A 55,220-nucleotide genomic window follows, 5' to 3' on the forward strand; every position below is an offset into this window, starting at 1 on the left:
GATGGTACTGCAGGGGGGACCCTGTGGGAGAGTAGGACGCCGCCGAACAATTTTTGAGAAAGGCCCACGCCGTATGGCGTGGGCCTTTCTGCGTTTATGATCGAATGCATGCGCTATGACCTTGTCATTTTCGACAACGACGGTGTCCTCGTCGACAGTGAGCCGATCTCCAATCGGCACCTGGCCGCCTATCTGACCGAGCTGGGACACCCGACGTCGTACGAGGACTCCATCCGGGACTACATGGGATCGGCCATGCACCGGATCCACGAACTGGTGCTGGAGCGGACCGGGCAGCGGCTGCCGGACGACTTCGACGACGTCTTCCACGCGCGCGTGTTCGCCGCGTTCGAGCGGGAGTTGCAGCCCGTCGCAGGCGTCGAGGGGGTACTCGAGAAGCTGGCCGCGGACGGGGTGCCGTACTGCGTCGCCTCCTCCGGGAGCCATGCGCGGATCCGCGTCGGGCATCGTACGACCGGGCTCGACCGGTGGTTCGCCGAGGAGCGGATCTTCAGCTCCGAGGACGTGGGCCGGGGCAAGCCGGCGCCCGACCTCTTTCTCCACGCGGCCGAGCGCATGGGGGTCGCACCGGAGCGGTGTGTGGTCATAGAAGACTCCCCGCTGGGAGTCCAGGCGGCCGTTGCGGCCGGGATGGATGTCTTCGGGTTCACCGCGATGACGCCGGCGGCAAGGCTGGCGGGGGCGAATCAACTTTTCTCGTCCATGGGGGAGTTGGCCGAACTGCTGGTATGACCTGAGCCATCGGGCCGGACCCTGACAATTGTCATGCGGACGTCCGGACGATCGTTTCTACAGGCGGACCCCCTGCGGGGGCGAAGCTGAGGGCATGACGAAGAACACGGGGGCCCAGGGCCGGACCGAGCAGCAGAAGCAGAACCCGAGCGTGCTGGACAACTTCAAGCCGCTGATCCTGGACGTGGCGGTGCCGCTCGGCTCGTACTACCTGTTCAAGGATGCCCTCGGGATGAGCACCTTCGCCGCGCTCGCCTGGAGCAGTGTGGTGCCGGCGGTGCGGACCGTGTGGGCCCTGGTGAAGGAGCGGAAGGCGAACGGACTCGCCGGGCTGATCCTGGCCGTCAACCTCGTTTCGCTGCTCTTGACCTTCGTCTCCGGTGACCCCCGGCTGATGCTCGCGAAGGACGGCGTGGTCAGCAGCACCGTCGGGATCGGGATCCTGCTCTCCGTGCGCATGGGCAAGCCGATGATGACCGCGGGCCTGAAGCCCTTCCTGGTGAAGACCGACGCGGCCAAGGAGGCCGCCTGGACGCGGCTGACGTCCGGAGCGACGGCCCGGTCCGCGGAGTTCCTGCGCAAGGAGCGGGCCTACTCCGTCGTCTGGGGCCTGGCCCTGCTCACCGAGTGCGTCGCGCGGGTCGTGGGTGCCTACACCGTCCCCGTGGACACCATGGTCTGGCTCGGCACGGTCTTCGTGGTCGGCGCGATCGGGATCGGCATGCTCGTCGGCGGTGGACTGGCCATCGAGCCGATGCAGAAGATGCTCCAGGCCGAGACCGAGTCCGGAGCCGAGGTCGGCGAGGCCGGGGCCACCGCGCCCGTCGCCGCCTGACCCACACGTACTCACCAGGTAAAGCTGAAGGAAATTCATCTTTGGCTGGATCTACCCACAGGTAGTCCGGGGCCCTACGCTCGCCGCCATGACAGATGTGCTGCGGCGCGGTAGGGCCTCGCTGGCGTTCGGCTTCTTCGCCCAGGGCGTCACCTTCGCCTTGCTCGTGACGCGCATCCCGGCGATCCAGGACCGGTACGGCATCTCCGACGCGCTGTTGCCGGTGTTCCTGGCCGCCGTACCCATCCTCGCGGGTGTCGGCAGTGTGACCACCGAGCAGCTGGTGAAGCGGATACGGCCCAGCCGGCTGCTGCGCTGGTCCCAGCCGCTGGTGCTGCTGGCGCTGCTCGGTGCCGGGGCGGGCGGGCGGATCGCGGAGCTGGCGGTGGCGCTGGGCGCGTTCGGGCTGGCGGTGGGGGCGCTGGACGCCTCCATGAACATGCTGGGGGTGAGCCTGCAGCGGTCGTACGGGCGGAGCATCATGCTCAGCTTCCATGCCGCCTACAGCCTGGGCGGGATCCTGGGCGCCTCGCTGGCGTGGGTGGGGGCGCACTGGCATCTCGCGCTGTGGGTGTCGTACCTGCCGGTGGTGGCCGTGCTGCTGCCCGCGACGCTCGTGGGGAGCCGGTGGTACGTCGACGACGAGCCGGCGTCCGTGGGTCAGGAGCGGGGCCAGGGGCAGGGCGGGGGTGTCGTCTTCAAGCTGCTGTTGCCGCTGTGCCTGGTGATGACCTTCGCCTACATCGGGGACTCGACCGTCTCCAACTGGAGCGCCAAGTACCTGAAGGACGTGCTGGGCAGCTCGGAGCAGCTGGCGACCGTTCCGTACAACGTGTACATGGTGACCACTCTGCTGGGGCGGGCCATCGGGGACTTCGGGGTGCGGCGGTTCGGGGCGGCGGCGGTCGTACGGCTGGGGACGCTGGTGGCGGCGGGCGGGTTCGCGGTGGTGGCCTCGGCGTCCGGGGCCTGGGTCGGGATGCTCGGGTTCACACTGCTGGGTCTGGGGTTGTGCGTGCTGGTGCCGCAGACTTTCGCGGCGGCGGGCAGGCTGTTCCCGGGTGCTTCGGATGCGGCCGTCGCGCGGCTGAACATCTTCAATTACGTGGGTTTTCTGGTCGGTTCGCCGTTGGTGGGGGCACTGGGCGACGCCTGGAGCTACCGGGGGGCGATGCTCGTGCCGATGGTGTTGGTGCTGGTGACGTTGGTGTACGCCAGGTCGTTCGCCGCTCAACCGGACCGATACGGTGGCGGGCATGAGCGGCCGCGCACAGCTGATGTGGGACGAGGCAGTAACGGGCTATGACTTCGGCCCGGACCATCCGATGGATCCGGTCCGGCTGGCACTGACCCGGAAACTGGTGGCTGCCTTCGGGCTCGACCGGGAGCTGGAGGTCGTCGCGGCCAAGCCGGCCGGGGAGTCGACGCTGCGGCTGGTCCACCGGCAGGACTACATCGACGCCGTGAAGGCGGCGTCGGCGGATCCGGCGGGGGCCCACGGGGCGTACGGGCTGGGGACCGTCGATGATCCCGCGTTCGTGGGGATGCACGAGGTGTCGGCGCTGATCGCCGGGCAGTCCGTGGGGGCGGCGGAGGCGGTGTGGCGGGGGGACGCCGAGCACGCCGTGAACTTCGCGGGCGGGCTGCATCACGCGATGCCGGGAGGCGCGTCGGGGTTCTGCATCTACAACGACGCCGCGCTGGCCATTGCCCGGTTGCTGGAGCTGGGGGCCGAGCGGGTCGCCTATGTGGACGTCGACGTGCACCACGGGGACGGGGTGCAGGCGGCGTTCTGGGAGGATCCGCGGGTGCTGACGATCTCGTTGCACGAGCATCCCCGTACGTTGTTCCCGCAGACCGGGTGGCCGCAGGAGACCGGGGCGGACCGCGCCGAGGGCTCGGCCGTGAATGTCGGGCTGCCGGCGGGGACCGGGGACGCGGGGTGGGTCCGGGCGTTTCACGCGGTGGTGCCCGAGCTGCTCGCGGAGTTCCGGCCGCAGGTGCTCGTGTCGCAGCACGGGGCCGACACGCACTTCGAGGATCCGCTGGCGCATCTCGCCGTGTCGCTGGATGCGCAGCGGGCGGTGCAGGTGGCGTGTCATGAGCTGGCGCACGAGTACGCCGGGGGGAAGTGGATCGCGCTGGGGGGCGGCGGGTATGCGGTGGTCGATGTCGTGCCGCGGTCGTGGACGCATCTGGTGGGGATCGCGGCGGGGAGGCCGGTGGCGCCGGAGGCGGTGATTCCCGAGCCGTGGCGGCAGGAGGTGTTCGCCCGGACCCGGCAGTTGGGGCCGCAGCGGATGACGGATGGGCGCTGGCCGGTGAACTGGGCGTCGTGGGAGTCGGGTTACGACCCCGCTGATCGCCTGGACCAGGCCGTACGGGCCACTCGCCGGGCGGTGTTTCCGTTGCGCGGGCTGCTGCCGTGATCCTTCTCGGCCGTTAGGCCAACCGTGCGGACTTCGTCCGTTCCCGTCCCCTCGCCCGGCCCGATGCGTCACGATCGCACGCATGTCGACCGGCGGAGCTCTGCGCGCGCATCTGCTGGCTGTCCGGCTCGCCGGGGAGATCGGGACCTCGCGGGAGGACAGTCTGCGAAGTTACCGGCTGTTCGCCGCGCGGGATCCGCGGGTGCTGATCGGCATCGACCCCGAAGGGGTCTGGGGGCAGCGGGACGTGCTGGGTCTGATGGCGGAGAGGTGCGGGGTCTCGGCCGATCCCCGGCACACTTCGGGTCCGGACGTGATCGATCCCGAGCGGACGCTGGCCGCGCTGGACGCGTTCGCGGGGCGGATCGGGGAGGCGGCGAGGCGGGGGGCGCCGGTGTTGTTCGGGACCGGGCATCCGCAGCGGCTGCTCGCGTTCTACGCAGGCTTGGCGGACGCGCTCTCGGCGGCGGGGTGTGCCGTGCTCACCCCGGCGCAGGGTCGCTGTGTCGACATATTGACCCGGTTCGGTCTACGTACGTGTGCACTGGACTACGCGCGGGGGGTCGGGTTGGTGCGGGAACCCGGTGGTGGGCGCCCGGGTTGTGAGCCGGGCGTGCACTGTCATTCGCCGCTGCCGGTTCGGGTCGTGCTGGAGGCCGCGGCGGCGGGTGGCGGGCCGTTGCCGGAGCTGGTCGTCGGGGACCACGGGTGGGTCTGCGGTGCTGGTCAGCTGGGGTTCGAGGCGATCGGGCTGGCCGACACCGATGATCCGGCGCTGTTCGTGGGGGAGGCGGAGGGGCGCGTGTCCGTCGTCGTTCCGGTTGATGACGGCGTGCGGTCTGATCACTACCGGCCGCTTACCCGCTACGTACTCAAACGAGCGAGTCTGTCACAGTAGGCCTGCGATGGGTGCACCTCTTCCCCACTTGCATCACCCGCCCCTACATTGGGGAGTGAGCACGCAACGACGAAGAGTCACCGGAAGGGGAAGCCGGTGGCCGTCGAGTGCGGAAGGTTCAGGTGTGTCATGGCTGCAGCTGGCGAGAGGCCTCTGAACGAGGTTCAGTTCCTTACCGTGGCGGAGGTCGCCTCGGTGATGCGAGTGTCGAAGATGACCGTGTACCGCTTGGTGCACAGCGGTCATCTGCCCGCGATCCGGGTGGGGCGGTCCTTCCGTGTCCCGGAACAGGCGGTACACGAGTACCTCCGCGACAGCTATGTGGGGGTGGAGACGGCCTGACGACGACCCCGGGTGGCCGTGGGTGACCGCGGGTGACCTGGGGTTACCCCCTCGATTACGACCTGGGCGCTCGGTTGGGTAGGCTAGCCCCTCGTAGGTCGTGTGGGCCCATGGCGCCCAAACAACCGAGTGATGAGAAGTGAGCGAGGGTAGTCGTGGGCTCTGTTATCAAGAAGCGGCGCAAGCGGATGGCCAAGAAGAAGCACCGCAAGCTGCTCAAGCGCACGCGCGTTCAGCGTCGCAACAAGAAGTAGGCGACGCGCGAGAGCGTGTCAGCGTGTTTCTGTGGCCTCCCATCGCACTGGTGGGAGGCCACAGCCGTTTTCGGGGCACCCGTCCCGCGGGGGAACCTACCCGCGGGGGAACCTGGAAGTTCCGATGAGTGAATTTCCGTCACTTCATGCATCGGGCGGTCATCACAGCGCAACAACAACCCGCTAGGTTGGCCGTACGCATCACGTACGAGGGAAGGCGCTGATCTTGGGGAAGGTCGTGCTCGTCACCGGAGTGGCCCGGCAACTGGGCGGCCGGTTCGTACGGCGGATCCAGCGGGATCCGGAGGTCGACCGGGTGATCGCCGTGGACGCGGTGCCGCCGGCGCACCATCTGGGCGGGGCGGACTTCATCCAGGCCGACATCCGGCAGCCGACGATCGCCCGGGTGCTCGCCGAGACGGGCGCCGACACGGTCGTCCACATGGATGTGACGGGTACGGCGCTGGGCAGCGGCAGCCGGGCCACGGTCAAGGAGACCAACGTCATCGGCACCATGCAACTGCTCGGCGCCTGCCAGAAGTCGCCGGCCGTGAGGCGGCTGGTGGTGAAGTCCAGTACGAACGTGTACGGGTCGGCGCCGCGTGATCCGGCCGTGTTCACCGAGACGACTCCGCCGAAGTCGCTGCCGAGCGGTGGGTTCGCGAAGGACACGGTCGAGGTCGAGGGGTATGTGCGCGGGTTCGCCCGGCGGCGGCCGGACGTCGCGGTGTGCGTGCTGCGGTTCGCCAACATCCTCGGGCCGGCCGCGGAGACCCCGCTGGCCTCCTACTTCGCGCTGCCCGTCCTGCCGACCGTGTTCGGCTACGACCCGCGGCTGCAGTTCGCGCACTAGGACGACGTCATCGAGGTGCTGCGGATCGCCTCGCACGAGCCGCGCCGGGGCACCCTCAACAGCGGCACGTTCAACATCGCGGGCGACGGCGTGCTGCTGTTGTCGCAGTGCTCCCGGCGGCTCGGACGGCCGACCGTGCCGCTGCTGCTGCCCGCGGTCACGTGGGCGGGTTCGCTGGTGCGTACGCTCGGTATGACGGACTTCTCGCCGGAGCAGATCCGGCTGCTCACGCACGGGCGGGTGGTGGACACGGTCCAGATGCGCGAGACGCTGGGTTTCACGCCCCGGTACACGACGGCGGAGACGTTCGAGGACTTCGCGCGCGGCCAGGGCCCTGGTCTGGTGCCGCCGGAGGCCCTCGCGGGGGCCGTCGACCGGATCGCCGCGCTGGCCGCGAGGGGCGGCGGCCGGCTCACCACGCACAGCGCCAACTGAGGAGAGCGGCAACGATGGCGGACGCCAAGGTCATTCCGTTCGACGACGACCGGTCCCGGGGCAGCGCCGTGCAGCGCCCGGCGCGGCGGCGCGGCGCGGGCAGTCGGCGCGGCGCGCTCGGCGAGGCCGGGGAGATGGGTGAGGTCCAGCCTCTGCCGGGCCGGGGCGGGGGGCAGGAAGACGGGTCTGTGAGCCGTGCGGAGGGGCCGTTGGAGCGGTCGGGTGACGGGGGGCGGGACGCGGGCCTGGAGCGGCGTGTGGCGGCCGGGCTGGCCTTCCTGCGGCGCCGGCTGACCGGGGACTACGACGTCGACGACTTCGGTTACGACGAGGAGCTGACCGACCAGGTCCTGATGTCGATGCTGCGGCCGGTGTACGAGAAGTACTTCCGGGTCGAGGTGAAGGGCATCGAGAACATCCCGGCGAAGGGCGGGGCGCTGATCGTCGCCAACCACTCCGGGACGCTGCCGCTGGACGGGCTGATGATGCAGGTCGCCGTGCACGACCGCCATCCGGCCGGCCGTCATCTGCGGCTGCTGGCGGCCGACTTGGTGTTCGTGCTGCCGGTGGTCAACGAGCTGGCGCGCAAGCTGGGGCACACCCTGGCGTGTGCGGAGGACGCCGAGCGGCTGCTGGCGCAGGGCGAGCTGGTCGGGGTGATGCCGGAGGGCTTCAAGGGCATCGGGAAACCTTTCAGCGAGCGGTACAAGCTCCAGCGGTTCGGCCGTGGCGGTTTCGTGTCGACGGCGCTGCGGCAGGGCGCGCCGATCATTCCCTGCTCGATCGTCGGGGCGGAGGAGATCTACCCGATGATCGGCAACGCGAAGACGCTGGCGCGGCTGCTGGGCTTCCCGTACTTCCCGCTGACACCGACGTTTCCCTGGCTCGGTCCGCTCGGTGCGATCCCGTTGCCGACGAAGTGGACGATCCAGTTCGGCGAGCCCATCCCGACGGACGGTTATCCGCCGGAGGCGGCCGAGGACCCGATGCTGATGTTCAACCTGACCGACCAGGTCCGCGAGCAGATCCAGCACACGCTGTACAAGCTGCTGGTGCAGCGGCGCTCGGTGTTCTTCTGAGTTCTTCTGACGCCGGTCTGAGGCCTGGTCCGGACACGACGACCTGGTCCGGATACGACGACGGGGGCGCCCTGCTCGGAAAGGGCGCCCCCGTCGTCGTATCCGTGGGGGGTCAGGGTCAGTGCGTTTCCTCGCCCTCGATGCCCAGGCCGGGCAGGAGGCCCGGGAGGAGCGGGGGAAGGGTGACGTCCGGTGCGGTCGTCGGGGGCTTGCTGGTGGACGGTGCGCTGCTGCCGGGGCCGGTCTTCGGTGGCTCCAGCAGCCCGCCGGTGTTGCCGCCGATCAGGCCCTCGCCGCTGCTGCCGGTGGCCGAGCCGCTCGGGTCTCCGGTGCTGGTGTGCTTGCCGGAGGCCGGGGTGTGGCCGGAGGCGCTGGGCGTGGTCGACCGGTGGGCGCCGGAGGAGCCGGTGGTGGCCGAGCTGGTGCCCTGCCGCTTGCCGTCGCTGCTCTGGGAGGGCGGCGGCGGGAGCAGGGACTGCAGCGGGGCGACCTCTTGGTCTATGGCGTCGAACACCGACGACACCTGCTGTTTGACGTCCCCGAGCTGCACGGGCAGCTTGTCGCTGAGCGCGCTCCAGACCTCGCGGTGGGACCGGGAGAAGGTGGAGAGGGCCTGGATCGGGCCGAGCGAGCCGGGGTCCGCCTCATAGGCCTCGTGGAGCAGGCGGTGGCCCTCCGCCACGTCGTGCTGCATGCCGGAGAGCGTGCGGCGGATCTCACCGATGGACTCGTGGTCGAGCTGGCCACCGCGGCCGCGGTCCATCAGCCGGCGGGCCTCGTTGAGCCGGGTGGAGGCCTGGTCGAGGTAGGTCTGGCCGCGCTGGTCGTCGCCGTCGGTCAGGTAGTTGAGCTTGAAGTCCTCGATGCCGCGTTTGAGGCCGTACAGCGAGTCGCCGGGCAGGGCCTCGGAGCTTGCGGCGGCGACTCCGCCGAAGGCTCCTGCGGCCACGCCGACGCTCAGGCCGCCCGCGGCGAGTCCCTTGGTCAGCCGGGAACGGGGGCGGAGTTTGCCCAGCGGTCTCGCTCGGTGCGCGCCCCGGCCGTGCCCTCGCTGTCCGGGTACGGGCGTGTCCGCCGCCCCGGTGCCCTCCCGGAGCATGGCCTCCATCGCGGCCACCAGTTGGGCGCGCTGCACGACCTTGACCTCGGGATCGAGTTGCGGCTTGGGCAGTGCGCCGAGGCCCGTGGTGAGGGTCAGCAGTTCGCCCTGCTCGGAGCGTTCCTCGGCGGTCGGCGGGAATCCCGCCGGACTTTCGGACTGCTCGGCCGCCGTGTCCCGGTCGGACTGCTCCTCCAGGGCCTGGGCGAAGGCGTTCGCCCGCCGGTGGGTTGATACGTTCGCGATCACTGGCGGCACCTCCTCTCGTCATGACGGTCGACTCCCCAGGGGGTCCTGAGGGTTGCACGCCGCGACCACTTCCACACGATCGAGTGATCAGGGTCGGCCAAGACGTGACCGCAGGGAGCCTGTATCCCGCACAACGACTGGCGCGGCACTTGGGTTACGGACGGCGGATGACCGGTTCGGAAAGGCAACGGGCTTTCACGGAACGTGAGTTGGCCGTCGCCATCCGTGGCGGCGTGCGGGGGCCCCGGCTCAGCGCGCGTCGTCCGGCAGAAGCCGGGCCAGGGTGCGTACAGCGCGGTACTGGAGGGTCTTGATGGCGCCCTCGTTCTTGCCCATGACGCGGGCGGTCTCGGCGACCGAGAGGCCCTGGAGGAAGCGGAGCGTGACGCACTCCTGCTGCTGTGGGTTGAGCCGGCGTACGGCGTCGAGCAGCGCGGCGTTCGACAGGGATTCCAGGACGGAGTCCTCCGGGGAGCGCTCGACCTCGTTGGCGTCGAGCATCTCGCCGGTGGTGACCTCCAGCCGGAAGCGGCTGGACTTGAAGTGGTCGGCGACGAGGTTCCGGGCGATCGTCACCAGCCAGGCCCCGAAGTCGCGGCCCTGCCAGGTGAAGGTGCCGATCCTTCTGAGGGCCCGCAGAAAGGTCTCGCTGGTGAGGTCCTCGGCGGTGGCCCGGCCGCCGACGCGGTAGTAGATGTAGCGGTAGACCGTGTCGCTGTACTGGTCGTACAGCCGGCCGAAGGCCTCGGCCTCGCCCGCCTGGGCGCGCTCGACCAGGTCCATCATCCGGGCGCTGTCGCTGTCGGCGGCCGGGCGGCGGGCGGTGGCGGCGCCGGCGGAGCGCCCTCGTCTGCCGACCGCGGCGCTGCCGTCGGCCAGTGCGTAGCACGGGCCGACGGGCGCGGCGGCGGCGAAGGCGGGGACGGCGTACGCGGTGGGGACGAGGCCGCGCAGCGTCTCTTTGACCGTTGCGACTGTTGCGCGCAGCGTAGCCAGGCCCGAGGCGTCAACCCCGACGTGTGGGTACACGGGACTCCCAGAGGCAGAGCTTCCATCACGTGCAGTGCGGGACCGTTCACCCGTCGTAGCGACGGAGGGGTACCGGTTTGCGTCTGAGGAGAATAACGCTTCGTGCAGGCACTGCTACACCGAGTTGCTCAAATCATCGATTGCGTCGCTTCTTTTATCGATTGACGCCACATCAAGTGCCGTAAATTGACCGCTTGTTGAGCGAAAAGCGGCCGGTTTCGGTGAGGTACGGGGCGTGTTGAAATGGCCGCGGCATAATCCGTGCGCGGTAACAGGGCGGGCGGGTTTGACGCGCTACTCGCTCGGAGGTGCCACCGCGCCCACCCGCGCCGCCCGCGCCGCCCGCGCCGACCACGGCGGCACGGCTGACCGTGGCCGCGCAGGCGTCTATCGGCGGCGTCGGCTCAGGGCGATGGCCGCCGCGGTGCCGCCGGCGACCGCGCCGACGCCGGCCGCCGCCGGGATGCCGACCTTGGCCGCCTTGCGGCCCGTGCGGTAGTCCCGCAGCCGCCAGTCCTGCTCGCGGGCGTGTCTGCGCAACTTGGCGTCGGGGTTGATGGCGTAGGGGTGGCCGACCAGGGACAGCATCGGGATGTCGTTGTGGCTGTCGCTGTACGCCGCGCAGCGGGAGAGGTCGAGGCCCTCCGCCGCCGCCAGGGCGCGCACCGCCTCCGCCTTCGCCGGGCCGTGCAGCGGCTCGCCGACCAGCTTGCCGGTGTAGACGCCGTCCACCGACTCGGCGACCGTGCCGAGGGCGCCGGTGAGGCCCAGGCGGCGGGCGATCACCTGGGCGATCTCCACGGGTGCCGCCGTGACCAGCCACACCTTCTGGCCGGCGTCCAGGTGGGCCTGGGCGAGGGCGCGGGTGCCGGGCCAGATGCGGTCGGCCATGTACTCGTCGTAGATCTCCTCGCCGATCGACGCGAGTTCGGCGACCCGGTGGCCCTTGACGATGGACAGCGCCGAGTCGCGGGCGTCCTGCATGTGCTCGGGGTCCTCGACGCCGGCCAGCCGGAACCAGGCCTGCTGCCAGGCGAACCTGGCCAGGTCGCGGGTCTCGAAGAACTTCCGCTTGTACAGGCCCCGGCCGAAGTGGAACAGCGCGGCGCCCTGCATCACGGTGTTGTCGAGGTCGAAGAAGGCGGCCGCCTTGTCGTCGCCGATCACCGGGAAGTCCGGTTCCTCGGCGACCTGCGGGGTCTCCCGCGCTTCCTGCGACGACTTGCGGGCAGCCTCCGCCGAGGCCTCGCCTGCCAACACGCTGCGCGCCGTGGCGGAGCGCCTACGAGGAGTGAGCCATCCGAGAGCGGCCATGTCGTGAGCATAGCCAGTTTGTTCGGTGCTTCCGTCGGTCGAGAGGTTGGAAGCGTGTGAACTCTCCGCGACCTGGCCGTAAAACGGGCGCGCGGCCCGGGGGGTGGAGCAGGGGCTCCGCGCGGGGGGAGCCACCGGCGGGCGACGCGGGAGAATGGCCGGTATGAGTCCCCTTTTCCGGCGCAAGGCCGATCCCCGCGAGCGGCTCGTCACGCTGATCCGCAAGCCCGGCTGTCACCTCTGTGACGACGCCCAGCTCGTCGTCGACAAGGTCTGCGGCGAACTCGGCGTGTCCTGGGAGCACAAGGACATCACCGAGGACAGTGACCTGCACGACCGGTACTGGGAGCAGATCCCGGTGGTGCTGATCGACGGCGAGCAGCACACCTTCTGGCGCGTGAACGAGGAGCGGCTGCGCCGGGCACTGACCGAGTAGTCCAAACTGGCCCGGAAAGTCACTTAGGATCGACGGCGGTTTGGTCTCGGGGGCGGGATTCGTGAGGAGAGTGTGCGGGTTTGCCCCCAGTAACGAAGGAACGTCGGTGCGTATGCACCGGTTCCCGGCGAGGGCAGCATGGTTGCGTGACCCCGGTCACTTCTGCCGGGCAAATCGGACACCATCTTTGTGCACGCGTTCACAAAGACATAGCCTGCTGTCGACGGGGCGGTCTGGGGACGCATGACCGCCCGCAGCCCCGCTCTACCCGCAGGAGCACCGTGGCAACTGGCCGAACACACCGACCGGCGACCCGCAGCCGAGGGATTCCCGAGGCCACCGTCGCCAGGCTTCCGCTGTACCTCCGAGCCCTGACCGCGCTGTCGGAGCGCTCGGTGCCCACGGTCTCCTCCGAGGAGCTGGCCGCGGCGGCGGGGGTCAACTCCGCCAAGCTGCGCAAGGACTTCTCCTACCTGGGCTCCTACGGAACGCGCGGTGTCGGCTACGACGTGGAGTATCTCGTCTACCAGATCTCCCGTGAACTCGGCCTGACCCAGGACTGGCCGGTTGTCATCGTCGGTATCGGTAACCTCGGCGCCGCCCTCGCCGGCTACGGCGGTTTCGCCTCCCGCGGCTTCCGTGTCGCCGCGCTGATCGACGCCGACCCCGCGATGGCCGGGAAGCCCGTCGCCGGTATCCCCGTGCAGCACACGGACGACCTCGAAAAGATCATCAAGGACAACGGGGTGTCCATCGGCGTCATCGCCACCCCCGCCGGCGTCGCCCAGCAGGTCTGCGACCGGCTCGTGGCCGCCGGCGTCACCTCCATCCTGAACTTCGCGCCGACCGTGCTGTCTGTCCCGGACGGCGTCGACGTGCGCAAGGTCGACCTCTCGATCGAACTCCAGATCCTCGCCTTCCACGAGCAGCGCAAGGCCGGCGAGGAGACCGCCGCGGGCGACGGCGCACTGCCCGCCGCCACTGCCCGTGGCGCGTCCGCAGGCGACTCCGCCGACCAGGGACCCGACGGGGACGTACCCGCCGTGATGCCGGCATGAGTCTCCTCGTCGTCGGGCTGAGCCACCGCAGCGCGCCGGTCAGCGTGCTGGAGCGGGCCGCGCTGAGCGCGGACGCCCAGACCAAGCTGCTGCAGGACACGGTCGCCGCCGAGCCGGCCACCGAGGCCGCCGTGCTCGCCACCTGCAACCGCATCGAGCTGTACGCCGACGTGGACAAGTTCCACGCCGGCGTCGCCGAGCTGTCCACGCTGCTCGCCCAGCACAGCGGTGTCGGCCTGGAAGAACTGACCCCTTATCTCTACGTGCACTACGAGGACCGGGCCGTCCACCACCTGTTCTCGGTGGCCTGCGGCCTGGACTCGATGGTCGTCGGCGAGGGACAGATCCTCGGCCAGATCAAGGACTCGCTGGCCAGGGCGCAGGAGCTGCACACCGCCGGACGGCTGCTGAACGACCTGTTCCAGCAGGCCCTGCGGGTGGGCAAGCGCGCCCACTCCGAGACCGGTATCGACCGCGCCGGGCAGTCCCTGGTCACCTTCGGCCTGGAGCAGCTGGCCGTCTCCGCCGCGGTGCCCGCCTGGGCCGAGGGCAAGAAGGCGCTGGTCATCGGCGCCGGGTCGATGTCCTCGCTGGCCGCGGCCACGCTCGCGCGATCCGGGATCGCCGAGGTCGTCGTCGCCAACCGCACCTTCGAGCGCGCCGAGCGGCTCGCGCAGATCCTCACCGAGGCCGAGGACAACACGACGACCGCCCGCGCGGTGTCGATGGACGCCATACCGGGCGAGCTGACACGTGCCGACGTCATCGTCTCCTGTACCGGCGCGACGGGCCTGGTCCTCACGGCGGAAACGGTCGCCCAGGCGGTCGAGGGCCGCACCGGCGCCCCCGTCACCGAGATCGCCGGCAGCGGCCGTACCGCCGAGGACGACAGCGCCCGTACGGCTCCCAGGACCACCGGCACCCCGCTGCCGCCCACCAGCGTCGGCACCGACGAGAACTGCCCGCTGGACCTGGCCGCCGTGCAGCCCGGCTTCTCCGTCATGGGGGAGGCCGCCGTCGCGGGCATGGACGCGGCCACCCTGGAGCAGCACGCGGCCTGGGCCGCGGGCGGCACCCTCGACCGTCCGGGCCGCCGTACGCCCGAGGCGGACGCCGAGCTGATCACCGCGCTGGCCGCGACCGCCGCCACCGTCGGCCGCGTCCCGGAGCGGCGTAAGCCCGAGCCGGTGGCCGAGCGTCCCGCGCCCTCCCTCTTCCTCCTCGACCTGGCCATGCCCCGCGACATCGACGCGGCCGTGCACCGGCTGGCCGGGGTGCGGCTGGTGGACATCGAGTCGCTGGCGGAAGCCTCCGCCGACGCGCCGATGGCGGCCGATGTGGACCAGGTCCGGCGTATCGTCTCCGACGAGGTCGCGGCCTTCGGCGCGGCACAGCGGGCGGCGCACATCACGCCGACCGTGGTCGCGCTGCGCACCATGGCCGCCGACGTCGTCGCCGGTGAGATCGCGCGGCTCGACGGCCGCCTGCCCGACCTGGACGAACGCCAGCGCGGTGAGATCCGGCAGGCCGTGCACCGGGTCGTCGACAAGCTGCTGCACGCGCCGACCGTACGGGTCAAGCAGCTCGCGGCCGAACCCGGCGGCGCCGGGTACGCGGACGCGCTGCGCACCCTGTTCGACCTCGACCCCGAGACGGTCGCCGCCGTCTCCCGGGCCGGGGACAGCACAGACAAGAAGGACCGACCGGCATGACTGAGAAGGCACTGAGACTGGGGACCAGGCGCAGCAAGCTCGCCATGGCCCAGTCCGGGCAGGTGGCGGAGGCCGTCCGCCGGGTGACCGGGCGGCCCGTCGAGCTGGTCGAGATCACCACGTACGGCGATGTCTCCCGCGAGGCACTCGCGCAGATCGGCGGCACCGGCGTGTTCGTCACGGCGCTGCGCGACGCGCTGCTGAAGGGCGAGGTCGACTTCGCGGTTCATTCGCTCAAGGACCTGCCGACCGCGCAGCCCGACGAGCTGGTCCTGGCCGCCGTACCGGTGCGCGAGGACCCGCGGGACGTGATCGTCGCGCGTGACGCCCTCAAGTTCACCGATCTGCCGCGGGGCGCCCGCATCGGCACCGGCGCGCCGCGCCGCATGGCGCAGCTGAACGCGTACGCCCGCGCCCACGGACTGGACATCGAGACGGTCCCGATACGCGGCAACGTCGACACCCGCATCCGGTACGTCCGGGACGGCGAACTCGACGCGGTCGTCCTGGCCGCCGCCGGACTGAACCGGATCGGCAGGATCGACGAGGTGACCGACTTCCTGTCGGTCGACACGGTTTTGCCCGCCCCCGGCCAGGGGGCCCTGGCGATCGAGTGTGCCGCGGACCGCGCGGACCTCATCGCGGCGCTCGGCGAGCTCGACGACCCGTTCACCCGGGCCGCCGTGACCGCCGAACGGTCACTGCTCGCCGCCCTGGAGGCCGGTTGCAGCGCCCCTGTGGGCGCGCTGGCCGACCTCCTGGCCGACGGGCAGTTTGTCAAGGAAATGCGCCTGCGCGGTGTGGTCGGCACGACCGACGGCACCCGCATGGTGCAGCTGTCCACCACCGGTCCCGTGCCCCAGACGCACGACCAGGCGTTGGCACTCGGTCGCGACCTCGCCACCGAGATGCTCGCCCGGGGCGCGGCCGGTCTGATGGGGGAGCGAGCACATTGAGCCCCACCACCCTTCCCGCCGCCGGTCCTGAACACGGGCACGTCACCTTCCTCGGTGCCGGACCCGGAGATCCGGGACTGCTGACTCTGCGCGCTGTGGAGGCGCTGTCGAACGCGGACGTCCTGGTCGCCGAGCACGAGGTGCTCGACGTGATCCGGACGCACGCCCGACAGGGCGTCTCCGTGGTGCCCACCGACGCGGATCCCTCCGCGGCGCCGCCGGGCACGCCCCAGTTGACGGTCGTTGACGGCACGTCAACAACCGCCGCTTTCCGGGCCGCTGCCCGGGATGCCGCTCATCTTGTCATGGAGGCTGCGCGGGGCGGCAGGCGGGTCGTCCGTGCGGTGTCCGGGGACCCGGGACTTGATACGTACGCGGCCGAGGAAATGCTCGCCTGCGCCGCCGCCGGTGTGCCCTTCGAGGTGGTACCGGGTGTCGCGGCCGCGGTCGGCGTGCCCGCGTACGCCGGTGTGCCGCTGCGGGACGCGCAGGGAGCGGACGTCCGGTTCGTGGACGCCCGTACGGCCTCGGACCGGTGCTGGACGGAGGTGGGTGCCTCCGACGGCACGGTCGTCGTCTCCACGACCCTGGACTCCGTGTCCGCCGCGGCGGGCGAGCTGGTGTCGGCCGGCCGCAAGCCGGACACCCCCCTGACAGTGACGATCGCCGGTACGACGACCCGCCAGCGCACCTGGACGGCGACGCTCGGCACGATCGCGCAGACGCTGAAGCAGGCGAAGGTGCTGCCGTCGCCGGACGGCGGCCGGCCGGTGATAGCCGTGGTCGGCGAGCGTTCCGCCACCGCCCGGCGCGACCAGCTGTCGTGGTTCGAGTCCAAGCCGCTGTTCGGCTGGAAGGTGCTCGTGCCGCGCACGAAGGAGCAGGCGGCGTCGCTCTCCGACCAGCTGCGGTCCTACGGCGCTGTGCCGCACGAGGTCCCGACGATCGCGGTGGAGCCGCCGCGCACGCCCCAGCAGATGGAGCGCGCGGTCAAGGGCCTGGTGACGGGCCGCTACGAGTGGATCGCCTTCACGTCGGTCAACGCGGTGAAGGCGGTACGGGAGAAGTTCGAGGAGTACGGCCTTGATGCTCGGGCTTTTGCGGGTATCAAGGTGGCTGCGGTGGGCGAGCAGACCGCGAAGGCGCTCGTCGCGTTCGGTGTGAAGCCGGACCTGGTGCCGAGCGGCGAGCAGTCGGCCGCCGGTCTGCTGGAGGACTGGCCGCCGTACGACCCGGTGTTCGACCCGATCGACCGCGTCTTCCTGCCCCGGGCGGACATCGCCACGGAGACCCTGGTGGCCGGTCTGATCGAGCTGGGCTGGGAGGTCGACGACGTCACGGCCTACCGGACCGTGCGGGCCTCGCCGCCGCCGGTGGAGACCCGCGAGGCGATCAAGGGCGGCGGTTTCGACGCGGTGCTCTTCACGTCGTCGTCGACGGTCCGGAACCTGGTCGGGATCGCGGGCAAGCCGCACAACGTGACGGTGATCGCGTGCATCGGTCCGGCCACGGCGAAGACGGCCGAGGAGCACGGGCTGCGGGTCGATGTCATGGCGCCGGAGCCGTCGGTGCACAAGCTGGCGGAGGCGCTGGCCGACTTCGGCATGAAGCGGCGCGCTGCCGCCCTGGAGGCCGGGGATCCGGTGACACGACCCAGCGAGCGGCGGCCGGGGGCGCGCCGGCGCCGCACGACCACCTGAGGTACCAGGGGGCTGGGCCCCCTGGTACCCCGGTCTCTTCGGCGTCCACGCTCGTCTGCGCCACCGGCTGGGCCACGCCCGTGCCGGTGAGGATGATGGCCGGCTCTCGCCGTCCGTCGGGGTGATCGACGTCGCCGTGTAGTCGGCGTCGAAGACCTTCTCGACGGCGGCGACGTCGCGCGTGTCGTCGGTGAAGACGCCGTATGACGGCGCCGCCATGCCCGCGAATGCGACGTCTACGGGCCACCTGTGAGCGGTTCTCCGGGCCGACACGGTGTTGGCAAAGGCGTGGGGCGGGCGGGCGTAGCGTAGGAGCCATGACGAAGTACGGATCCTTCCCCGGTACGCGTCCCCGACGGCTGCGGACCTCGCCCGTCATGCGCCGCATGGTCGCCGAGACGCGCCTGCACCCGGCCGACTTCATCCTTCCGGCGTTCGTCCGGGAGGGCGTGAGCGAGCCCGTGCCGATCGCCGCCATGCCCGGAGTCGTCCAACACACCCGCGACAGCCTGAAGAAGGCCGCGGCGGAGGCCGTGGCGGCCGGGATCTCCGGCATCATGCTCTTCGGCGTCCCGGAGGACGACAAGAAGGACGCCCAGGGCACGGCCGGCACCGACCCGGACGGGATCCTGCAGGTCGCACTGCGCGATGTGCGCTCCGAGGTCGGCGACGACCTGCTCGTCATGTCCGACCTGTGCCTGGACGAGTTCACCGACCACGGGCACTGCGGCGTCCTGGACGCCGAGGGCCGCGTCGACAACGACGCCACCCTGGAGCGGTACGCCGAGATGGCGCAGGTGCAGGCCGACGCGGGCGCTCATGTCGTCGGCCCCAGCGGGATGATGGACGGCCAGATCGGCGTCATCCGCGACGCGCTCGACCAGATCGGCCGCGAGGACGTCGCGATCCTCGCCTACACCGTCAAGTACTCCTCCGCCTTCTACGGCCCCTTCCGCGAGGCCGTCGCCTCCTCGCTCCAGGGCGACCGCAAGACCTACCAGCAGGACCCCGCCAACTGGCGGGAGTCCCTGCGGGAGCTGGAGCTGGACCTCGCCGAGGGCGCGGACATGGTCATGGTCAAGCCGGCCGGGCCGTACCTCGACATCCTCGCCCGGGTCGCGGACGCCGTGGACGTGCCCGTCGCCGCCTACCAGATCTCCGGCGAGTACGCGATGATCGAGGCCGCCGCCGAGAAGGGCTGGATCGACCGGGACCGGGCGATCTTCGAGACCCTGACCGGCATCAAGCGTGCCGGAGCGCGGAACATCCTCACCTACTGGGCCACCGAGGTGGCCCAGAAGGTACGCCAGGCCGACTGACCTAATCGCCGTCGGCCCCCCGTCAGGGGCTGCCCGGCTTCCACCCCAGGTACGTGCCGATGGCGGTGCTCTTGTAGTTGGACTTGTGGCCGATCTCGCCGTTCGGTCCCGCGTCCGTCATCCAGACACCGCCCTGGCCGTCCGACAGGCCCACGTGCCAGGACGGATTCCCCGTCTTCCAGAACACGAAGGACCCCATGGGCGGGGTGCCGTTGGTGTGCCGGTCCCCGTCGTCCGACAACCAGTGGTCCTTCGCCGTGGTGTGGACGACGTGGCGCTTCCAGGCCGCCGCCACCGCGTACTCGCAGCGGCCGTGGTACGAGGTGTCGCCCTTGTGGGCCACCATCCAGTCCATGGCCTCCATGAGCGGAGGCATCTGAGCGATCCTCGGAGCGCTCGCGACCGGACGCGGGGCCGCTTCGGCCGCCGTTCCCCCGGCGGCCGAAGCCACACCGGATGCCGTCGCGGTCAGCGCCAGGCACAGTGCGGCGCCGAACACGGGTGCTGTCAGGCGGTTCTTGAGTTGTTGCGCAGTACGCACGATTCCCCGTTCTCAAAGGATCCGTCGAAGGTCTGACCTGGTCAGGGCCAGAGGGTGATCACGCATCTTGAGATGCCCCGCCAGTATGCCTACTCACGGGTACGAGTGCGGTACGGATTTTCACCGCCTTGCCGCGTCAGTCCCACCAAAAGGTCCAGCTCGGCGCCCCGATCAGGGACTTCGCGTACGCGCCGAGGGTGTCCCGCTCGCCCTGGAGCACGTTGTCCGGGCACAGCGCGAAGTGCTCCGCCGCCAGGGCCTCCGCCTCCTCCCGAGTGGCCGGCGGGGCCGCGACCGACACGACGAGGACGTCCGGGCCGAGGGCCACCACGCGGATGCCGAAGCGGTCCTCCCAGGAGCGCAGCACCGCGCATATCCGGGCCACGTCACCCTCGTAGTTCACCGGACCGGTCCAGCCGATCGCCGCCGGGATGTCGGCGGACCGGCGGGCCGCGACCAGTGCGAGGTGCGGCTCCTCCACGTCCGACTCCGGGTCCCCGACCAGCGCGTCGGCGACCTGTGCGGCGCGGGTGTCCGGGTCGGCGGCGAGGGCGGCGGTGGCGGGCGCGAGGCCCGGCCACTCCTCCCCGAACGGCTCGATCTCCTCGGCGATCTCGCCGTCCTCCGTCTCCTCCTCCCAGTACTCCGCGAGGACGTCCTCGGCGTCGTGATCGCCCGGGTACGACGTCTCGCCGGGCAGCAGCACCCAGTCGTGGGGACCGCCCACGCCACCGCCGGTGTCCACGAGCACCGGCAGCAGACCGGCCCGGGCCGCCGGCGCGCCCAGTGCCTTCCAGGTGCCCGGCGCGGCCGGCTTCTCCGCGTACCACAGCAGAGGTTCGTGCCAGGGGCCGTCGTCCGCCATGTCGACGAGCCTGCCGGGCGGGAGTTGAAGCCCGAGGGAACGCCCGCTGGGGTCGGTGGCCAGCCTGGGCAGCGGATTGGGAAGAGTCGCCATGCCCGTGACTGTAAAGCCCCTCACTGACAACGCCGTTGACCGGGTTCCCCGATGAACCGGTGCCCGCCGCAGCCTCTCTTACCGGGTGATGTTGTGATGAGCGCCGGGTGCCGGGTTGCCGGGGGAGGGGAAGGGCGGAACGTGTGGATCGGGCGTTACCCGGTGCGATGGCACATCGTGCTGCTCACCCTGTGGACCGCCGTCTGGTTCGTGGTGGCCGAGCGCCACGCCGCCATCTCCTGGCACTACCTGAGAACCGGCCAGCAACTGCTGTTCGACCAGGTCTCCGGCGGCGGCCTGGCCCTCTACGCCAACCACCCGAACCTGCAGATAGGACCCGTCAGCTTCGTGGTGGCCGGGCTGTTCGCGCCGTTCCCGGCCGACGTCGGTGAGAAGCTGGCCGACGCGTTCATGTCCGGCCTCGGCCTGTACATGCTGGTCCTGGTCGGCCGCGCCGCCGCCGACCACAACCGGGGTACCGGCCTCAACCACAAACGCCTCCAGCAACGCGTCCTGATCGCCGGTGCCGCCTTCATCCCCATGTGGGTCGAGGTCTCGGTCCGCTTCGCCCATCTCGACGACGTCCTGGCCCTGTTCTTCACCACCCTCGCCGTCCGCGCCCTGGTCCGCGGCAAGGCGACGGCGATGGGTGTGTTCCTGGCGCTGGCGGTGGACTCGAAGCCCTGGGCGGTCGGCTTCCTGCCCTTACTCCTGGCACTGCCCCGCCCCGCCCGCCTGCGCTCGGCGGCATGGGCCTTCGGCCTGGTGGCGGTCGCCTGGCTGCCCTTCTACCTCAGCCACCTGGACACCCTGCACGCGGCCCGCTTCACCATCCCCAACCAACCGGCGTCCTCGCTGCGCTGGTTCGGTGCGAACGACCCCGTGACCCCCTGGTGGGACCGTCCCGCGCAGATGGCCCTCGGTATCGCCCTGGGCGCACTCGCGGTACGACGGCACCGCTGGCCGGCGGTGGTCTTCCTGGCCGCCGACGCCCGCATCCTGCTCGACCCGAGCGTGTACACGTACTACAACGCCTCGGTTCTGCTGGGTACGCTCATCTGGGACTCGATCGGCCAACGCCGCCTGGTCCCCTGGGTGAGCTGGATCGCCCTCATCTCCCTCTACGGAAGCGCCCTGCTGGTCCCGTCGGACTCCACCCAGGGCTTCATCCGCCTCGCCTTCGGGCTCGGCTCGGCGGCGTACGTGCTCTTCTGGCCCCAGCGGGCGCCCCGTGGCGGGCGGACCCCCGGCACGGATCCGCCCGTCACGGTGCCGCCGGGGCGAGGTGTCAGACCAGCGTCGTGATGCAGAACGGATGGCCGGCCGGGTCGAGCAGGACCCGCCAGCGGTCCTCGCCCGGCTGGAAGCCGGGCTTGGTGGCGCCCAGGTCGAGCAGCCGCTTCTCGGCGATGTCCAGGTCGTCCACGCCCAGCTCGATGTGCGCCTGCTTCTCCTGCGCGGGGTCCGGCCAGGTGGGCGGGCGGTAGTCGGCGAGGCGGTTGAATCCGAGGCCGGTCGCGCCCTCCTTGCCGAGCAGGACGAAGTCGTCGGTGGAGAAGAGGACCGCCATGCCGAGCAACTCGCCGTAGAAGCGGGCCATTTCGGCGGGGTCGGCGCAGTCGAAGGTGACGGCGGCGTAGCGGAACGCGGGGGCGGAAGCGGGTGTGGAACCGGATGTGGAAGTCGTCTCCGTGGTCATGGGGAGGACGCTAGGACATGACCAGGACAGGTTCGGTCCTGGTTGTGCTGATGGCTGTGCCAGACTTCCCGCCGTGCTGAGCTCGTCCGCCCGCCTCCTTCGCCTGCTGTCGCTGCTGTCCTCCCGCCCCTCCTGGACCTGCGCCGAGCTGGCCGAGCGCATGGAGGTCACCGACCGCACGGTCCGCCGGGACATCGCGAGGCTCAGGGATCTCGGCTACTCCGTCGATTCCGAGGCCGGGCCCTGGGGCGGCTACCGTCTGCGTGCCGGGTCCCACGTGCCGCCGCTGATCCTCGACGACGAGGAGGCGCTGGCCGTGGCGGTCGGCCTGCGGGAGGCGGCCCTGAGCGACGCGCTCGGCGGTGACCAGGCGGCACTGTCGGCGCTGCTGAAGCTGAGGCAGGTGCTCCCCCGCCGGGTCGCGGAGCGGCTGGGTGAGCTGGACGACGCGTTCGTCAGGCTGCCCGGGGCCGACGGGCCGCAGATCAGGCCTGGTCTGCTGCTGGAGCTGGCCGTCGCCTGCCGGCAGAAGGAGCGGGCCCGGCTGTCGTACACGGACGGGGAGGGGCGGGCCACCGTCCGGGAGGTCGACCCGTACCGCCTCGTCCACACCGGCCGGCGCTGGTACCTCGTCGCGCGGGACGTGACCCGGGACCAGTGGCGCACCTTCCGCGCCGACCGGATCGACCGCTTCCAGCCCACAGGCCTCGCCGCGGACCTCACCGACCCACCGGACCCGGCGCGGCTGGTCTCCCGCAACATCGCGAACGGCCCCTACCCGCTGTCGGCGACCATCCGCCTCCCCCTCCCCATGAGCCAGGCGCTGCGGCTCATCCCGCCGACGGTCGGCACCCACCGCCCCGACGGCCCGGACGCGACCCTGGTCGACATCGGCGGCCCCGACCCGGACGGCCTCGCCCGCTACCTCCTCGGCCTGGGGGCGCCCCTGCGCGTCCTCGCGCCGGAAGAGGTACGGCAGGCCTTGCTGCGCCGCACCCGCGAACTCGTCGAGGAGAACGCGTGACGGCGCACGGCGTCAGCGGTTCTGGCCGGGCGGCTCGGGGGCGACGACCTCGCCACTGCTGTCGGAGCTGCTTCAGCGTGCCGTCCACGGACAGCCGCCCGGAGATCGCCGTCTCCGGCATCATGCTGCCGTTGCCCGTGGCGAACCTGGCGGGCGGGGGTCCGTCGCCTGGAAATACCGGGACGTCGTTCGCGGGTGTGCCTTTCGGTCGGCCCCGTCAGATGGCATACGCCCCCGTGCACGGTCTTCCGTGGGCTCGGGCGTGCGGGGTGAGGGCCACGATTCCGGCTCCGCGCACTCTCGTGTGCGGGCCCAGGTCGAAGGGGCTCACGCCCAGTCGGCGTGCCAGGTCCGGTGCCAGGTACGGGGCGAGGTCCGTCCACTCCTCGTCGGCCTCCTCGCCGTCGGCGGGGGCGTCGCCCACCGGCGTGATGCCTTCCTCGATGCAGGCGGCACGCTCCTGCGGCAGGGGTTCGCCCAGGCTGAACCGCGCGTCGTCCTTCGCCCAGGAGCCCTTGCAGCGACGTACGGCCTCGCCGTTCTCGGCCACGAGCCAGCCCGAACCGCCGCCCTGCTCACCGAAGTAGTAGGCCTGGGCCCGGCCGTGGCGACGGCTCAGTTCCGTGACGACGCGCAGCACGTCCTCCGCGCGCTCGGGGTCGACGGGGTTGCACCAGGGGCCGAGCACCAGCGTCCATCCGTCCACCTCGGGGGTGACGTAGACCCTGCCGTACTCGGCACCGTCGTGGCTGTCGTGCGAACCGACGCTGAGGCCCAGCTCGAACGTGGCCGGCCTGGCGTCGAAGAGGCCGAGCAGTTCCGCGATGCCCTGCTGGTCGCCGCCGGGGACGGCGATCCAGGACGTGAAGCAGGTGTCCAGCGGCTGGGCCCGGTCGTCCAGGAGCTTGATGCGGACCAGCCGTTCCACGGCGGCGCGGTCCGCCGCCGACAGGGCCTCCTCGCCGCCGGCCGCGGCGAGCACGGACAGCGCGTGTGCCCGCAGCTTTCCCGGGCCGTGCCTGCGCACGTGCCGCAGCGGCTCCAGCACGCCGTCCCCCAGCATGGTCAGCAGCCATCTCACCCGCTGGGCCACGTCCTCGTCCGGGTCGGCCAGCAGGGGTATCAGCGCGTCGATGACCAGGTCGTAGTCCACATCGGGGTTCGGTTTGCGGCCGTAGGCCACCGAGCAGGCGGACTGGATGCCCATGGCGGCGGACTCACGTACGGACGCCGACGGATGGTTCAGCGCCTCGATGTAGCGGTCGACCGCGCCGAACGACGTGAAGGTGCGGCTGAGGCGGCGGCGTGACACCTTGTCCGACGCCGATGCCAGAGCGGCCAGCACCTCGTCGTAGGCATGCTCCGGGATCCACTTGACCAGCAGCCGTTCTATCTCCTGCCAGGGCACGGGGGACGTCTCGTCCAGCAGCTCCGCGATCAGCGGCCGCACCACGGATCGGCCCTCCACGGCCAGCCGGACCCGCGCCGCCTCCCGCTGGTACGGATCAGCCGCGAGGGCCTTGATCGCATCCTTCATGTCCACGGCAGTCCCCCACACGCATGCAATTGGCCTTACAGAGGCCCATGATGGTGCAGGGGACTGACAGTCGGGTCAGAGGGCTGCCGGCCGGCGCGGGGCCGTGCGTCAGAGCTTCTCCGGCGTCCTGATCCCCAGCAGGCTCATCCCCTGGTGCAGGGTGCGGGCCGTGACGTCGCACAGGAACAGGCGGTTCTCCACCTGCTCCGGCGTCTCGGCCTTCAGGACCGGGCACTTGTCGTAGAAGGTCGTGTAGAGGGACGCCAGCTGGTAGAGGTACGCGGCCAGCTTGTGCGGGGCGTACTCCGCCGCCGTCTCCGACACCGTCTGCCCGAACGCGTCCACGTGGAGGCCCAGGGCGCGCTCGGCGTCGGCCAGTTCCAGCTCCGGGTGCGCGGCCGGGCGAACCTCGCCGGCCTTGCGCAGGATGGACTGGATACGGGCGTACGCGTACTGCAGGTACACGGAGGTGTCGCCGTTGAGCGAGACCATCTGGTCCAGGTCGAACTTGTAGTCCCGGCTCGCCGACGTGGACAGGTCGGCGTACTTCACCGCGCCGATGCCCACCTGGGTGCCCCGCTCGGCGATCTCCTCCTCGGAGAGGTCCTGGGCCTTCTCGCGGACCACGGCCGAGGCGCGGTCGATCGCCTCGTCCAGCAGGTCGACCAGGCGGACCGTCTCGCCCTCACGCGTCTTGAAGGGCTTGCCGTCCTTGCCGAGGACCGTGCCGAAGGCCAGCTGCGTCGCCGTGACGTCCTCGCCCAGCCAGCCGGCCCGGCGTGCCGTCTCGAAGACCATCCGGAAGTGCAGGGACTGGCGGGCGTCCACCACGTACAGGAGGGTGTTCGCCTTGAGGCCGAAGACGCGGTCGCGGATCGCGGACAGGTCGGTGGCCGCGTAGCCGTAGCCGCCGTCGGACTTCTGGACGATCAGCGGGACCAGGTTGCCGTCCGGGCCCTTGATGTCCTCGAAGAACACGCACAGGGCGCCTTCGGAGCGGACCGCCACGCCCGACTCCTCCAGGAGGCGGCAGGTCTCGGCCAGCATGTCGTTGTAGCCGGACTCGCCGACGATGTCGGAGTCCCGGATCTCCATGTCCAGCTTCTCGAAGACGGAGAAGAAGTAGATCTTCGACTCGTCCACGAACTTCTGCCACATGGCGAGCGTGTGCGGGTCGCCGGCCTGGAGGTCGACCACCCGGCGGCGGGCGCGCGTCTTGAACTCGTCGTCGGAGTCGAACTTCCGGCGCGCGGCCTTGTAGAGGCGGTCGAGGTTCGACATCGCCTCCTCGCCCGAAGCCGCGGCGTCCTCGGCGGACGCCTTGTGGTCCAGCTCGTGCGGGTGCTCGTCCAGGTACTGGATGAGCATGCCGAACTGGGTGCCCCAGTCGCCGATGTGGTGGCGGCGGACCACGTTCTCGCCGGTGAACTCCAGGATCTGGACCACCGAGTCGCCGATCACCGCGGACCGCAGGTGGCCGACGTGCATCTCCTTCGCCACGTTGGGCTGGGCGTAGTCGATCACCGTCGTGCCGGGGTGCTCGGCGTACGGCACGCCCAGGCGGCCCGTGTCGTCCGCGTACCGCGCGGCGAGGTTCCGGGTGATCGCCTGGTCCGCGATCGTGATGTTGAGGAAGCCGGGGCCCGAGACCTCGACGTCCTTGATCAGCTCGTCGCCGGTGGCCACCTGGGAGACGACCTGAGTCGCCAGCTCCCTCGGGTTCGCCTTCGCCTTCTTCGCGAGCGCCAGGATGCCGTTGGCCTGGAAGTCGGCCCGGTCGCTTCGTCGCAGCAGCGGGTCCGCGCCGGCGGCCTCGGGCAGGGTGGCCGAGAGGGCGGACGCGAGGTGCTGCTGGACGGAATCGCTGAGGGACGTGACCGAGGCCATAGGAATGGGTGCCGTTCTCCTCGTGGGGATGGATAGTCCCGGTCAGTATCCCATGGTGGGTAAAGGCGTTTTCCCGGTCGACGGACGGTCTGTGAGAATGGAGTGTCACCCCGTTCAGAAAGAAGGACGTGCCGATCGTGGCTCAGAGCACCGAGACCACCGACTGGGTCTCCCGTTTCGCGGATGAGGTCATCGAGGAGTCGGAGCGCCGGGCCCCGGGTAAACCGGTCGTCGTCGCGTCCGGACTCTCGCCCTCCGGGCCCATCCACCTGGGCAATCTCCGTGAGGTCATGACCCCCCACCTGGTCGCGGACGAGATCCGCCGCCGCGGGTACCAGGTCCGGCACCTGATCTCCTGGGACGACTACGACCGGTACCGGAAGGTCCCGGCGGGCATCGCGGGCGTCGACGAGTCGTGGGCCGAGCACATCGGCAAGCCGCTGACCTCCGTGCCGGCGCCGGGCGGGTCGTCGTACGCGAACTGGGCCGAGCACTTCAAGGCCGCGATGATCGCCTCGCTGGCCGAACTGGGCGTCGAGTTCGACGGCATCAGCCAGACCGCGCAGTACACCTCCGGCGCCTATCGCGAGCAGATCCTGCACGCGATGAAGCACCGCGGCGACATCGACGCGATCCTCGCCCAGTACCGCACGAAGAAGGCGCCGAAGAAGCAGCAGCAGAAGGCCGTCGACGAGGCCGAGCTGGAGGCCGAGGAGGGCTCGGGCGCCGCGTCCGAGGACGACGGCAGCTCCGGCTCCGCCGGCTACTTCCCGTACAAGCCGTACTGCGGCAACTGCGAGAAGGACCTGACGACGGTCACCTCCTACGACGACGACAGCACCGAGCTGGCGTACACCTGCACCGCGTGCGGCTTCGCCGAGACCGTCCGGCTCACCGAGTTCAACCGCGGCAAGCTGGTCTGGAAGGTCGACTGGCCCATGCGCTGGGCGTACGAGGGCGTGATCTTCGAGCCGAGCGGTGTGGACCACTCCTCGCCCGGGTCCAGCTTCCAGGTCGGCGGGCAGATCGTCGGGATCTTCGACGGCAAGCAGCCGATCGGGCCCATGTACGCCTTCGTGGGCATCTCCGGCATGGCGAAGATGTCCTCCTCGCGCGGCGGCGTCCCGACGCCTGCCGACGCGCTGAAGATCATGGAGCCGCAGATCCTGCGCTGGCTCTACGCCCGCCGCAGGCCCAACCAGTCCTTCAAGATCGCCTTCGACCAGGAGATCCAGCGGCTCTACGACGAGTGGGACAAGCTCGCCGGGAAGGTCGCCGACGGCTCCGCGCTGCCGGCCGACGTCGCCGCGTACACGCGCGCGGTGGGTACGGCCGGCGGTGAGCTGCCGAGGACGGCGCGCCCGCTGCCGTACCGCACGCTCGCGTCCGTCGCCGACATCACCGCCGGCCACGAGGACCAGGCCCTGCGGATCCTCTCCGAGCTGGACCCGGAGCAGCCGCTGGCCTCCCTGGACGAGGTCCGGCCGCGCTACGACAAGGCCGAGGCCTGGATCAACACGCACGTGTCCGCCGACCAGCGGACCATCGTGCGCGACGAGCCGGACGCCGAGCTGCTGAAGTCGCTCGACGAGGCGTCCCAGCAGTCGGTACGGCTGCTGCTCGACGGGCTCGCCGAGCACTGGTCGCTCGACGGGCTGACCCACCTCGTGTACGGCGTGCCCAAGGTGCAGGCCGGGTTCTCGGCCGACGCCACGCCCAAGGAGCTGCCGCCGGAGATCAAGACGGCTCAGCGGTCGTTCTTCGCGCTGCTGTACCACCTGCTGGTCGGGCGGGACACGGGACCGCGGCTGCCCACGCTGCTGCTGGCGGTGGGGCAGGACCGGGTCCGCAAGCTGCTCGGTGAGTAAGAGCCCGTTGGCAACCGCGTAAGAAAAAGGGGCCCTCTTTCACAGGAGGGCCCCTTTTTTCTGTCCGGCGGTGTCTCTCAGGCGATGTGCTCGTCCGCGAGTTCCGCGTTGAGGCGGTTGGAGAACCGGTTCAGCATGCGCTTGGACTCGGCCTCCGGGAGCGCTATGCCGTACGTCGCCTCGACGTCGGCGATGAAACCGCGGGGGGTCGGCGCCCCGTTCCCACTCTTGATCGACTCACGGAAGACCTGGTAGTACGCGTCCTCGTCCGGCTCCGGGGGGCCGCCGCCCTCGCCCAGTTCGCGGGTGCGGTTCGGGCCCACCGGGATGGGGAAACTGCCGGTCTCCTCGGGGGAGGGCTGCTGGAACTGCTCCGGGGGCGGCTCCTCGTACCACCCCTCGTACTCTTCGCCGGGGGCGTACTGAGGGTCCAGGGGCGGTTCGTAGGTGGGGTCGTAGCCGCCCTGGTACTCGATCTCCCGCTGGGCCTGGAACCAGGGGCTCTCCTCGTCCACGGGGGCACTGTCCGGCGGCGCGGCGTTCTGGCCCGGCAGCTCGGGGCGCCGCTCGCCGGCGGGAGGCGCCGCCTGCTGCGGGACGGGCACCGCCCCGGCGGCACGACCGCCCGCCGCCACGGCGGGTATCACGTTCGGCTCGATACCCGCCGCCGCCAGCCCCGCCGGGGCCGTCTCCGCCAGGGGGACGCCGTAGCGGGCCAGGCGCAGCGGCATCAGGGACTCCACCGGAGCCTTCCTGCGCCAGGCCCGGCCGAAGCGGCTGCGGAGCCTCGCCTGGTAGACGAGGCGCTCCTGCTCCAGCCTGATCACCTGGTCGTACGAGCGCAGCTCCCACAGCTTCATCCTGCGCCAGAGCAGGAACGTGGGGACCGGGGAGAGGAGCCAGCGGGTCAGCCGGACGCCCTCCATGTGCTTGTCCGCCGTGATGTCGGCGATGCGGCCGATCGCGTGCCGGGCCGCCTCGACCGCGACCACGAACAGGACCGGGATCACCGCGTGCATGCCGACGCCCAGCGGGTCCGGCCAGGCGGCGGCGCCGTTGAACGCGATCGTCGCCGCCGTCAGCAGCCACGCCGTCTGGCGCAGCAGCGGGAAGGGGATACGGATCCAGGTCAGCAGCAGGTCCAGGGACAGCAGGACACAGATACCCGCGTCGATGCCGACCGGGAACACGTAGGAGAAGTTCCCGAAACCCTTCTTGATGGCCAGCTCACGGACGGCCGCGTAGGAGCCGGCGAAGCCGATACCGGCGATGATCAAGGCGCCGGTCACGACCACGCCGATGAGAACGCGGTGCATCCGAGTCAGCTGCAGTGGCGCGGCCACTCGTACTCCCCTCCCCTTGCTGTTGTTGCGCGCAACAGGGTGGCACACGCTTACGCCGAACGTGGTACCGGTCAGGGGTTCGGACCGGGGGTCAGTTCTTCCGTGCGGTCGACTTGGACGGAGAAGCGCTGGAAGAGGCCGACTTGGACGGCGACTTGGAGGGGGACGCGGACTTGGACGCCGACTGCGACGGGGAGGCCGGGGCCTTCGAGGAGGAACCGCCCGAGGACGAGCCACCGTTGGCGGACGAGACCGAACCGACCACTTCCTTGACCGCCTGCTGCGCGGCCTTGGTCAGGTCGTCGGCGTCCGGGGTCTTCTCGCCCGCGAGACCGGCGCCGTTGTAGTCGAGCGTGATGACCACGTTCTCGACCCGGGCGACCACCGTCTGCTGCTTGAAGAGCCCCTCCTTCTTCTTCAGGTCGTAGCGCACGGCCGTCGCCTCCGCGCCCGTGCCGGACAGCGGGATCTCCTTGGTGTTCTTCGCGCCGTTCACCGCCTCGGCGTCCTTGACCTGCTGGCCGAAGTACGTGTGGGCCTGCGCGTCACCGGCGCCGCGCGCGGTGTCCGAGTCGAAGCGGAGCAGGGAGACGTTCAGCCAGCGGAACTGCGAGCCCTTCACGCCGTTGTTGTCCAGGCTGCTCCAGGAGCAGGAGGCACGCGAGGACGGATCGTCCGAAGTGCCCTTCTTGCCCGAAGCGGCGGCGTTCGGCACCAGGTCCGCGAGGGTCTTCTTCGACAGCACCGCGCACGCGGCGGGAAGCTTCTGGTACGCCGCCGCCTGCACGGTCGGGGAGGCGCTCGCCGACGGCTTCGCGCTGCTGCCCGCGGACTGCTGCGCACTGCTGTCGGCGCCCTTGCTCTTGGAGTCGCCCGAGTCCGACGAACAGGCGGCGGTGATCAGCACCGCCGGAACGGCTGCCGCGCAGACAAGAACACGGCTCAGGCGCTTGCCACGCGTCTGTCGCTGGGCACGGTCGTCTCGCTGGGCTGCTCGCTGCATGGTTCCTTCACTCATGACGCTCGGTGGTCGTGCGGGTTCCTGCGGGGCCACGGTACGCGGTGAAGGAGCTGTGCGGTCTCCGTTCGGTTGCTTTGCGTGCGCCGGGGCGAGCGGTCCCGGGGGCCGTCAACCGCCCAGCGCGTCGGCCAGTTGAGAGGCCAGATTACGGGCCCTGTCCTGCATTTCCTTGCTGTCGGGGACCGTTCCGGTGGCCGTCGGCTGCTCCTCGTACTCGATGGTGACGACGACGTTGGACGTGCGGAACACCACAGTCACCGTCCGCTGCTGGGCGGTCGAACCGGACGAGTCGAGCTGGTCGTCCAGATACGCCTCGTCACCGAGATCGGACAGCACCCGCGGCTGCAGATCGGCCGCCGAGGCGGAGTCGGAGGGGGATCCCGAGGAGGGGGAGCCGGAGGAGGCGCCGGCGGGGGAGGCGCCGCCGCTCGCGGAGGGCGACGGGGCGGACGAGGGGGCGGAGGAGGCGGTGCCCCCGGGCGTCGACGCGGCCGTGGACGGGGACGCGGGCGTGCCGCCCGTCGCCGGGGAACCGCCCGGCTCGGGCAGGTCGGCGGCCGACTCCTTGCCCTCGAACAGCTGCTGCGCCTGGTCGTCGTCACTGATCGCGTTGTCGTACGACACCACGCGCTCGAAGTCGACCGAGAGGCGGTCGGTGGCGTCCGCGGACTCCACCTTCCAGTGGCAGCCGACCTTGCGCTCGGTGTCGTAGGTGAGCTCGGCCTCGCCCTGGTAGGCCTTGTCCCGCTGGGTGGGGTCGGTGATCTGCTTGATGCCGGGCAGCAGCGAGTCGAGGGTGTCGTGGTCGACCGCGTCGCAGGGCTCGGGGAGTGTGCGGTACTTGCCGGGCTGGGCGGCCACCGTGGCGGTGCCGGCCTCGCCCGGATTGGCGTCGTCCGTAGGGCTGTCGCCGCCCGAGCCGCTCGTGCAGCCGGCCAGCAGCGCCACGAGGAGGGCGGCGGTGCCGGATACGTACGCCTTCCGCTGCACGGTCGGGCTCCTCTCGGGTGTGCGACAGCTCGGTGCTCCAGTGTCCCCGCTGGTTAATCGTTTGCCGCAGCGGGGCGCCCCCTGGAGACAATGTGTATCGCACGCACTGCCGTGGCCGCCGGTCCCTTGTCCTTTTTCACCGAGCCTGTCACCTCTTTTGCGCTTTGCTGCTTCTAAGTCTTTTGCTGCCGTTTTCGGGGGAATGAGGAACGTATGTCGTACGTGGAGATGCCGGGCGCGAAGGTCCCGATCCGGATGTGGACGGACCCCGCGACGGTCGAGGACGTGGCCCTGCGCCAGCTCCAGAACGTGGCGACCCTGCCGTGGATCAAGGGTCTGGCCGTGATGCCGGACGTGCACTACGGCAAGGGCGCGACGGTCGGCTCGGTCATCGCCATGCGGGGCGCGGTCTGCCCGGCCGCGGTCGGGGTGGACATCGGGTGCGGCATGTCGGCGGTGAAGACGTCCCTGACCGCGAACGACCTGCCGGGCGACCTGTCCCGGCTCCGGTCGAAGATCGAGCAGGCGATCCCGGTGGGCCGGGGGATGCACGACGACCCCGTCGCCCCGGGGGACTTCCACGGGCTGGCCACGTCCGGGTGGGACGACTTCTGGGGGCGGTTCGACGGAGTGGCCGAGTCGGTCAGGTTCCGCCTGGAGCGCGCCTCGAAGCAGATGGGAACGCTCGGAAGCGGCAACCACTTCATCGAGGTCTGCACGGACACGACCGGTGCCGTGTGGCTGATGCTCCACTCCGGCTCCCGCAACATCGGCAAGGAACTCGCCGAGCACCACATCGGCGTGGCCCACAAGCTCCCGCACAACCAGGGCCTGGTCGACCGTGACCTGGCGGTCTTCGTCTCGGACACCCCGCAGATGGCGGCCTACCGCAACGACCTGTTCTGGGCGCAGGAGTACGCCAGGTACAACCGCACGCTGATGATGGCGCTCCTGAAGGACGTGGTCCGCAAGGAGTTCAAGAAGGCCAAGCCGGCCTTCGAGCCGGAGATCTCCTGCCACCACAACTACGTGGCGGAGGAGCGGTACGAGGGCATGGACCTGCTCGTCACCCGCAAGGGCGCGATCCGGGCCGGCTCCGGCGAGTACGGGATCATCCCCGGCTCCATGGGCACGGGCTCGTACATCGTCAAGGGCCTCGGGAACGAGATGGCCTTCAACTCGGCCTCCCACGGAGCCGGCCGGCGGATGAGCCGCAACGCCGCGAAGAAGCGTTACTCCACCAAGGACCTGGAGGAGCAGACCCGGGGCGTGGAGTGCCGCAAGGACTCCGGCGTCGTGGACGAGATCCCGGGCGCCTACAAGTCGATCGACCAGGTCATCGACCAGCAGCGGGATCTCGTCGAGGTCGTCGCGAAGCTCAAGCAGGTCGTGTGCGTCAAGGGCTGACGCGCCGTCAGTGACCGTGCCGCACGGCGTAGATCATGACGAACGCCAGGATGTGGATGCCGAAGAGGAAGTAGGCGAGGAAGTACCACACCTGGCGTTCGTCCTTGGTCTCCTGGGCCAGGCGGCGCTTTTCCAGGGACTCCGGGGAGTTGTCTTCGGGCATCAGCGTTCTCGGTGGACCTTGGTGTTGGACGCCTGGGCGCGGGGGCGGAGGACCAGGAGGTCCACGTTGACGTGGCTGGGGCGGGTGACCGCCCAGGTGATCGTCTCCGCCACGTCGTCCGCCGTGAGCGGCTCGGCCACGCCCTCGTAGACCTTGGCGGCCTTCGCCTCGTCGCCGCCGAAGCGGGTCAGGGCGAACTCCTCGGTCCTGACCATGCCGGGCGCGATCTCGATCACGCGGACCGGCTGGCCGACGATCTCCAGGCGGAGGGTCTCGGCGAGGACGTGGGCGCCGTGCTTGGCGGCCACGTAGCCCCCGCCGCCCTCGTACGTGCCGTGCCCGGCGGTGGAGGACACCACGACGATCACGCCGTCGCCGCCGGCCACCAGCTTCGGCAGCAGGGCCTGGGTGAGGTTCAGGGTGCCGATGACGTTCGTCTCGTACATCGTGCGCCAGTCCGCCGGGTCGCCGGTGGCCACCGGGTCCGCGCCGAGGGCGCCGCCCGCGTTGTTGACCAGGACGCCGATCGTCTGGAACGCCGAGGCGAACTCGTCCACCGCCGCGCGGTCCGTGACGTCCAGCTGGTAGGCGACGGCCGAGTGGCCCGCCTTGGTCAGCTCCTCCGCCAGCGCCTCGATACGGTCCTTGCGGCGGGCGGTGAGGACGACGCGGTAGCCGGCCTCCGCGAGCTGCCGGGCCGTGGCGGCGCCGATGCCGCTGCTCGCCCCGGTGACGACGGCGATGCGGGAGGCGGGGGTCATGGGCAGCTCCTGTGATCCGGTGGCGAAGGGCTGTGTCCAGCGTAAGTGAGGCTCAACCGCCGTTCCTCGGCGCCCACATGATCATGGCCATCCCGGCGAGGCAGACCAGGGCGCCGGTCACGTCCCAGCGGTCGGGGCGGTATCCGTCGGCGACGACGCCCCACAGGAGCGAGCCCGCCACGAAGATCCCGCCGTATGCGGCCAGGATGCGGCCGAAGTGGGCGTCCGGCTGGAAGGTCGCGACGAACCCGTACGCCCCGAGGGCCAGGACACCGCCCGTCATCCACAGCCAGCCCCGGTGCTCGCGCACGCCCTGCCAGATCAGCCAGGCGCCGCCGATCTCGAAGAGGGCGGCGAGGACGAACAGGGCGGCGGAGCGGAGGATCGACATGGTCAGCAGCTTGGCACGCCGGGTCCACGCGTTCCGCGCCGCTCGGGCCGCCGGGCTCAGGCGGCGTTCTCGGTGTCGTAGCGCTCGCGGGCCTCTTGGACCTCCTCGAAGTGGGTCTCGGCCCACTCCTTCACCGCGGTCAGCAGGCCGGCGAGGCTGGCGCCGAGCGGGGTGAGGGTGTAGTCGACGCGGACCGGGACGGACGGGGTGACCGTGCGGCTGACGATGCCGTCCCGTTCGAGGGTGCGCAGGGTCTGCGTGAGCATCTTGGGGCTGACGCCCGCGATCCTGCGGCCGAGGTCGCTGTAGCGCTGGGGGCCGGCGGCCAGGGCGGCGACGACGAGGCTGACCCACTTGTCGCTGAGCCGCCCGAGGAGCTGGTTGGTGGGACACGCGCGCAGGAAGGCGTCGTAGTCGGCGCGGGCCTGTTCGCGCCGCTGGGCGGCGGTCGTGGTCGCCATGGGCTCTCACCTCGGGGTCAGTTACGCACTCTCAGGTAACTACTTACCGATCGATAGTAGCTCTCCTACGGTTGGTGGTGCGGCCGGAGAGGTGCCGCGAAAGCATCAAGTGCCTTGATCTCAGGGAGAGTTGACATGCGTGCTGCTGTGGTGACGACGTTCGGCGGACCGGAGGCCGTGGAGATCGCCGAGGTGCCGGTGCCGGAGCCGGGGGCGCGGCAGGTGCGGATCAAGGTGGCCGCGAGTGCGCTGAACCCGGTGGACGCGGCCGTGCGTGCCGGTTTCTTCGGCGGGGCCGGCAAGACCCTCGGGCTCGGCTGGGACGTGGCCGGCACGGTGGACGCGGTGGGCGCGCCCGCCGCCTGGCAGGTCGGCGACCCGGTGGTGGCGCTGGCGCCGGGGGTGGCCGACCCGCTGGGCGCGCACGCCGAGTACGTCGTCGTGGACGCGGGTGCGGTGGCCGCGGCGCCCGCCTCGGTGGACGCGGTGCACGCGGGCACCCTGCCGCTGAACGGGCTGACCGCGCTGCAGGCCCTGGATCTGCTGGATCTCGCGCCGGGCGACTCGCTGCTGGTGACCGGCGCGGCGGGGGCGGTCGGCGGGTTCGCGGTGCAGCTGGCCGCGCACCGGGGGGTCGAGGTGACCGGGCACGCCCGGGCGGGCGACGAGGAGCTGGTGCGCTCCCTGGGGGCCGCGCACTTCACCTCCGAGGGGGTCGAGCCGGACCGTGTGGACGCGGTGCTGGACGCCGCCGTGCTGGGGGCGCCCGCGCTGGCGTGGGTGCGGGACGGGGGCGCGTTCGTCGCGGTCCGTGACGGGGTGCTGCCCGAGGCGGAGCGTGGGGTGCGGATGGAGAACGTCTGGGTGCGGGCCGACGGGGTGCAGCTCGACGAGCTGGTCCGGCTGGTGGACAAGGGGGTGCTGACCCTGCGGGTGGCGGAGGCCTACGCCCTGGAGGACGCGGCCGAGGCGCACGCGCGGCTGGCGGAGGGCGGCGTGCGCGGGCGGCTGGTGCTGGCGCCCTGAGGGGTGCGGGGCGGGGGTGGAATAACCCGGCCGGGGGGACCGTTCGACAGGATATAGTTGAATGATCAACAACCTGGAGGGTGAGCGACCATGCAGTTCGGGATCTTCACGGTCGGCGACGTCACGCCGGACCCCACCACGGGGCGTACGCCGACCGAGGCGGAGCGCATCAAGGCCATGGTCGCCATCGCGCTGAAGGCCGAGGAGGTCGGCCTGGACGTCTTCGCCACCGGCGAGCACCACAACCCGCCGTTCGTACCGTCCTCCCCGACCACCCTGCTCGGCTACATAGCCGCGAGGACGGAGAAGCTGATCCTCTCCACCTCCACCACCCTGATCACCACCAACGACCCGGTGAAGATCGCGGAGGACTTCGCGATGCTGCAGCACCTGGCCGACGGGCGCGTCGACCTGATGATGGGCCGCGGCAACACCGGACCGGTCTACCCCTGGTTCGGCCAGGACATCCGGCAGGGCATCAACCTCGCCATCGAGAACTACGCCCTGCTGCGCCGGCTGTGGCGCGAGGAGGTCGTGGACTGGGAGGGCAGGTTCCGCACGCCGCTGCAGGGCTTCACCTCCACCCCCCGCCCGCTGGACGGCGTCCCGCCCTTCGTCTGGCACGGCTCGATCCGCTCGCCCGAGATCGCCGAGCAGGCGGCCTACTACGGCGACGGCTTCTTCCACAACAACATCTTCTGGCCGGCCGACCACACCCGGCGGATGGTCGAGCTGTACCGGACCCGGTACGCCCACTACGGGCACGGCACGCCCGAGCAGGCGATCGTCGGACTGGGCGGTCAGGTGTTCATGCGGAGGAACTCGCAGGACGCGGTGCGCGAGTTCCGGCCGTACTTCGACAACGCACCGGTGTACGGCCACGGGCCCTCGCTGGAGGAGTTCACCGAGCAGACCCCGCTGACGGTGGGCTCCCCGCAGCAGGTCGTCGAGAAGACGCTGTCCTTCCGCGAGTACGCCGGTGACTACCAGCGCCAGCTGTTCCTGATGGACCACGCGGGCCTGCCGCTGAAGACCGTGCTGGAGCAGCTCGACCTGCTCGGCGAGGAGGTCGTACCGGTGCTGCGCGAGGAGTTCGCCAAGGGGCGCCCGGCGGATGTGCCCGAGGCGCCGACCCAGCAGTCCCTGCTCGCCGCCGCGCAGCGGAAGGAGACCGTCGCATGAGGCTCGTCGTCGTGTCCGCGGGGCTGAGCGTGCCCTCCTCCACCCGGCTGCTGGCCGACCGGCTGGCCGCCGCGGTGGACCGGCGGACGCCGGCCGACGTCCAGGTGATCGAGCTGCGGGACCTCGCGGTCGAGATCGCGCACAACTTCACCAACGGGTTCGCCGGCAGGGCGCTCGCCGCCGCGCAGGACGCGGTGGCGGGGGCCGACGGGCTCATCGTCGTCACGCCGGTGTTCAGCGCCTCGTACAGCGGGCTGTTCAAGTCGTTCTTCGATGTGCTCGACAAGGACGCGCTGGTGGGCACGCCGGTGCTGATCGCGGCCACCGGGGGCACGGCCCGGCACTCGCTGGTGCTGGAGCACGCGCTGCGGCCGCTGTTCACCTACCTGCGGGCCGTCGTCGCGCCGACCGGTGTGTACGCCGCGTCGGAGGACTGGGGTGAGGAGGGGCTCCCGGGGCGCATCGAGCGGGCGGCGGGAGAGCTGGCCGGCCTGATGGCCGGGCTGTCGGCGCCCGGGGCGGGCACCTCGGGCGGGATCGGGGCGGGCGCGTCCGGCCGGGGCGAGGCGGACACCTCGGACGGGGCCGCGGCGGGCGCCTCCGGCGGGTTCGTGGTCGTGCCCTTCGAGGAGCAGCTGGCGAAGCTCAGCCCGACCGGCGTGTGAGGATCGAGGCCGGAGCGGGGTCCGGGGGACGCCGGTAGGCGGCGCGGCGCGGCCGACGGTGAGAAGACGGTAGAACCCGGCACCGGGTTGCCCCTGTGACGGTGAGAGGCCGGTAAAAAGGGTGATCGTAGGTCCGCTCGCCCCGGCCGAATCGCCACAGGCCTTGGCAGACTGGGACCGTGCCCCAGACTGTGCTGCTCGCCGAAGACGACCGTGCCATCCGTCATGCCCTGGAGCGTGCCCTGACCCTGGAAGGGTACGAGGTCACGGCGGTGGCCGACGGCGTCGAAGCGCTGGCACAGGCCCACAAGACCCCGCCGGACGTCCTCGTCCTCGACGTCATGATGCCAGGGATCGACGGCCTCCAGGTCTGCCGGGTGCTGCGCGCCGAGGGCGACCGCACGCCGATCCTCATGCTCACCGCGCTGGTGGAGACCGCCGACCGCATCGCGGGCCTGGACGCCGGCGCCGACGACTACGTGGTCAAGCCGTTCGACGTCGAGGAGGTCTTCGCCCGGCTGCGCGCCCTGCTGCGCCGGACCAGCCCGGTGCCCGCCGGCGGCGGCAACGGCGGCGCGGGCGTCGAGACCGGCGGCCGGGACGCCCAGCTGCCCGACCGGCAGGTGGAGGCCGCGGGCATCCGCATGGACCTCCAGGCCCGCCGGGCCTGGCGCGGCAAGCGGGAGCTGGAGCTGACCCGCACCGAGTTCGAGCTGCTGGAGCTGCTCGTGCGCAACGCGGGGATCGTGCTCGACCACTCCACGATCTACGACCGGATCTGGGGCTACGACTTCGGGCCCGGCTCCAAGAACCTCGCCGTGTACGTCGGCTACCTGCGCCGCAAGCTGGACGAGCCCGGCGCGCCGCAGCTGATCCACACCGTGCGGGGCGTGGGTTACGTGCTCCGGGAGGACTAGGTGGGCCGCCTGCGGCGGCTGCTGGCCCCGGGCCGGCCCAAGCTGGTCTCCCTGCGCACCACCTTCGCCGTCTCCTTCGCGGCGGTCACCGCCGCCGTCACCATCCTCGTCGGCATCCTGTCGTACGGCTCCGCCGCGCGGCTGGTCCGCGTCGACCAGCAGTCGGTGTTCACGCAGGTCGTGCAGGACGTACGGGACGAGGTACGGCAGCACGAGATGGTCCCCGACGACTTCTCTTCCTCCCGTCCCGGGCACGACCTGGTGCGGCCCGCCCGCACCGATGTGCAGGTGCTGGGCGCGCAGGGCCAGATCGTCGACCACGGCAACCCGAGCCTGCCCGTCACCTCCCGCGACAAGGCCATGGCGCTCGCGGTGACGGCCGGGAAGGTGGTCGAGCACAAGGACGTGCGGGTGGACGAGGACCTGTTCCGCATCGCCACCGTCTCGCTCGGCGACGGGCGGGGCGCGGTGCAGGTCGCGCAGGAGTTCAGCGACACCGAGGACCTGCTGCGGGCGCTGCAGCAGCGGACGCTGATCCTGATGGCGGCGGTCGTGGTGGCGGCCGGCCTGTTCGGATGGTGGCTGGCCCGCCGGATCACCCGGCGCCTGGTGGTGCTCACCTCCGCGGCGGAGGACGTGGCCCGCACCCGCCGGCTGGGCATCGAGGTGCCGGTGGCCGGGCTGGACGAGGTGGGCCGGCTCGGGCGGGCCTTCGACCGGATGCTGGGCCGGCTCGCGCAGTCCGAGGAGGACCAGCGGCGGCTGGTGCAGGACGCCGGGCACGAACTGCGTACGCCGCTGACGTCCCTGCGCACGAACATCTCCCTGCTCCGCCGCATCGACGAACTCCCCCCGGCCACGCGGGAGGAGCTGGTCGCCGACCTCGGTCAGGAGGCGCGGGAGCTGACCGACCTGGTCAACGAGCTGGTCGATCTCGCCGCCGGGCAGTCCGACAGCGAGCCGCCGCAGCGGGTGGACCTCGCGGACATCGCCGAGGACGTCGTGGGGCTGGCCAAACGCCGTACCGGGCGCGAGATCGTGCTGCGCGCGAGCGGCGACACGACGACCGACGGGCGGCCCGGGATGCTGCAGCGGGCCGTGTCCAACCTGGTGGAGAACGCGGCCAAGTTCGACCGGGGCGGGAAGGGCCCCATCGAGGTCGACGTCACCGGGCCGGCGCGGTCGGGGACCGTGCGGGTGCAGGTGCTGGACCGGGGACCCGGGATCGCCGAGGGCGACCTCATCCGGATCTTCGACCGCTTCTACCGCGCCGCCGACGCCCGCTCCCTGCCGGGTTCCGGCCTGGGCCTGTCCATCGTCCGCGAGGTCGCCATGGCGCACGGCGGAGCGCCCTTCGCCTTCCGGCGGGAGGGCGGGGGAGCGGTGATCGGGTTCACGGTGGGCGGCCGCACGCCGTGAGGGTGCTGGGCCCGGCGTGACTGAGTAGACGTACCTACCCCGCCCGGGTAGGCACGCGCATCCGCCGGGGTCCCCCGGCGCCCTACGGTCCTCGTATGCCCGAGCAGACCACACCGGCCGCCACGGCCACCGCCACCCCGACGACCGGCTCCGGGGCCCCTTCCCGCTTCCTCGGCTGCCTCGGCTGCGGGGGCCTCGCCCTCGTCGGGCTACTCGTCCTGGTCGTTCGGCTCGCCTGGAACGCCGGGGACGCAACGGACCTTCCCCGCGTCGCGCCCGAGGACATGGCCGGCCGCGTCTTCCGGCACTCCCAGGAGGCCTACGACGTCATGGGGTTCACCCGGCCCGTGCGGCCCGGGGTCGAACGCGTCGGCGTCAGCACGGAGAACACGCTCGACGCCGGCTACTGCTACGACGGCGGTCTGCTGGGGATGGAGGACAAGACCGTCGACGGCGCCTACCGCATGGATCACGCGTGGGCGCTGGACCATGTGCCCGCGAGCCAGGCCGCCGCCGGCCTGCGCCGGCTGCACCGGCGCCTCACCGACGAGGGCTGGGAGATCACGTCGTACCGCGCGGCGGGCAAGGGCAGGGACGGAACGCTCTACGCCCAGCGGGACGACGGGGACGAGCGGATGTCCTTCGACTGGTTCGCGGACCGCCAGTACTTCACCGGCGGTGCCACCGCGCCCTGCGCCTACGACCCCGGCTGGCGGCAGAGCGACGCGGAACCCTACTCTCCCGACTCCGCCGCCGGCTCGGTGACCCCGCCCGTCCTCGGACCCTCGTCCGCGCGCGCTACGGCTGGTGCCCGCCCATCCCCGGCAGCGTGAGGAAGCCCTCCGCCCGGGCGCTCGCCAGGCCGATCCGCGGGATGTCGCTGCTCTTGGCGAACAGCAGGAAGCGGGGCTCCCACACCGGGCGGTACTTGGCGTTGGCCCGGTAGAGGGACTCGATCTGCCACCAGCGGGAGAAGAACGTCAGGGTGGAGCGCCACAGGCGCAGGACCGGGCCGGCGCCGAGGCGGGCGCCGCGTTCGAAGACCGAACGGAACATCGCGAAGTTCAGGGACACCCGGTGGATGTCCAGCTCCTTGGCGCCGAGCAGGAGTTCCACCACCATGTACTCCATCAGGCCGTTCTCGCAGTCGCGGTCGCGGCGCATCAGGTCCAGGGACAGCCCGTGCTCGCCCCAGGGCACGAAGCTGAGCAGGGCGCGCGGCTCGTCGTTCGCGTCGCGGCACTCCAGCATCACGCAGCGGCCGTCCGCCGGGTCGGCCAGACGGCCCAGGGCCATGGAGAAGCCGCGTTCGGTGGCGCCGTCGCGCCAGCGGTCGGCGCGCTCGGTCAGCAGGGCCATCTCGTCGGCGGGGATGTCCTCGTGGCGGCGGATGCGGACGCTGTACCCGGCCCGCTTGACCCGGTTGTGGGCCTGGCGGACCACGCGCATGGCACGGCCGTCCAGGGTGAAGTCGGCGATGTCCACGATCGCCTCGTCGCCCAGTTCGAGGGCGTCCAGGCCGTGGCGGGCGTAGATGGTGCCGGCCTCCTCGCTGGCGCCCATGACGGCCGGGGTCCAGGCGTGCCGGCGGGCCTCGGTGAGCCAGGCGTCGATGGCGCCGGGCCAGGCCTCGGGGTCGCCGATCGGGTCGCCGGAGGCGAGGGAGACCGCACCGACGACGCGGTAGGTCACGGCGGCCTTGCCGGTGGGGGAGAAGATGGCGGCCTTGTCGCGGCGCAGCGCGAAGTAACCGAGGGAGTCGCGGGCGCCGTGCTTGTCGAGCAGTGCCCGCAGCCTGTCCTCGTCCTCCGCGGTCAGGAGCCGGCGGCCGCGCGGGGAGCGGAAGCAGGCGTACAGCACGAGGCAGAAGGCCGCGGCGAGCAGGATGTTGATGATGATGTCGACCCAGCGGGGCGCGTGCACGGAGTCGACCCGGTCGGCGAGCGGGCCGACGCTGATGCCGCGCAGCAGGGTGTAGGCGAGTTCCTCGGCCAGGGGCGCGCCCCGCAGGGTGTTGGTGGCGTGCACCAGCAGGGTGCCGAGGCCGCCCGTCAGCAGGACCCCGCCGGTGCCCACGGCCAGCGCGAGCTTGGGGTTGGAGGGGTCGCCGACGGCGTTGAACTCCCGGCGGCCGATCAGCAGCGCGGCCACGAACAGGCCGGTGAGGGCGGTGGAGACCCAGTTGAAGGCGTGGTCGCGGAACGGGTGCTGGGTGAGGGCGAGGACGTAGAGCACGAAGAGGGGGCCGGCGAGCAGCATGTTGACCACCCAGCCGGCGCGTTTCCCGCGTCGCATCACGAGCGCCAGGAAGATCGCCGCCGCGGCGGAGACCAGGCCGGCGGTGGCCAGGTACGGGGTGAAGAACTGGCCGGCGTGGTGGGTGTGCGCGTGCACGTGGCGGGCGGTGAAGAGCTGGCCGTCGTTGTGTTCCTCCACCTCCTTGCGGAACGGCAGCGACAGCACCGCGATGATGTTGAAGACGGCGATCAGCCGCAGGTACCACACGGTGGCCGAGGCCGCCCCGGCGCGCAGCCGGGGGCTGGGGTCGGGCAACCGGAACTCGCGGCGCGTGCCGCGCTGACCGGGGACCTTCGCGGAGACAACGGTCGACTGCTGAGCGGGCATGGTGACTGGTCACCTTGGGTGGGGAGGGATGGGGCAGACGCTCACCCTACAGTTTGTAGGGCATTGTGCCTGTGCACCGGGAGCGTACCGGCACCGGCTCTTACCCAGCCCCTCCACGGGCCGTGCCTCTTACCCAACCCCTTCCCGTGCCGCGCCTCTTACCCGGCCCTTTCCCTGCCGCGCCGGGCCGTCACCAGGTGCCAGCCCAGGTTGCCCAGCGCCGCGCCGGCCGCGACCGCGGCGACGATCACCCCGCCGGTCGCGAGACCGTCGCTGAACAGGTGCGGGCGCCGGTCGAGGCTGTGCAGACCGAAGCCGCACAGCTCGTACACGCCGACGGCGGCGACGAGGAGGCTGATGCCCAGCAGGGTCAGTGTCGGCGCGAGGCTGCGTACGCAGACCTCCCCGTCGGCTTCCGTTTCCGTGTCCTGCATGGGTCCCCCGATGAACAGACGTATGAACGGGCGGGTGGCCGCCGGCGGTTGGGAACCTACAATACGTAGGGTCGGTTAGGGTCGGCGCCGTGCGTATCCACATCAGCGTGGACATGGAAGGCGTCACCGGCCGCGTGGACGCGGACGACGCCCAGCCGGGCGGCCGGGACTACGAGCGTGGCCGTTCCATGATGGCCGAGGATGTGAACGCGGCCGTGCGGGGCGCGCTGGCGGCGGGCGCCGACGACATCCTCGTCAACGACGCCCACGGCCCGATGCTCAACCTGCTGCCCGAGGCGCTGCACCCGGCCGCCCGCCTGGTTCGCGGCAAGCCCAAGCGGATGGGCATGCTGGAGGGCCTGACCGGGGAGTACGACGCCGCGCTGTGTGTCGGCTACCACTCCCGGGCCGGCGCGCCAGGCGTGCTCAGCCACAGCTTCATGGGCCACGAGATCGAGGACATGTGGCTGGACGGCCGTCCGGTCGGTGAGATCGGGCTCGCCCACGCCACGGCCGCGGCCCTGGGGGTGCCCGTGGTGGCCCTGACGGGTGACGACGTGGCGTGCGCCGAGATGACGGCGTGGGACGCGTCGGTCGTCACTGCCCGTGAAGTACGCCCACGACCGGTTCGCCGCCGAGCTGCGGCCGGAGGTGGAGGCCTGGAAGGCCGTCGAGGAGGCGGTCGCGGCGGCCCTGAGCCCGGCCCCGCGGCGCCCCGAGGCCGTCGCCGCCGAGGCCACCCTCACCGTCCGCTGGCAGTCCGCCTCCGTCGCCGCCACCCTCCTCGGCATCCCGGGGGTGACCGCGGACGACAGCCGTACGGTCCATGCGACCGGCGGGCTTCCCTCGCTCTACCGGCAGTTCGGGGTGTGGATGCGGGTGGCCTCCTCGCTCACCAGTCAGGCGCCGTACTGCTAGACGCCGGCGGTGCCGGGCAGCCATGGCCGCCGTCCTGTCCGGCTCGCCCGTCCGCGGCCTGAGTCCCGCTCGCCCGTCCGCGGCCTGAGGCGTGGCCCGCCGCCTGTCGGACGTGCCGTGGCTTCTTCGGCCGGTCCCCTGGGGGCCCTGCGGCCGGGCCGCCCGTGGCCTGCCGGGCGTGCTGGGGTTCTTTCGGCCGGTCCCTTGCGGCTGGGGCGGCCGTCGTCTGCCGGGCGTGCCGTGGTTCCTGCGGTCGGTCCGCGGCTGGGTCGGCCGCCGCCCGCCCCGGTGTGCCCCGGTTGTCCTCGGGCTGCCCTTGGGGTTCAGGGGTCTCCTCGGGCTGTCCCCGCGCTCAGGTCTCCTCGGTCCGCCCGGTGCGGCGTGCGTAGGCGCGGGCCGCGCGGGCGCGGTCGCCGCAGCGGGTGGAGCACCAGTGGCGGCGGCCGTGGCGGAGCAGGTAGCGGTTGCAGGGGGCGGAGCCGCAGGCGGTGAGGCGGTCCGCGTCCGGGCCGGTGAGCAGGTCGGCGGCGTCGGCGGCGAGGGCGGCCAGGGCGTGCTCGACGATCTGGGTGACCGGGTGGGCGGCGGAGCGGTGCAGGCCCCGCTCCGCGGACCAGTGCAGCAGGGACGCGGCCGGGGCGAGGGTGAGCGCCTCGTTGACGGCGGCGAGGGCGTCGGCGGGGGCGGGGTGGCCCTCGGCGCGGGAGGCCAGCAGCGCGCGGATCCGCTCGCGCAGGGCCCGCAGCCGGCTCGCACACGTCTCGCGCAGGTCGGCGTCGGCCGGAGCGAGCCCGCGCTCCACCAGCCAGCGCTGTGCGTCGGCGGGCGTGCCGAGGAGGTCGATGTGCTGTCCGCCGGGCAAGGCGATCGCGCTGTTGGCGAGGTCCAGGGCGGGGTACTGCTGGGCGCCCGGCGCCGGGGGGTACGGCGCGGACCGGTCGGTCCCACTCACGCTCTCTGTCACGTGTCTCATGGTACGCCTTGCGTGCATCCGTGAGAAAGGCGTAATGTCTCTCACGGATGAACCCCTTCTATCCGTGAGGTGAGCCGATATGGCCGCAACGCCCTCCCCCTCGCCCGCTTCCACCCCCGCCGACGAGCGCATACCCGTCCGCGTCCTCGGCGGCCCCACCGTCCTCATCGAGTACGGCGGTCTGCGCTTCCTCACCGACCCCACCTTCGACGACCCCGGTGACTACCCGTCGCCCAGCGGCCGCACCCTGACCAAGACCGCCCCGCCCCGCGTGAGCGCCGCCGCGCTCGGCCCCGTGGACGTCGTCCTGCTCTCGCACGACCAGCACGCCGACAACCTCGACCACTCCGGACGGGCCCTGCTCGCCGCCACCCCGCGCACCCTCACCACACCCGCGGCGGCCGGCCGGCTCGGCGGCACCACCGAGCCCCTCGCCCCGTGGCAGGCCGTCGACCTCGCCCGCCCCGACGGCGGCACGGTCACCGTGACCGCCGCCCCGGCCCTGCACGGCCCCGAGGGCTCCGAACCGCTTGTCGGTGACGTCACCGGCTTCCTGCTGACCTCCGCCGACCTGCCGAGCGTGTACGTCAGCGGCGACAACGCCTCCCTGGAGCTGGTGCGGGAGATCGCCGACCGGTACGCCCCCGTCGACACCGCCGTCCTCTTCGCCGGAGCGCCCCGCATGCCCGTCCTCGACGACGCCCTCCTCGTCCTCGACGGCCAGGGCACGGCCGCCGCCGCCCGGCTGCTCGACGCCCGCCGGGTGGTGCCGGCCCACTGCGACAGCTGGGCCCACTTCACCGAGACCCGCGACGACGTGGTGAAGGCGTTCGAGGAGGCGGGACTCGCGGACCGGCTCCAGCTGGACTGAGTGCAGCGCAGCCGCCGGATCCCCGGGGGTCCGGCGGGTCAGGGGGTCAGGCCGCGCAGCAGGGCCGCGAGGCCGCCGAAGAACTCCCGCTCCACATCGACGCTCCGGGCGCGGCGGGCGGTCGCCGCCCTGAGCGGGAACTCCTCGGCCGCCAGCGCGGAGATGGCCACCGTGCCCTCGCACGCCGGCGAGCCGGGCTGCTCCAGCTGCAGGGCGCCGTTGACGTACGCGACCAGGCCGCGCAGGGCCACGCCCCGGCGCTCGCCCTCGGACCCCGCGTCCGTGAGGATGCCGAGCACCGTCTCCGACCAGCGCAGGACGGCGCGGGAGCGGTGCCGGTGGGTGACCGACAGCGGGATCACCGACGGGTGCGCGCCCAGGGTGTCCCGCGGGCGCCGCACCATGATCTCGACGGGCTCGCGCCAGGGCAGCTCCGCCGGCGGCGCCCCGGTGCCGACCGCGCCGAGCGCGGACTCCACGACCACCAGCCGCTTCAGTTCCTCGCGGTCGGTCACATACCGGTCCGAGCGGCCGGGCCGGCCGTACGGCGGCCCCGCGTCAGGAGCGCACCGACGGCGGTCTGACCCCGAGGACGTCGAGCATCGCCCGGGTGGCCGGGCTCGGGTTGAACCGGCTCCACGCCAGGTACTCCAGGCGCCGCGGACCGTCGGCCACCGGCACCAGGGCCAGCCCCGGGTCGTCGGCGGCGAGCGGGCGGATGAACGCCGACGGCAGCAGCGCGACACCGAGCCCGCGCGCGATCAGCCGGGTGATCAGCTCCACGACACCGGCCTCGTAGGCGACGTCGCGGGCCAGTCCCGCCGCGGCGAACGCCTGGTCGGACTGGGCGCGGGCGGGGGTACCGGCCACGAAGTCCACGAACGTCTCCCCGGCGATCTCCGCCAGTGTGACCCGGGCGGCCCCCGCCAGCCGGTGTCCGGCCGGCACCACCAGCACATGCCGGTCGTGATCGAGCACCACGGTCTCCAGACCGGCCGGCCGCGCGCCCTCCGGCAGGCCGAGGAAGGCGATGTCCAGCTCCCCGTCGCGCACCGCCGCCGCCAGCTCGTCGCTGCGGCCGGACCGCAGCACGACGCGGACGTCGGGATGCCGGGCGCGGTAGCGCTGCAGCAGCTCGGGTACGTCGACGGCGGCCGTGGTCACGATCACGCCGACGGCGAGCCGCCCACGCACCACGCCGGTCGCGGCGGCGGCATCGGCGACCGCGCGGTCGGCGGCGGCCAGACACTCCCGCGCCCCCACGAGGAACGCCACACCCGCGCCGGTCAGTTCGACCCGGCGGCTGGACCGGGCGAACAGCCGGACCCCGAGCTCCCGCTCCAGCGCCGCGATCCGATGACTCAGCGAGGACTGCACCACCTGACACCGCTCGGCGGCCCGGGTGAAGTTCAGGGTGTCGGCGACGGCGACGACGTAACGCAGCTGCTGGAGATCCACAGATCAATCGTCTCCATTCATGGCTGTGATGACAACCATGCTTTGGATACATGGTCATGCGCGGCACAGACTTCCCCCATGCGTCCCTCGACCTCCACCGCACAGCGGGCGGCGACCGTCCTGCTGACCGCGCTCGCCCCCGCCTCATGGGGCACCACCTACGTGGTCACCACCCGGCTGCTCCCGCCCGGGCATCCGCTGTTCGCGGGCCTGATGCGGGCCCTGCCCGCCGGACTGCTCGCGCTGGCGATCACCCGGGTGCTGCCGCGCGGGGAGTGGTGGTGGAAGACCGCGGTCCTCGGCGTCCTCAACATCGGCGCGATGCCGCTGCTGTTCGTGGCCGCCGAACGGCTCCCCGGCGGAGTCGCCGCCACCCTCGGCGCCGCCCAGCCGCTGCTGGTCGCCGGGCTGGGCCTCGCGGTGCTCCACGACCGGCCCACGGCCTGGCGGCTCGGCTGGGGCCTGCTCGGTGTGCTCGGTGTCGGCCTCGTCGTGCTCGGACCGGGGGCCCGGCTGGACGCCGTGGGCGTGCTCGCCGGTCTCGGCCATACGGCCACCATGGCCGGCGGGGTCGTCCTCACCAAGCGCTGGGGCCGTCCGGCGGGCGTCGGCCCGCTCGCCCTGGCCGGCTGGCAGCTGACCGTCGGCGGACTGCTGCTGCTCCCGCTCACCCTGGCCGTCGAGGGAGTGCCCGCGCGGATCGACGCGGGCGCCGCCGGCGGCTACCTCTGGCTCGGCAGCATGGGCGGGCTGATCGCGTACACGCTGTGGTTCCGCGGCATCGGCAGCCTGCCGGTCGCCGCGTCCGCACCGCTGGTGCTGCTGTCCCCGCTGGTCGCGACCCTCATCGGCCTCGCGCAGGGCGAGTCGCTCAGCCTGCCGCAGACCCTCGGCTTCGCCCTGGCGCTGACCGCGCTGGTGGCCGCGCAACTCGCCCCGAGGGCACGGAAGAAGAACGGAACGAAAGAGGAGAGCTTCGATGCGTACAGGATCGACGAGCCGGGCTTCGCAGGCCAGGACCATGACGATCGCCGTGCTGGGGGCCACCGGGATGGTCGGTGGCCGGGTGGTCGGCGAGGCGAGCGCGCGCGGACACCGGGTGCTGGCGCTGTCCCGGAAGCCGGCGAGTGAGGACCCGGCCGTGATGCCGGTCGCCGTGGACGTGACCGACCCGACCGCCGTACGGGAGGCGCTCGCCGGCTCCGCCGCCGACGCCGTCGTACTGGCTGTACGGACCTTCCCGGCCGACCAGGAGTTCCTCGTCGGCGCCACCCGTACGGTGCTGGACGCCGCCGCGACGCTCGGGATCCGCGTCCTCGTGGTCGGCGGCGCCGGCGCCCTGCGCAGCCCCGGCGACCGGGCACTCCTGGTCGCCGAGAACCCCGTGTACGTGCCGGACGAGTACCGCCCCGTGGCACTCGCCGGCGTGGCCCAGCTGCGTACCTGCCAGGCCCACCCCGGCGCCGACTGGGTCTACCTGAGCCCGCCGGCCGTACTGGAACCGGGCGAGCGCACCGGCCGCTACCGGCGCGGCACCGACACCCTGCTGACCGACGCCGACGGCGGCTCCCGGATCAGCGCCGAGGACCTGGCGGTGGCCGTGCTGGACGAGCTGGAGCGTCCCGGCGTGCACCGTCACCTCACGGTCGCGCACCACCGCGGCGCCTAGTCGACGTTGACGGGACCGTCGTCGTCCGGGTTCCGCTCCTTGCCCGAGCGCAGCTGGAGCAGGCCGCCCAGGTCACCCCGGCCGCCCTGGTCGTCCTTGGCCTGGCCGCCGTTCAGGTTGTGCCGGACCGAGTCGAGGATCGTCAGGCCCTGCGACACCAGGCCGGCGGCGATCTCGCCGAGGCCGTCCGCACCGTTCAGGACGTTGACGTTGGCACCGGACAGGCCGCCGGCGGCCTCCTTCACGATCTGCGGGAGCTGATCGATGATCATCCGGTCGAGGGCCACCCGGTCGTAGGACGCGGCGGCCTCGGCCTGGATCTTCATCCGCTGGGCCTCGGCGGCGGCGAGCACCCGCACCCGCTCGGCCTCGGCCTCGGCGGGCTTGACGACCTCCGCGACCAGCTGCTGCTGGCGCAGCCGGGCCTGGCGCTCGGCCAGCTCCGTCTGGGCGGCCAGCACCTCCTGCTGGGCGTGCGCCTGCGCCAGCGGTCCGGCCTGCGCGGCCTGGGCCTGGGCGCGGTCCACCTCGGCCGAGTACTCGGCCTTGACGATGGCGGTCTGGCGGGCGTACTCGGCCTGCTTGCGGGCCGCCGCCTGCTCCGCCTCCACCGCGGCCTGGGTGGCCTGGGCCTGGGCGATCTGCGCCTGCCGCTGGATCGCCGCCTTGTGCGGGGCGGACATCGCGTCGATGTAGCCGGTGTCGCCGTCGTCGATCGACTGGATCTGCAGCGAGTCGACGATCAGGCCGATCTTCGCCATCTCCGTCTTCGAGGTGTCCAGCACCTCGGCGGCCAGCTTCTGCCGCTCGGTGACGATCTCCTCGACCGTCATCGAGCCGATGATGGCCCGCAGATGACCGGCGAAGATCCGGCCGGTGAGCACCGACATCTGCTCCTGGTCGGACAGGAACCGCTGACCGGCGTTGATGATGCTCTCGTGGTCGTTGCCGACCTTGAACGCGATCACCGCGCGCACGTGCAGCGAGATGCCCTGCTTGGTCACACAGGTCTCGGTGACCTCGGCCTCGCACATCGACAGCGTGAGGAACCGGACCTTACGGAAGACCGGGAGCACGAACTTCCCGTGCCCCGTCACCACTCGGAAGGGCGCGCCCCCCAGTCCCCGCCGCCCCCCGGAGATCAACATCGCCTCGTCGGGAGCGGGAACGCGGTATCCGAACATGCCTGTACTCCTCAGTCGGCGCCGGCGGCCTCTCCGCCGAGCGCGTCCAATGGATCCACCCACTCGATGACGCCGACCTGGCGGCATCCCCGTGATTCGATCACGAGGACCGTGGCGCCCGCGGGCAGGGGGTCCTCGGACCACGCCAGGAAGGTCTCGGAGCCGCCCCTGACCCGCACCAGGACCTCGCCGGGGCCCGCGGATCCCCGCGTCCCGATGAGCACCTTGCCCATACAGCCGATCACGGCCTCGTCCTGCGCCATCGCCGGCCCGTCCTCCTCGTCCCGACCCCGGAAGTCACTCGTCCCGACCCCGGAATTCAGACGATAGACCCAGTGGGGCCGGGACCCAACGGGCGCATGCCCTCACTCGTGCAGACCGCCGAGCCGGCGCAGGGCGCTCAGGCTCGGCAGGAAGCAGTACTCGCCCCCTCGGGTGACGACGAACCGCGGCAGCGGGGCCAGGCGCCGGCGCACCGGTCGCCGGGGGACGGTGAAACCGGTGGAGCCGTCGTGCGCTCCGGTGACGGGGTCCTTGGCGTCGTTCGCGCCGAAGAAGACACCGTCGTTCATCCACTGCGACTGCACGAACTCGAACTGCCGCCCCGGATGCGCGCCGATGAACGCGAACATCAGGCCGCGGTCGGCTCCGTCGTCCTCCAGCACCCCCTCGGGCAGCGGCGGGCCGTACACGGCGCCACGCCGGATCATGCGGTGCAGACGCACCTCTCCCGCCACCGCGGCGTCGCGGGGGTTGGCCCGGCGGATGTGGCAGCCGCCGGGCGTCTTGAACCCCGTCGGATCGTCGCTCTCGTACAGGAAGGTGTTACGGCGGTCCGGGTCGGCGCCGAGCCCGGGGTCGTCGGCCTGCGGAGCCAGCGCCAGGGGAGCACCGCTGCGCCAGCGCCCCATGATCTTCGCGGCGATCAGTTCCTCGTCCTGGGGCCCGGTGGAGTTGTCCTTCAGATAGCGCCGGAAGGCGGCGACGTCCTGACGGAGCTTGCGGAAGACCGCGTAACTGCCGTTGCGGCCCAGCCCGGTGGGGTGCGGGCGCTGCACACCGCCGAGCTCGTCCGGGTAGCCGAGGACGAACTCACCCGCCTTCAGCGGGACTTCCAGCCGGTTGGATCCCGGTATGCCGCTGCCTTCGACGGCCGGATGGCTGACCCCGTCGCGATAGCCGAAATGCTCGGTCTCGGTGGGCAGCGCGTAGCAGTCCTGCCGCCAGACCGCCGTCACGCCGGACAGCCCGTCGTAGGCGGGGCGGGCCCGGTCGACGGCTGCCTCCAGCTGCGCGGGACCGGGCGCGACCGCTGTGAGCACCACATGGACGTCGCGGCTGCCCAGCGGGGCCTCCCAGTGCTCCGGGCTGCTTGCGCCCACGTCGCCCAGCGCTCGGGCGCGGGCCGCCATCCCCTGCCGGAACTCCCAGGCGAACGTCTCCAGCGACGCGCGCGGTACCCCCAGCACCGCCAGGCCCTGACAGGTGACGGCGACACTCACCCAGGTCTCACCCAGCGGGCTGACCGCGTCCGCCGCGGAGGTCACCGCCGTACTCGCGCGGCGCATCAACTCCCGCCCGTGATCCGGGTCGTCGATGCGGAAGGCGAGGTAGGCCGCCGCGTACGGCGTCGGCCGGGGGCTGAGGACCCCGCGCTGGATGTCGTGGAGTTCCAGTGCGACGTCCGTGTGCACGCTCACGGTTGACCTCCCGGCGGCCGTACGCGCCCTACGGGGAGACGAGGTTGCGCCAGAAGTTCCGCAGGCTCTCGTCCCCGCCGAACAAGGAGCTGAAGATCGTGGAGTCCGCCAGCAGCAGGTCGGCCGCGCGGTCACCGCCGGGCGGCATCCACAGGAACATGTTGAACTCGGTGTTGCCGGCCTCGGTGAACGGATGCGGCCTGGACAGGTCGATGGGCTGTCTGGCCAGCACACGGACGGCGTCCGGGTCGTCGGTCGTCACGTCGTAGTGCGGCAGGTGCATGTGGAAGTTGAAGTTCGTCACCCCGTCCAGCCAGCCCTTCGGGTCCAGGTCCCTGACCGTGGACAACGGCACGATCCGGTTGCCCTCACCCGTCGCCGGGCGCAGTCCGTACCGGTTCACGACCGGCACTCCGAGGCCCTGCATCAGGCCCCTGACGTAGGTGGCGAACCGCTGCTGCCGGGGCACCAGGGGATCGCCGTGATGGCGGTACTCCATCTCCCGGACCTTCAGGTCGTCCGACGCGCCGACGTCGTGGTGCGGGCCCAGGACGAGGCAGGTGCCCTCCCGGCCCAGGAACGCCCGCAGCGCCTCGATCTCCTCGGGCCGGGCCTCCTGCCCGGTGACCGCGTGGTCCAGCCCGAACACGAAGAGCACATCCGTGTCGTCGAGCACCCGCTCGTCCAGCGGGGTGGGGAAACCCGCCTGGTCGATGCGCTGGTACACCGGGACGGGATGCCCCGTGACCTCCTCGACGAAGTCCTGGAACGGCACCCAGGCCCAGAAGAACAGCTCCAGCGACCCGGCGACGCCCTGCTGGAACCGATACGGATCCGACCACTTCGGATCCTCGTAGGCCGGCCACGCGGCCCGCCTGACCTCGGTCATCGTGGAGAAGCGGTTGTCCAGTCCGGCCGTGTCGCGACCGGCCTCGGCCGGATAGCTCCACGAGACGTAGACGCTCACCCGCCGCCCTCCAGGGGTGTACTCGCGCGGAATGTGGCGTTGGTTGTACGTGCGGGCGGTCCTGACCTCGCTCATGCCGATCGTCTCACTGCAGCTGGTCGAGCATCTCCGACAGGGCGCCCTTGATCCGCAGCGCCTTCTTGATCTCGTCCGAGGTCACGTACGGATACTCCCCGTACTCGATGAAGCTCGGGCAGTGGTGTTCCCGCACGAACCGGACGAACGCCTCGGGGTTCGACCGCCAGTCCTCTGGAAACCCTTCGAGGTTCTCGAAGACGGTGCTCGCGCCGACCTTCGTGAAGAGCGCGACCGCGTCCTCGGTGTACTTGTCGAAGTCGGTGTCGAAGATCCCCTGGTACATGAAGCGCGTGTCGTCGTCGAAGAGAACCCAGCGGAGGTAGTGCAGCTTCAACGGCGCCAGCAGGTACGGGTCCTCCTCCAAGGCCTTGACCAGCGTCTGGCCGTGCGCGCGCACCGCCTCGGCCCGGCCCGGCTTGATCCGCGCGATGATGGTGAACCCGTAGCACGCCGGGGTCCTGGGAAAAACGGGGCCGTACTTCCCCTGCTCCAGATGGCCGGTGTCCTTGGGGATGGCGACCATCTGCGGCTTGATCTCCATGTCCGCCCCCTCTCCGCGTTCCAGAGGCCGGGACTCAGCACAAGCGTGGCACTCGCGTCCCGGATGTGCCTGCGGAGCGGACGTGCGGACGTACGGGCTCTTGCGTCGCCGGGCCGTTCACCAGGTTCTCGCGGCGGACAGCAGGTGCTCGCGGACGAGCGCGACGTGCGGGTTGGCGGAGCTGCCCGGGCGCTGGACGAGGTAGGCGGTGTTGATCGGCGGGTCCTCCGGCTGGTGCAGCAGCTGCAGGACGCCGGAGGCGAGCTCGGCACGGCACAGATAGCTGGGCAGGACGCTCCAGCCGGCGCCGGCCGTGAGGGCGGTGAGGACGCTGCGCAGGTCGGGGACCGTGATCGCGGCCTGGGTGTGCAGGCGGCGGCCGAAGACATGGCGCCAGTAGCGGCGGGCGATGGGCAGGTCCTCGGCGTAGGCGACCAGCGGGAGGCCCTCCAGGGCGGTGGACGGCTCCCGCCCCTTGAGCCGCTCGGCCCATACAGGCGCGGCGACCAGGACGAACTCCTCGTCGGCGAGGAGGTCCGCCTGCAGCGTCCGGCCGCGGGGCCGCCGGGTGGCGACGACGAGGTCGTGGCGTCCGGCCCGCAGTTCCTCCAGCAGCGGTTCGGTCAGCCCGACGGCCACCCGCAGCCGGACGCCCTGCGTGACCAGCGGGCCCAGCACCATCAGCCCCGCCACGCTCATGAACTCCGCGGGCCCCGCCAGATGCACCGGTGCCACGGTGCTGCTCGGCTCCTCGTCGGCGATGACGGCCAACTGGTCGAGGGGGCCCGACAGCCGGGTGGCGAGTTCGTCCGCGTGGGGCAGCGGGGTGACACCCTGCGCCCGGCGTTCGAACAGCTCGTGGCCCAGGCGGTTCTCCAGTGCCCGGATCTGCGTGGTGACGGTGGACTGCGACAGGCTCAGCTGACGTGCCGCGGCGGTGAAGGAGCCCAGGCGGTGCACCGCGAGGAAGGTCCGCAGCAGGTTCAGGTCCAGCGGACCGGAGGCATGAGTGTCGTGAACGCTCACGGATCCGAGCGTACGAGGTACGCCTGCCGGCCACCCACCCCGCCCGTCGCCGGGACCGGGGCATCGGGTCATCGCTTCGGGGCATCGGGGCATCGATACCTGGTATCGGCTTCTTCATTGGCGCAGATACTTCAGCACCTTTAGTTTCGAGGGCGTGAAGTACTGGGCTCCAGGATCACCACCGTCCGTGCCGTCCGGTCAGACCCGGCCCCGAGCGTGCGGGCGGCCGACGGTCCGGCCGACGGTGTGGAAGCGGAGTGCCGTTCCCCCGGCGCCGTACGCCGTGCGTGACGGCCGCCTGATCACGGGGCAGGACCCGGTGTCCGCCGTCGGCGACGTGTTCTCGCCGCAGTGGCCGCAGACCGGGCAACCAGTGCGGAGACCTGGCCCCCCGCTGGCGCGGGGCGCCGCCCGATGACCCGGCTCTAGGAGAGACCACACCATGTCGAAGATCCTTTTCGTGATGACCGGCGCCGACCACTGGACACTGGCTGACGGCACCAAGCACCCGACCGGCTTCTGGGCCGAGGAGGCCGTCACCCCGTACCAGGCGTTCAAGGCCGCCGGCCACGAGATCGTCGTCGCCACGCCGGGCGGCGTCGTACCGCCCCTGGACCAGGTCAGCCTGGCGCCGCAGTTCAACGGCGGCGAGGAGGGCGCGCAGAAGATGGCGGACGCCCTCGCCTCGATCAGCGAGATCCAGCACCCCGTCGCGCTGGAGGACGTCGACCTCGACGACTACGCCGCCGTCTTCTACCCCGGTGGC

Annotated in this window: 54 protein-coding genes and 2 pseudogenes (1 of these 56 running past the window's edge); 30 read left to right on the forward strand and 26 right to left on the reverse strand. The window is 71.6% G+C overall.

The genetic code is table 11. The annotated features are described in order from the left end of the window. The first annotated feature begins 108 nt into the window (after positions 1-108). From IO33_RS0119490 to IO33_RS0119530, 9 genes and pseudogenes are all read left to right on the forward strand, one after another. Positions 109-753, forward strand: a complete 645-nt coding sequence (locus IO33_RS0119490) for an HAD family hydrolase (RefSeq protein ID WP_031166666.1) — start codon at positions 109-111, stop codon at positions 751-753. Positions 754-847: 94 nt separating this feature from the next. After that, positions 848-1,588 carry a VC0807 family protein gene (locus tag IO33_RS0119495; RefSeq protein ID WP_031166668.1) on the forward strand — a complete coding sequence of 247 codons (741 nt, stop codon included), beginning with the start codon at positions 848-850 and terminating at the stop codon, positions 1,586-1,588. Between the two features lie 88 nt (positions 1,589-1,676). Further along, positions 1,677-2,894 carry an MFS transporter gene (locus tag IO33_RS0119500; protein WP_031166670.1) on the forward strand — a complete coding sequence of 406 codons (1,218 nt, stop codon included), beginning with the start codon at positions 1,677-1,679 and terminating at the stop codon, positions 2,892-2,894. Next, positions 2,845-4,017 (forward strand): acetoin utilization protein AcuC, encoded by a 1,173-nt coding sequence (locus IO33_RS0119505; protein WP_031166672.1) that lies wholly within the window; start codon positions 2,845-2,847, stop codon positions 4,015-4,017. The genes IO33_RS0119500 and IO33_RS0119505 overlap by 50 nt, the downstream gene beginning before the upstream one ends. 82 nt (positions 4,018-4,099) lie before the next feature. Beyond that, a complete protein-coding gene (locus IO33_RS0119510) occupies positions 4,100-4,915 on the forward strand; it encodes a phosphatase (protein ID WP_031166674.1) in 816 nt (271 codons plus the stop codon). Positions 4,916-5,044: 129 nt separating this feature from the next. Further along, positions 5,045-5,257, forward strand: coding sequence for a helix-turn-helix domain-containing protein (locus IO33_RS0119515; RefSeq protein WP_121791081.1), 213 nt, complete (start codon positions 5,045-5,047; stop codon positions 5,255-5,257). A gap of 155 nt (positions 5,258-5,412) precedes the next feature. Then, positions 5,413-5,511, forward strand: a complete 99-nt coding sequence (locus tag IO33_RS47515) for a 30S ribosomal protein bS22 (protein ID WP_003948845.1) — start codon at positions 5,413-5,415, stop codon at positions 5,509-5,511. A 226-nt stretch (positions 5,512-5,737) separates the two neighbouring features. Then, positions 5,738-6,799, forward strand: a pseudogene (locus IO33_RS44315) (NAD-dependent epimerase/dehydratase family protein). Positions 6,800-6,813: 14 nt separating this feature from the next. After that, the gene (locus IO33_RS0119530) at positions 6,814-7,878 is read left to right on the forward strand and encodes a lysophospholipid acyltransferase family protein (protein WP_031166677.1); all 1,065 of its coding nucleotides are present in this window, start codon (positions 6,814-6,816) and stop codon (positions 7,876-7,878) included. A gap of 118 nt (positions 7,879-7,996) precedes the next feature. Here IO33_RS0119530 and IO33_RS0119535 read toward each other — a convergent pair whose 3' ends face one another. From IO33_RS0119535 to IO33_RS0119545, 3 genes are all read right to left on the reverse strand, one after another. Then, a complete protein-coding gene (locus IO33_RS0119535; protein ID WP_031166679.1) occupies positions 7,997-9,226 on the reverse strand; it encodes a DUF5667 domain-containing protein in 1,230 nt (409 codons plus the stop codon). Positions 9,227-9,475: 249 nt separating this feature from the next. Then, on the reverse strand, positions 9,476-10,255 hold the full coding sequence (locus IO33_RS0119540; protein ID WP_031166682.1) for an ECF subfamily RNA polymerase sigma factor, BldN family: 780 nt from the start codon (positions 10,253-10,255) through the stop codon (positions 9,476-9,478). Between the two features lie 387 nt (positions 10,256-10,642). After that, the gene (locus tag IO33_RS0119545; RefSeq protein ID WP_078963775.1) at positions 10,643-11,569 is read right to left on the reverse strand and encodes an HAD family hydrolase; all 927 of its coding nucleotides are present in this window, start codon (positions 11,567-11,569) and stop codon (positions 10,643-10,645) included. A gap of 154 nt (positions 11,570-11,723) precedes the next feature. On the opposite strand from IO33_RS0119545, the gene IO33_RS0119550 reads away from it, so the two are divergent. From IO33_RS0119550 to hemB, 6 genes are all read left to right on the forward strand, one after another. Then, positions 11,724-12,005 carry a glutaredoxin family protein gene (locus IO33_RS0119550; protein WP_107069338.1) on the forward strand — a complete coding sequence of 94 codons (282 nt, stop codon included), beginning with the start codon at positions 11,724-11,726 and terminating at the stop codon, positions 12,003-12,005. A 281-nt stretch (positions 12,006-12,286) separates the two neighbouring features. Further along, a complete protein-coding gene (locus tag IO33_RS0119555) occupies positions 12,287-13,063 on the forward strand; it encodes a redox-sensing transcriptional repressor Rex (protein ID WP_031166688.1) in 777 nt (258 codons plus the stop codon). Continuing rightward, a complete protein-coding gene (locus IO33_RS0119560) occupies positions 13,060-14,775 on the forward strand; it encodes a glutamyl-tRNA reductase (protein ID WP_031166690.1) in 1,716 nt (571 codons plus the stop codon). Before IO33_RS0119555 ends, IO33_RS0119560 begins: the two co-directional genes overlap by 4 nt. Further along, entirely contained in the window at positions 14,772-15,731 is a 960-nt protein-coding gene (gene hemC / locus IO33_RS0119565) for a hydroxymethylbilane synthase (RefSeq protein WP_031166693.1), read from the forward strand. The genes IO33_RS0119560 and hemC overlap by 4 nt, the downstream gene beginning before the upstream one ends. Further along, on the forward strand, positions 15,728-17,431 hold the full coding sequence (locus IO33_RS0119570; RefSeq protein WP_031166695.1) for a bifunctional uroporphyrinogen-III C-methyltransferase/uroporphyrinogen-III synthase: 1,704 nt from the start codon (positions 15,728-15,730) through the stop codon (positions 17,429-17,431). The genes hemC and IO33_RS0119570 overlap by 4 nt, the downstream gene beginning before the upstream one ends. A 317-nt stretch (positions 17,432-17,748) precedes the next feature. After that, on the forward strand, positions 17,749-18,750 hold the full coding sequence (gene hemB, locus IO33_RS0119575) for a porphobilinogen synthase (protein ID WP_031166697.1): 1,002 nt from the start codon (positions 17,749-17,751) through the stop codon (positions 18,748-18,750). A gap of 22 nt (positions 18,751-18,772) precedes the next feature. Here the strand turns inward: hemB and IO33_RS44320 are convergent, their stop codons facing one another. Then, entirely contained in the window at positions 18,773-19,126 is a 354-nt protein-coding gene (locus IO33_RS44320) for a hypothetical protein (protein WP_157857873.1), read from the reverse strand. 301 nt (positions 19,127-19,427) lie between these two features. After that, on the reverse strand, positions 19,428-20,249 hold the full coding sequence (locus tag IO33_RS0119585; RefSeq protein WP_031166700.1) for a DUF4253 domain-containing protein: 822 nt from the start codon (positions 20,247-20,249) through the stop codon (positions 19,428-19,430). 96 nt (positions 20,250-20,345) lie between these two features. Between IO33_RS0119585 and IO33_RS0119590 the strand changes: the two genes are divergently transcribed. After that, on the forward strand, positions 20,346-21,554 hold the full coding sequence (locus IO33_RS0119590; RefSeq protein WP_245235834.1) for an HU family DNA-binding protein: 1,209 nt from the start codon (positions 20,346-20,348) through the stop codon (positions 21,552-21,554). On the opposite strand, the gene IO33_RS0119595 is transcribed toward IO33_RS0119590, so the two are convergent. Continuing rightward, entirely contained in the window at positions 21,538-21,948 is a 411-nt protein-coding gene (locus IO33_RS0119595; RefSeq protein WP_031166704.1) for a VOC family protein, read from the reverse strand. The two genes, IO33_RS0119590 and IO33_RS0119595, sit on opposite strands and share 17 nt — an antisense overlap. 73 nt (positions 21,949-22,021) lie before the next feature. On the opposite strand from IO33_RS0119595, the gene IO33_RS0119600 reads away from it, so the two are divergent. Next, complete coding sequence (locus tag IO33_RS0119600) at positions 22,022-22,972, forward strand: helix-turn-helix transcriptional regulator (protein WP_031166706.1); 951 nt, start codon at positions 22,022-22,024, stop codon at positions 22,970-22,972. Positions 22,973-23,189: 217 nt separating this feature from the next. Here the strand turns inward: IO33_RS0119600 and IO33_RS0119605 are convergent, their stop codons facing one another. After that, a complete protein-coding gene (locus tag IO33_RS0119605; RefSeq protein ID WP_031166708.1) occupies positions 23,190-24,509 on the reverse strand; it encodes a hypothetical protein in 1,320 nt (439 codons plus the stop codon). A gap of 108 nt (positions 24,510-24,617) precedes the next feature. Beyond that, positions 24,618-26,396 carry an arginine--tRNA ligase gene (gene argS, locus IO33_RS0119610; protein ID WP_031166710.1) on the reverse strand — a complete coding sequence of 593 codons (1,779 nt, stop codon included), beginning with the start codon at positions 26,394-26,396 and terminating at the stop codon, positions 24,618-24,620. A 128-nt stretch (positions 26,397-26,524) separates the two neighbouring features. Between argS and lysS the strand changes: the two genes are divergently transcribed. Further along, positions 26,525-28,264: a lysine--tRNA ligase gene (gene lysS / locus IO33_RS0119615; protein ID WP_031166712.1), complete on the forward strand. Its 1,740-nt coding sequence runs from the start codon at positions 26,525-26,527 to the stop codon at positions 28,262-28,264. A 77-nt stretch (positions 28,265-28,341) separates the two neighbouring features. On the opposite strand, the gene IO33_RS0119620 is transcribed toward lysS, so the two are convergent. The 3 genes from IO33_RS0119620 to IO33_RS0119630 all read right to left on the reverse strand — a co-directional run bounded on the left by IO33_RS0119620 (position 28,342) and on the right by IO33_RS0119630 (position 31,618). Next, positions 28,342-29,607: a DUF2637 domain-containing protein gene (locus tag IO33_RS0119620; RefSeq protein WP_245235835.1), complete on the reverse strand. Its 1,266-nt coding sequence runs from the start codon at positions 29,605-29,607 to the stop codon at positions 28,342-28,344. Positions 29,608-29,698: 91 nt separating this feature from the next. After that, complete coding sequence (locus tag IO33_RS0119625) at positions 29,699-30,610, reverse strand: DUF3558 family protein (protein ID WP_245235836.1); 912 nt, start codon at positions 30,608-30,610, stop codon at positions 29,699-29,701. A 126-nt stretch (positions 30,611-30,736) separates the two neighbouring features. Next, positions 30,737-31,618, reverse strand: coding sequence for a hypothetical protein (locus IO33_RS0119630; protein WP_031166720.1), 882 nt, complete (start codon positions 31,616-31,618; stop codon positions 30,737-30,739). A 213-nt stretch (positions 31,619-31,831) separates the two neighbouring features. Here IO33_RS0119630 and IO33_RS0119635 point away from each other — a divergent pair, with 213 nt between their 5' ends. Beyond that, on the forward strand, positions 31,832-33,025 hold the full coding sequence (locus tag IO33_RS0119635) for an RtcB family protein (protein ID WP_031166723.1): 1,194 nt from the start codon (positions 31,832-31,834) through the stop codon (positions 33,023-33,025). A 7-nt stretch (positions 33,026-33,032) separates the two neighbouring features. Here IO33_RS0119635 and IO33_RS51245 read toward each other — a convergent pair whose 3' ends face one another. Genes IO33_RS51245 through IO33_RS0119655 form a run of 4 tightly spaced genes read right to left on the reverse strand, consistent with a single transcriptional unit; the run spans position 33,033 to position 34,801 of the window. Further along, positions 33,033-33,188 carry a hypothetical protein gene (locus tag IO33_RS51245; protein WP_167349460.1) on the reverse strand — a complete coding sequence of 52 codons (156 nt, stop codon included), beginning with the start codon at positions 33,186-33,188 and terminating at the stop codon, positions 33,033-33,035. Beyond that, positions 33,188-33,949 carry an SDR family NAD(P)-dependent oxidoreductase gene (locus tag IO33_RS0119645; protein WP_031166724.1) on the reverse strand — a complete coding sequence of 254 codons (762 nt, stop codon included), beginning with the start codon at positions 33,947-33,949 and terminating at the stop codon, positions 33,188-33,190. Before IO33_RS0119645 ends, IO33_RS51245 begins: the two co-directional genes overlap by 1 nt. 52 nt (positions 33,950-34,001) lie before the next feature. Continuing rightward, positions 34,002-34,340: a YnfA family protein gene (locus tag IO33_RS0119650; protein ID WP_031166726.1), complete on the reverse strand. Its 339-nt coding sequence runs from the start codon at positions 34,338-34,340 to the stop codon at positions 34,002-34,004. 56 nt (positions 34,341-34,396) lie between these two features. Further along, complete coding sequence (locus IO33_RS0119655; RefSeq protein ID WP_031166728.1) at positions 34,397-34,801, reverse strand: winged helix-turn-helix transcriptional regulator; 405 nt, start codon at positions 34,799-34,801, stop codon at positions 34,397-34,399. 135 nt (positions 34,802-34,936) lie between these two features. Between IO33_RS0119655 and IO33_RS0119660 the strand changes: the two genes are divergently transcribed. The 6 genes from IO33_RS0119660 to IO33_RS0119685 all read left to right on the forward strand — a co-directional run bounded on the left by IO33_RS0119660 (position 34,937) and on the right by IO33_RS0119685 (position 40,843). Beyond that, positions 34,937-35,827: an NADP-dependent oxidoreductase gene (locus IO33_RS0119660; protein WP_031166730.1), complete on the forward strand. Its 891-nt coding sequence runs from the start codon at positions 34,937-34,939 to the stop codon at positions 35,825-35,827. A gap of 90 nt (positions 35,828-35,917) precedes the next feature. Then, positions 35,918-37,009 carry an LLM class flavin-dependent oxidoreductase gene (locus IO33_RS0119665; protein WP_031166732.1) on the forward strand — a complete coding sequence of 364 codons (1,092 nt, stop codon included), beginning with the start codon at positions 35,918-35,920 and terminating at the stop codon, positions 37,007-37,009. Next, positions 37,006-37,674, forward strand: coding sequence for a CE1759 family FMN reductase (locus IO33_RS44325; protein ID WP_037685697.1), 669 nt, complete (start codon positions 37,006-37,008; stop codon positions 37,672-37,674). The genes IO33_RS0119665 and IO33_RS44325 overlap by 4 nt, the downstream gene beginning before the upstream one ends. A gap of 191 nt (positions 37,675-37,865) precedes the next feature. Further along, the gene (locus IO33_RS0119675) at positions 37,866-38,591 is read left to right on the forward strand and encodes a response regulator transcription factor (protein WP_031166736.1); all 726 of its coding nucleotides are present in this window, start codon (positions 37,866-37,868) and stop codon (positions 38,589-38,591) included. Further along, entirely contained in the window at positions 38,592-40,010 is a 1,419-nt protein-coding gene (locus tag IO33_RS0119680) for a sensor histidine kinase (RefSeq protein ID WP_031166738.1), read from the forward strand. 95 nt (positions 40,011-40,105) lie between these two features. Continuing rightward, complete coding sequence (locus IO33_RS0119685) at positions 40,106-40,843, forward strand: hypothetical protein (protein WP_051926865.1); 738 nt, start codon at positions 40,106-40,108, stop codon at positions 40,841-40,843. Here the strand turns inward: IO33_RS0119685 and IO33_RS0119690 are convergent. Together IO33_RS0119690 and IO33_RS0119695 are read right to left on the reverse strand one after the other, a co-directional pair. Beyond that, a complete protein-coding gene (locus IO33_RS0119690) occupies positions 40,809-42,635 on the reverse strand; it encodes a phosphatidylglycerol lysyltransferase domain-containing protein (protein WP_078963777.1) in 1,827 nt (608 codons plus the stop codon). The genes IO33_RS0119685 and IO33_RS0119690 overlap by 35 nt on opposite strands. Before the next feature lie 158 nt (positions 42,636-42,793). After that, on the reverse strand, positions 42,794-43,069 hold the full coding sequence (locus IO33_RS0119695; RefSeq protein WP_031166744.1) for a hypothetical protein: 276 nt from the start codon (positions 43,067-43,069) through the stop codon (positions 42,794-42,796). An 89-nt stretch (positions 43,070-43,158) separates the two neighbouring features. On the opposite strand from IO33_RS0119695, the pseudogene IO33_RS44330 reads away from it, so the two are divergent. Beyond that, positions 43,159-43,987 (forward strand): annotated as a pseudogene (locus IO33_RS44330) (M55 family metallopeptidase). A 352-nt stretch (positions 43,988-44,339) separates the two neighbouring features. Here the strand turns inward: IO33_RS44330 and IO33_RS0119705 are convergent. Then, on the reverse strand, positions 44,340-44,960 hold the full coding sequence (locus IO33_RS0119705) for a CGNR zinc finger domain-containing protein (protein WP_037685699.1): 621 nt from the start codon (positions 44,958-44,960) through the stop codon (positions 44,340-44,342). Positions 44,961-45,039: 79 nt separating this feature from the next. On the opposite strand from IO33_RS0119705, the gene IO33_RS0119710 reads away from it, so the two are divergent. Beyond that, positions 45,040-45,831, forward strand: coding sequence for an MBL fold metallo-hydrolase (locus IO33_RS0119710; protein ID WP_051926866.1), 792 nt, complete (start codon positions 45,040-45,042; stop codon positions 45,829-45,831). Between the two features lie 38 nt (positions 45,832-45,869). Here IO33_RS0119710 and IO33_RS0119715 read toward each other — a convergent pair whose 3' ends face one another. Continuing rightward, positions 45,870-46,346: a TetR/AcrR family transcriptional regulator C-terminal domain-containing protein gene (locus tag IO33_RS0119715; RefSeq protein WP_051926867.1), complete on the reverse strand. Its 477-nt coding sequence runs from the start codon at positions 46,344-46,346 to the stop codon at positions 45,870-45,872. 43 nt (positions 46,347-46,389) lie between these two features. Beyond that, positions 46,390-47,289 (reverse strand): LysR family transcriptional regulator, encoded by a 900-nt coding sequence (locus IO33_RS0119720; RefSeq protein ID WP_031166751.1) that lies wholly within the window; start codon positions 47,287-47,289, stop codon positions 46,390-46,392. Between the two features lie 78 nt (positions 47,290-47,367). Between IO33_RS0119720 and IO33_RS0119725 the strand changes: the two genes are divergently transcribed. Both IO33_RS0119725 and IO33_RS0119730 read left to right on the forward strand, forming a co-directional pair. Next, complete coding sequence (locus tag IO33_RS0119725; RefSeq protein WP_078963779.1) at positions 47,368-48,420, forward strand: EamA family transporter; 1,053 nt, start codon at positions 47,368-47,370, stop codon at positions 48,418-48,420. Continuing rightward, positions 48,311-48,958 (forward strand): NAD(P)-dependent oxidoreductase, encoded by a 648-nt coding sequence (locus IO33_RS0119730; protein ID WP_031166755.1) that lies wholly within the window; start codon positions 48,311-48,313, stop codon positions 48,956-48,958. The genes IO33_RS0119725 and IO33_RS0119730 overlap by 110 nt, the downstream gene beginning before the upstream one ends. Here the strand turns inward: IO33_RS0119730 and IO33_RS0119735 are convergent. From IO33_RS0119735 to IO33_RS0119760, 6 genes are all read right to left on the reverse strand, one after another. Next, a complete protein-coding gene (locus tag IO33_RS0119735) occupies positions 48,955-50,142 on the reverse strand; it encodes an SPFH domain-containing protein (protein WP_031166757.1) in 1,188 nt (395 codons plus the stop codon). The genes IO33_RS0119730 and IO33_RS0119735 overlap by 4 nt on opposite strands. A gap of 11 nt (positions 50,143-50,153) precedes the next feature. Continuing rightward, positions 50,154-50,405 carry a hypothetical protein gene (locus tag IO33_RS0119740; protein ID WP_031166759.1) on the reverse strand — a complete coding sequence of 84 codons (252 nt, stop codon included), beginning with the start codon at positions 50,403-50,405 and terminating at the stop codon, positions 50,154-50,156. A 102-nt stretch (positions 50,406-50,507) separates the two neighbouring features. Then, positions 50,508-51,842 carry a Dyp-type peroxidase gene (locus IO33_RS0119745; RefSeq protein ID WP_031166762.1) on the reverse strand — a complete coding sequence of 445 codons (1,335 nt, stop codon included), beginning with the start codon at positions 51,840-51,842 and terminating at the stop codon, positions 50,508-50,510. A 28-nt stretch (positions 51,843-51,870) separates the two neighbouring features. After that, positions 51,871-52,884: a hypothetical protein gene (locus tag IO33_RS0119750; RefSeq protein ID WP_031166764.1), complete on the reverse strand. Its 1,014-nt coding sequence runs from the start codon at positions 52,882-52,884 to the stop codon at positions 51,871-51,873. Positions 52,885-52,894: 10 nt separating this feature from the next. Next, the gene (locus IO33_RS0119755; RefSeq protein ID WP_031166766.1) at positions 52,895-53,428 is read right to left on the reverse strand and encodes a hypothetical protein; all 534 of its coding nucleotides are present in this window, start codon (positions 53,426-53,428) and stop codon (positions 52,895-52,897) included. Positions 53,429-53,545: 117 nt separating this feature from the next. Then, positions 53,546-54,454: a LysR family transcriptional regulator gene (locus tag IO33_RS0119760; protein WP_031166768.1), complete on the reverse strand. Its 909-nt coding sequence runs from the start codon at positions 54,452-54,454 to the stop codon at positions 53,546-53,548. A 442-nt stretch (positions 54,455-54,896) separates the two neighbouring features. Here IO33_RS0119760 and IO33_RS0119765 point away from each other — a divergent pair, with 442 nt between their 5' ends. Further along, positions 54,897-55,220: the beginning of a type 1 glutamine amidotransferase domain-containing protein gene (locus IO33_RS0119765; protein WP_031166770.1), read on the forward strand. 372 nt of this gene lie beyond the right edge of the window; the window shows 324 of its 696 coding nt (coding positions 1-324); the start codon lies at positions 54,897-54,899; its stop codon lies off the right edge, out of view.

Source organism: Streptomyces durhamensis (genome assembly GCF_000725475.1).
Taxonomy (GTDB): Bacteria; Actinomycetota; Actinomycetes; order Streptomycetales; family Streptomycetaceae; genus Streptomyces; species Streptomyces filipinensis.

Bases quoted from the DNA above. Each gene is read 5' to 3' on its own strand.
- hemB (WP_031166697.1), top strand. From the start codon at position 17,749: ATGACGAAGTACGGATCCTTCCCCGGTACGCGTCCCCGACGGCTGCGG.
- IO33_RS0119725 (WP_078963779.1), top strand. From the start codon at position 47,368: ATGCGTCCCTCGACCTCCACCGCACAGCGGGCGGCGACCGTCCTGCTG.
- IO33_RS0119650 (WP_031166726.1), bottom strand. From the start codon at position 34,340: ATGTCGATCCTCCGCTCCGCCGCCCTGTTCGTCCTCGCCGCCCTCTTC.
- IO33_RS0119585 (WP_031166700.1), bottom strand. From the start codon at position 20,249: ATGGCGACTCTTCCCAATCCGCTGCCCAGGCTGGCCACCGACCCCAGC.
- IO33_RS0119740 (WP_031166759.1), bottom strand. From the start codon at position 50,405: ATGGCGCAGGACGAGGCCGTGATCGGCTGTATGGGCAAGGTGCTCATC.
- IO33_RS0119510 (WP_031166674.1), top strand. From the start codon at position 4,100: ATGTCGACCGGCGGAGCTCTGCGCGCGCATCTGCTGGCTGTCCGGCTC.
- IO33_RS0119750 (WP_031166764.1), bottom strand. From the start codon at position 52,884: ATGAGCGAGGTCAGGACCGCCCGCACGTACAACCAACGCCACATTCCG.
- IO33_RS0119655 (WP_031166728.1), bottom strand. From the start codon at position 34,801: ATGGCGACCACGACCGCCGCCCAGCGGCGCGAACAGGCCCGCGCCGAC.
- hemC (WP_031166693.1), top strand. From the start codon at position 14,772: ATGACTGAGAAGGCACTGAGACTGGGGACCAGGCGCAGCAAGCTCGCC.
- IO33_RS0119625 (WP_245235836.1), bottom strand. From the start codon at position 30,610: ATGCAGCGAGCAGCCCAGCGAGACGACCGTGCCCAGCGACAGACGCGT.
- IO33_RS0119660 (WP_031166730.1), top strand. From the start codon at position 34,937: ATGCGTGCTGCTGTGGTGACGACGTTCGGCGGACCGGAGGCCGTGGAG.
- IO33_RS0119590 (WP_245235834.1), top strand. From the start codon at position 20,346: ATGAGCGCCGGGTGCCGGGTTGCCGGGGGAGGGGAAGGGCGGAACGTG.
- IO33_RS0119695 (WP_031166744.1), bottom strand. From the start codon at position 43,069: ATGCAGGACACGGAAACGGAAGCCGACGGGGAGGTCTGCGTACGCAGC.
- IO33_RS0119710 (WP_051926866.1), top strand. From the start codon at position 45,040: ATGGCCGCAACGCCCTCCCCCTCGCCCGCTTCCACCCCCGCCGACGAG.
- IO33_RS0119685 (WP_051926865.1), top strand. From the start codon at position 40,106: ATGCCCGAGCAGACCACACCGGCCGCCACGGCCACCGCCACCCCGACG.
- IO33_RS44320 (WP_157857873.1), bottom strand. From the start codon at position 19,126: ATGCCTCCGCTCATGGAGGCCATGGACTGGATGGTGGCCCACAAGGGC.
- argS (WP_031166710.1), bottom strand. From the start codon at position 26,396: ATGGCCTCGGTCACGTCCCTCAGCGATTCCGTCCAGCAGCACCTCGCG.
- IO33_RS0119690 (WP_078963777.1), bottom strand. From the start codon at position 42,635: ATGCCCGCTCAGCAGTCGACCGTTGTCTCCGCGAAGGTCCCCGGTCAG.
- IO33_RS0119490 (WP_031166666.1), top strand. From the start codon at position 109: ATGCGCTATGACCTTGTCATTTTCGACAACGACGGTGTCCTCGTCGAC.
- IO33_RS0119550 (WP_107069338.1), top strand. From the start codon at position 11,724: ATGGCCGGTATGAGTCCCCTTTTCCGGCGCAAGGCCGATCCCCGCGAG.
- IO33_RS0119495 (WP_031166668.1), top strand. From the start codon at position 848: ATGACGAAGAACACGGGGGCCCAGGGCCGGACCGAGCAGCAGAAGCAG.
- IO33_RS0119665 (WP_031166732.1), top strand. From the start codon at position 35,918: ATGCAGTTCGGGATCTTCACGGTCGGCGACGTCACGCCGGACCCCACC.
- IO33_RS44325 (WP_037685697.1), top strand. From the start codon at position 37,006: ATGAGGCTCGTCGTCGTGTCCGCGGGGCTGAGCGTGCCCTCCTCCACC.
- IO33_RS0119705 (WP_037685699.1), bottom strand. From the start codon at position 44,960: ATGAGACACGTGACAGAGAGCGTGAGTGGGACCGACCGGTCCGCGCCG.
- IO33_RS0119595 (WP_031166704.1), bottom strand. From the start codon at position 21,948: ATGACCACGGAGACGACTTCCACATCCGGTTCCACACCCGCTTCCGCC.
- IO33_RS0119755 (WP_031166766.1), bottom strand. From the start codon at position 53,428: ATGGAGATCAAGCCGCAGATGGTCGCCATCCCCAAGGACACCGGCCAT.
- IO33_RS0119645 (WP_031166724.1), bottom strand. From the start codon at position 33,949: ATGACCCCCGCCTCCCGCATCGCCGTCGTCACCGGGGCGAGCAGCGGC.
- IO33_RS0119505 (WP_031166672.1), top strand. From the start codon at position 2,845: ATGAGCGGCCGCGCACAGCTGATGTGGGACGAGGCAGTAACGGGCTAT.
- IO33_RS0119735 (WP_031166757.1), bottom strand. From the start codon at position 50,142: ATGTTCGGATACCGCGTTCCCGCTCCCGACGAGGCGATGTTGATCTCC.
- IO33_RS0119530 (WP_031166677.1), top strand. From the start codon at position 6,814: ATGGCGGACGCCAAGGTCATTCCGTTCGACGACGACCGGTCCCGGGGC.
- IO33_RS0119730 (WP_031166755.1), top strand. From the start codon at position 48,311: ATGACGATCGCCGTGCTGGGGGCCACCGGGATGGTCGGTGGCCGGGTG.
- IO33_RS0119545 (WP_078963775.1), bottom strand. From the start codon at position 11,569: ATGGCCGCTCTCGGATGGCTCACTCCTCGTAGGCGCTCCGCCACGGCG.
- IO33_RS0119635 (WP_031166723.1), top strand. From the start codon at position 31,832: ATGTCGTACGTGGAGATGCCGGGCGCGAAGGTCCCGATCCGGATGTGG.
- IO33_RS51245 (WP_167349460.1), bottom strand. From the start codon at position 33,188: ATGCCCGAAGACAACTCCCCGGAGTCCCTGGAAAAGCGCCGCCTGGCC.
- IO33_RS0119560 (WP_031166690.1), top strand. From the start codon at position 13,060: ATGAGTCTCCTCGTCGTCGGGCTGAGCCACCGCAGCGCGCCGGTCAGC.
- IO33_RS0119500 (WP_031166670.1), top strand. From the start codon at position 1,677: ATGACAGATGTGCTGCGGCGCGGTAGGGCCTCGCTGGCGTTCGGCTTC.
- IO33_RS0119605 (WP_031166708.1), bottom strand. From the start codon at position 24,509: ATGAAGGATGCGATCAAGGCCCTCGCGGCTGATCCGTACCAGCGGGAG.
- IO33_RS0119515 (WP_121791081.1), top strand. From the start codon at position 5,045: ATGGCTGCAGCTGGCGAGAGGCCTCTGAACGAGGTTCAGTTCCTTACC.